This is a genomic window from Streptomyces sp. NPDC102360, assembly GCF_044766085.1.
Lineage (GTDB): Bacteria > Actinomycetota > Actinomycetes > Streptomycetales > Streptomycetaceae > Streptomyces.
The window spans coordinates 1-56247 of sequence record NZ_JBIWLG010000017.1 but is presented as its reverse complement, the minus strand read 5'-3'; the positions used below and the strand labels follow the sequence as shown (position 1 = coordinate 56247).

55 protein-coding genes (1 of these 55 only partly in view) are annotated in these 56247 nt (G+C 70.7%); 23 read left to right on the top strand and 32 right to left on the bottom strand.

What is annotated here, in order from left to right:
- The 5 genes from ACIRHA_RS39460 to ACIRHA_RS39440 all read right to left on the bottom strand — a co-directional run.
- On the bottom strand, positions 1-1302 hold the 5' portion of the coding sequence (locus ACIRHA_RS39460) for a glycosyltransferase (protein ID WP_403856026.1). 804 nt of this gene lie to the left of the window's left edge; only the first 1302 of its 2106 coding nucleotides appear in the window; it begins with the start codon at positions 1300-1302; the stop codon falls past the left edge of the window.
- 267 nt (positions 1303-1569) lie between these two features.
- On the bottom strand, positions 1570-2253 hold the full coding sequence (locus ACIRHA_RS39455; RefSeq protein ID WP_403856024.1) for an ABC transporter ATP-binding protein: 684 nt from the start codon (positions 2251-2253) through the stop codon (positions 1570-1572).
- A 46-nt stretch (positions 2254-2299) separates the two neighbouring features.
- On the bottom strand, positions 2300-3784 hold the full coding sequence (locus ACIRHA_RS39450) for an ABC transporter permease (protein WP_403856022.1): 1485 nt from the start codon (positions 3782-3784) through the stop codon (positions 2300-2302).
- A gap of 177 nt (positions 3785-3961) precedes the next feature.
- Positions 3962-5206 (bottom strand): Ig-like domain-containing protein, encoded by a 1245-nt coding sequence (locus ACIRHA_RS39445; RefSeq protein WP_403856155.1) that lies wholly within the window; start codon positions 5204-5206, stop codon positions 3962-3964.
- 247 nt (positions 5207-5453) lie between these two features.
- Positions 5454-5795 carry a hypothetical protein gene (locus tag ACIRHA_RS39440; RefSeq protein WP_403856020.1) on the bottom strand — a complete coding sequence of 114 codons (342 nt, stop codon included), beginning with the start codon at positions 5793-5795 and terminating at the stop codon, positions 5454-5456.
- 60 nt (positions 5796-5855) lie between these two features.
- Here ACIRHA_RS39440 and ACIRHA_RS39435 point away from each other — a divergent pair, with 60 nt between their 5' ends.
- Complete coding sequence (locus tag ACIRHA_RS39435; protein ID WP_403856018.1) at positions 5856-6188, top strand: hypothetical protein; 333 nt, start codon at positions 5856-5858, stop codon at positions 6186-6188.
- A gap of 44 nt (positions 6189-6232) precedes the next feature.
- On the opposite strand, the gene ACIRHA_RS39430 is transcribed toward ACIRHA_RS39435, so the two are convergent.
- The 4 genes from ACIRHA_RS39430 to ACIRHA_RS39415 all read right to left on the bottom strand — a co-directional run bounded on the left by ACIRHA_RS39430 (position 6233) and on the right by ACIRHA_RS39415 (position 10540).
- On the bottom strand, positions 6233-7393 hold the full coding sequence (locus ACIRHA_RS39430) for a diguanylate cyclase domain-containing protein (protein ID WP_403856016.1): 1161 nt from the start codon (positions 7391-7393) through the stop codon (positions 6233-6235).
- A 119-nt stretch (positions 7394-7512) separates the two neighbouring features.
- Positions 7513-8316, bottom strand: a complete 804-nt coding sequence (locus tag ACIRHA_RS39425; RefSeq protein WP_403856014.1) for an enoyl-CoA hydratase/isomerase family protein — start codon at positions 8314-8316, stop codon at positions 7513-7515.
- 69 nt (positions 8317-8385) lie between these two features.
- A complete protein-coding gene (locus tag ACIRHA_RS39420) occupies positions 8386-9516 on the bottom strand; it encodes an adenylate/guanylate cyclase domain-containing protein (RefSeq protein WP_403856012.1) in 1131 nt (376 codons plus the stop codon).
- Positions 9517-9667: 151 nt separating this feature from the next.
- On the bottom strand, positions 9668-10540 hold the full coding sequence (locus ACIRHA_RS39415) for a biotin--[acetyl-CoA-carboxylase] ligase (RefSeq protein ID WP_403856010.1): 873 nt from the start codon (positions 10538-10540) through the stop codon (positions 9668-9670).
- Positions 10541-10690: 150 nt separating this feature from the next.
- Here ACIRHA_RS39415 and ACIRHA_RS39410 point away from each other — a divergent pair, with 150 nt between their 5' ends.
- The 4 genes from ACIRHA_RS39410 to ACIRHA_RS39395 all read left to right on the top strand — a co-directional run bounded on the left by ACIRHA_RS39410 (position 10691) and on the right by ACIRHA_RS39395 (position 13386).
- A complete protein-coding gene (locus tag ACIRHA_RS39410; RefSeq protein ID WP_403856008.1) occupies positions 10691-12295 on the top strand; it encodes an acyl-CoA carboxylase subunit beta in 1605 nt (534 codons plus the stop codon).
- 11 nt (positions 12296-12306) lie between these two features.
- On the top strand, positions 12307-12513 hold the full coding sequence (locus ACIRHA_RS39405) for an acyl-CoA carboxylase subunit epsilon (protein ID WP_351336965.1): 207 nt from the start codon (positions 12307-12309) through the stop codon (positions 12511-12513).
- Between the two features lie 97 nt (positions 12514-12610).
- A complete protein-coding gene (mmpB, locus tag ACIRHA_RS39400; protein WP_403856153.1) occupies positions 12611-12739 on the top strand; it encodes a morphogenic membrane protein MmpB in 129 nt (42 codons plus the stop codon).
- A 35-nt stretch (positions 12740-12774) separates the two neighbouring features.
- Positions 12775-13386, top strand: a complete 612-nt coding sequence (locus ACIRHA_RS39395; RefSeq protein WP_403856005.1) for a Maf family protein — start codon at positions 12775-12777, stop codon at positions 13384-13386.
- On the opposite strand, the gene ACIRHA_RS39390 is transcribed toward ACIRHA_RS39395, so the two are convergent.
- On the bottom strand, positions 13358-13837 hold the full coding sequence (locus ACIRHA_RS39390) for a hypothetical protein (RefSeq protein ID WP_403856003.1): 480 nt from the start codon (positions 13835-13837) through the stop codon (positions 13358-13360). The genes ACIRHA_RS39395 and ACIRHA_RS39390 overlap by 29 nt on opposite strands.
- A gap of 445 nt (positions 13838-14282) precedes the next feature.
- Here ACIRHA_RS39390 and ACIRHA_RS39385 point away from each other — a divergent pair, with 445 nt between their 5' ends.
- On the top strand, positions 14283-16055 hold the full coding sequence (locus ACIRHA_RS39385) for a biotin carboxylase N-terminal domain-containing protein (RefSeq protein ID WP_403856001.1): 1773 nt from the start codon (positions 14283-14285) through the stop codon (positions 16053-16055).
- Between the two features lie 103 nt (positions 16056-16158).
- Here the strand turns inward: ACIRHA_RS39385 and ACIRHA_RS39380 are convergent, their stop codons facing one another.
- Both ACIRHA_RS39380 and ACIRHA_RS39375 read right to left on the bottom strand, forming a co-directional pair.
- Positions 16159-16878, bottom strand: a complete 720-nt coding sequence (locus ACIRHA_RS39380; RefSeq protein ID WP_403855999.1) for a hypothetical protein — start codon at positions 16876-16878, stop codon at positions 16159-16161.
- Between the two features lie 103 nt (positions 16879-16981).
- A complete protein-coding gene (locus tag ACIRHA_RS39375; RefSeq protein WP_403855997.1) occupies positions 16982-17986 on the bottom strand; it encodes a response regulator transcription factor in 1005 nt (334 codons plus the stop codon).
- Positions 17987-18162: 176 nt separating this feature from the next.
- On the opposite strand from ACIRHA_RS39375, the gene ACIRHA_RS39370 reads away from it, so the two are divergent.
- Complete coding sequence (locus ACIRHA_RS39370) at positions 18163-18708, top strand: TetR/AcrR family transcriptional regulator (protein ID WP_403856151.1); 546 nt, start codon at positions 18163-18165, stop codon at positions 18706-18708.
- A 213-nt stretch (positions 18709-18921) separates the two neighbouring features.
- Here the strand turns inward: ACIRHA_RS39370 and ACIRHA_RS39365 are convergent, their stop codons facing one another.
- Complete coding sequence (locus ACIRHA_RS39365; RefSeq protein WP_403855995.1) at positions 18922-19878, bottom strand: DeoR/GlpR family DNA-binding transcription regulator; 957 nt, start codon at positions 19876-19878, stop codon at positions 18922-18924.
- Positions 19879-20052: 174 nt separating this feature from the next.
- Positions 20053-21501 (bottom strand): NAD(P)H-quinone dehydrogenase, encoded by a 1449-nt coding sequence (locus tag ACIRHA_RS39360; RefSeq protein WP_403855993.1) that lies wholly within the window; start codon positions 21499-21501, stop codon positions 20053-20055.
- 130 nt (positions 21502-21631) lie between these two features.
- Between ACIRHA_RS39360 and ACIRHA_RS39355 the strand changes: the two genes are divergently transcribed.
- From ACIRHA_RS39355 to ACIRHA_RS39345, 3 genes are all read left to right on the top strand, one after another.
- On the top strand, positions 21632-22069 hold the full coding sequence (locus ACIRHA_RS39355) for a gamma-glutamylcyclotransferase (protein WP_389270066.1): 438 nt from the start codon (positions 21632-21634) through the stop codon (positions 22067-22069).
- 104 nt (positions 22070-22173) lie between these two features.
- Positions 22174-22998, top strand: a complete 825-nt coding sequence (locus tag ACIRHA_RS39350) for a purine-nucleoside phosphorylase (protein WP_266713432.1) — start codon at positions 22174-22176, stop codon at positions 22996-22998.
- Positions 22999-23164: 166 nt separating this feature from the next.
- Positions 23165-24811 (top strand): phospho-sugar mutase, encoded by a 1647-nt coding sequence (locus ACIRHA_RS39345; RefSeq protein ID WP_403855991.1) that lies wholly within the window; start codon positions 23165-23167, stop codon positions 24809-24811.
- Between the two features lie 72 nt (positions 24812-24883).
- On the opposite strand, the gene ACIRHA_RS39340 is transcribed toward ACIRHA_RS39345, so the two are convergent.
- Positions 24884-25507 (bottom strand): PH domain-containing protein, encoded by a 624-nt coding sequence (locus ACIRHA_RS39340; protein ID WP_403855989.1) that lies wholly within the window; start codon positions 25505-25507, stop codon positions 24884-24886.
- Between the two features lie 197 nt (positions 25508-25704).
- Between ACIRHA_RS39340 and deoC the strand changes: the two genes are divergently transcribed.
- Genes deoC through ACIRHA_RS39325 form a run of 3 tightly spaced genes read left to right on the top strand, consistent with a single transcriptional unit; the run spans position 25705 to position 29012 of the window.
- Complete coding sequence (gene deoC, locus ACIRHA_RS39335) at positions 25705-26661, top strand: deoxyribose-phosphate aldolase (RefSeq protein WP_403855987.1); 957 nt, start codon at positions 25705-25707, stop codon at positions 26659-26661.
- 7 nt (positions 26662-26668) lie between these two features.
- Positions 26669-28120 carry an aldehyde dehydrogenase family protein gene (locus tag ACIRHA_RS39330; protein ID WP_403855985.1) on the top strand — a complete coding sequence of 484 codons (1452 nt, stop codon included), beginning with the start codon at positions 26669-26671 and terminating at the stop codon, positions 28118-28120.
- Entirely contained in the window at positions 28113-29012 is a 900-nt protein-coding gene (locus ACIRHA_RS39325; RefSeq protein ID WP_403855983.1) for an aldehyde dehydrogenase family protein, read from the top strand. Before ACIRHA_RS39330 ends, ACIRHA_RS39325 begins: the two co-directional genes overlap by 8 nt.
- 77 nt (positions 29013-29089) lie before the next feature.
- Here ACIRHA_RS39325 and ACIRHA_RS39320 read toward each other — a convergent pair whose 3' ends face one another.
- On the bottom strand, positions 29090-29503 hold the full coding sequence (locus ACIRHA_RS39320; RefSeq protein ID WP_403855981.1) for a hypothetical protein: 414 nt from the start codon (positions 29501-29503) through the stop codon (positions 29090-29092).
- 125 nt (positions 29504-29628) lie between these two features.
- Here ACIRHA_RS39320 and ACIRHA_RS39315 point away from each other — a divergent pair, with 125 nt between their 5' ends.
- Positions 29629-30258 carry a uridine kinase gene (locus ACIRHA_RS39315; RefSeq protein ID WP_403855979.1) on the top strand — a complete coding sequence of 210 codons (630 nt, stop codon included), beginning with the start codon at positions 29629-29631 and terminating at the stop codon, positions 30256-30258.
- A 199-nt stretch (positions 30259-30457) separates the two neighbouring features.
- Here ACIRHA_RS39315 and ACIRHA_RS39310 read toward each other — a convergent pair whose 3' ends face one another.
- Entirely contained in the window at positions 30458-31210 is a 753-nt protein-coding gene (locus ACIRHA_RS39310) for a SigE family RNA polymerase sigma factor (RefSeq protein WP_403855977.1), read from the bottom strand.
- Positions 31211-31460: 250 nt separating this feature from the next.
- Here ACIRHA_RS39310 and afsQ1 point away from each other — a divergent pair, with 250 nt between their 5' ends.
- The 5 genes from afsQ1 to ACIRHA_RS39285 all read left to right on the top strand — a co-directional run bounded on the left by afsQ1 (position 31461) and on the right by ACIRHA_RS39285 (position 35232).
- Positions 31461-32138 carry a two-component system response regulator AfsQ1 gene (gene afsQ1 / locus ACIRHA_RS39305; RefSeq protein ID WP_179200974.1) on the top strand — a complete coding sequence of 226 codons (678 nt, stop codon included), beginning with the start codon at positions 31461-31463 and terminating at the stop codon, positions 32136-32138.
- On the top strand, positions 32135-33703 hold the full coding sequence (locus ACIRHA_RS39300) for an ATP-binding protein (protein ID WP_403855975.1): 1569 nt from the start codon (positions 32135-32137) through the stop codon (positions 33701-33703). The genes afsQ1 and ACIRHA_RS39300 overlap by 4 nt, the downstream gene beginning before the upstream one ends.
- Positions 33700-34302: a hypothetical protein gene (locus ACIRHA_RS39295; RefSeq protein ID WP_403855973.1), complete on the top strand. Its 603-nt coding sequence runs from the start codon at positions 33700-33702 to the stop codon at positions 34300-34302. The genes ACIRHA_RS39300 and ACIRHA_RS39295 overlap by 4 nt, the downstream gene beginning before the upstream one ends.
- 100 nt (positions 34303-34402) lie before the next feature.
- Complete coding sequence (locus ACIRHA_RS39290; protein ID WP_403855971.1) at positions 34403-34945, top strand: VanZ family protein; 543 nt, start codon at positions 34403-34405, stop codon at positions 34943-34945.
- Between the two features lie 86 nt (positions 34946-35031).
- Positions 35032-35232: a PspC domain-containing protein gene (locus tag ACIRHA_RS39285; RefSeq protein ID WP_326016382.1), complete on the top strand. Its 201-nt coding sequence runs from the start codon at positions 35032-35034 to the stop codon at positions 35230-35232.
- 78 nt (positions 35233-35310) lie between these two features.
- Here ACIRHA_RS39285 and ACIRHA_RS39280 read toward each other — a convergent pair whose 3' ends face one another.
- Both ACIRHA_RS39280 and ACIRHA_RS39275 read right to left on the bottom strand, forming a co-directional pair.
- The gene (locus tag ACIRHA_RS39280; RefSeq protein WP_403855969.1) at positions 35311-35637 is read right to left on the bottom strand and encodes an ATP-binding protein; all 327 of its coding nucleotides are present in this window, start codon (positions 35635-35637) and stop codon (positions 35311-35313) included.
- A 147-nt stretch (positions 35638-35784) separates the two neighbouring features.
- Positions 35785-36951, bottom strand: coding sequence for an adenosine deaminase (locus ACIRHA_RS39275; RefSeq protein ID WP_403855967.1), 1167 nt, complete (start codon positions 36949-36951; stop codon positions 35785-35787).
- Positions 36952-37112: 161 nt separating this feature from the next.
- On the opposite strand from ACIRHA_RS39275, the gene ACIRHA_RS39270 reads away from it, so the two are divergent.
- Positions 37113-37865, top strand: coding sequence for an alpha/beta hydrolase (locus ACIRHA_RS39270; RefSeq protein WP_403855965.1), 753 nt, complete (start codon positions 37113-37115; stop codon positions 37863-37865).
- 137 nt (positions 37866-38002) lie between these two features.
- On the opposite strand, the gene ACIRHA_RS39265 is transcribed toward ACIRHA_RS39270, so the two are convergent.
- Entirely contained in the window at positions 38003-39001 is a 999-nt protein-coding gene (locus ACIRHA_RS39265; RefSeq protein ID WP_403855963.1) for a LysR family transcriptional regulator, read from the bottom strand.
- Between the two features lie 63 nt (positions 39002-39064).
- Between ACIRHA_RS39265 and ACIRHA_RS39260 the strand changes: the two genes are divergently transcribed.
- Positions 39065-40354: an MFS transporter gene (locus tag ACIRHA_RS39260; protein WP_403855961.1), complete on the top strand. Its 1290-nt coding sequence runs from the start codon at positions 39065-39067 to the stop codon at positions 40352-40354.
- A 150-nt stretch (positions 40355-40504) separates the two neighbouring features.
- Complete coding sequence (locus ACIRHA_RS39255) at positions 40505-41482, top strand: sigma-70 family RNA polymerase sigma factor (protein ID WP_403855959.1); 978 nt, start codon at positions 40505-40507, stop codon at positions 41480-41482.
- Here the strand turns inward: ACIRHA_RS39255 and ACIRHA_RS39250 are convergent.
- Positions 41393-41827 (bottom strand): STAS domain-containing protein, encoded by a 435-nt coding sequence (locus ACIRHA_RS39250; protein WP_403855957.1) that lies wholly within the window; start codon positions 41825-41827, stop codon positions 41393-41395. The two genes, ACIRHA_RS39255 and ACIRHA_RS39250, sit on opposite strands and share 90 nt — an antisense overlap.
- A 145-nt stretch (positions 41828-41972) precedes the next feature.
- Here ACIRHA_RS39250 and ACIRHA_RS39245 point away from each other — a divergent pair, with 145 nt between their 5' ends.
- A complete protein-coding gene (locus ACIRHA_RS39245; RefSeq protein WP_403855955.1) occupies positions 41973-42905 on the top strand; it encodes an AEC family transporter in 933 nt (310 codons plus the stop codon).
- Between the two features lie 270 nt (positions 42906-43175).
- Here ACIRHA_RS39245 and ACIRHA_RS39240 read toward each other — a convergent pair whose 3' ends face one another.
- The 11 genes from ACIRHA_RS39240 to ACIRHA_RS39190 all read right to left on the bottom strand — a co-directional run bounded on the left by ACIRHA_RS39240 (position 43176) and on the right by ACIRHA_RS39190 (position 55921).
- Entirely contained in the window at positions 43176-44453 is a 1278-nt protein-coding gene (locus ACIRHA_RS39240) for a thymidine phosphorylase (protein WP_403855953.1), read from the bottom strand.
- Between the two features lie 281 nt (positions 44454-44734).
- A complete protein-coding gene (locus ACIRHA_RS39235) occupies positions 44735-45610 on the bottom strand; it encodes an RNA polymerase sigma-70 factor (RefSeq protein ID WP_403855951.1) in 876 nt (291 codons plus the stop codon).
- Positions 45610-46161 carry a carboxymuconolactone decarboxylase family protein gene (locus tag ACIRHA_RS39230; RefSeq protein ID WP_403855949.1) on the bottom strand — a complete coding sequence of 184 codons (552 nt, stop codon included), beginning with the start codon at positions 46159-46161 and terminating at the stop codon, positions 45610-45612. The genes ACIRHA_RS39235 and ACIRHA_RS39230 overlap by 1 nt, the downstream gene beginning before the upstream one ends.
- A 105-nt stretch (positions 46162-46266) precedes the next feature.
- Positions 46267-46662 (bottom strand): cytidine deaminase, encoded by a 396-nt coding sequence (locus ACIRHA_RS39225; RefSeq protein WP_403855947.1) that lies wholly within the window; start codon positions 46660-46662, stop codon positions 46267-46269.
- On the bottom strand, positions 46659-47915 hold the full coding sequence (locus ACIRHA_RS39220) for an ABC transporter permease (RefSeq protein ID WP_403855945.1): 1257 nt from the start codon (positions 47913-47915) through the stop codon (positions 46659-46661). Before ACIRHA_RS39220 ends, ACIRHA_RS39225 begins: the two co-directional genes overlap by 4 nt.
- Entirely contained in the window at positions 47912-49057 is a 1146-nt protein-coding gene (locus ACIRHA_RS39215; protein ID WP_403855943.1) for an ABC transporter permease, read from the bottom strand. Before ACIRHA_RS39215 ends, ACIRHA_RS39220 begins: the two co-directional genes overlap by 4 nt.
- A 2-nt stretch (positions 49058-49059) precedes the next feature.
- On the bottom strand, positions 49060-50628 hold the full coding sequence (locus ACIRHA_RS39210) for an ABC transporter ATP-binding protein (protein WP_403856149.1): 1569 nt from the start codon (positions 50626-50628) through the stop codon (positions 49060-49062).
- A 198-nt stretch (positions 50629-50826) separates the two neighbouring features.
- Positions 50827-51885 (bottom strand): BMP family protein, encoded by a 1059-nt coding sequence (locus ACIRHA_RS39205; RefSeq protein ID WP_403855941.1) that lies wholly within the window; start codon positions 51883-51885, stop codon positions 50827-50829.
- 206 nt (positions 51886-52091) lie between these two features.
- Positions 52092-53153, bottom strand: coding sequence for a BMP family protein (locus ACIRHA_RS39200; protein ID WP_403855939.1), 1062 nt, complete (start codon positions 53151-53153; stop codon positions 52092-52094).
- A gap of 149 nt (positions 53154-53302) precedes the next feature.
- The gene (locus ACIRHA_RS39195) at positions 53303-54556 is read right to left on the bottom strand and encodes an amidohydrolase (RefSeq protein ID WP_403855937.1); all 1254 of its coding nucleotides are present in this window, start codon (positions 54554-54556) and stop codon (positions 53303-53305) included.
- A gap of 186 nt (positions 54557-54742) precedes the next feature.
- Complete coding sequence (locus ACIRHA_RS39190; protein WP_403855935.1) at positions 54743-55921, bottom strand: Cmx/CmrA family chloramphenicol efflux MFS transporter; 1179 nt, start codon at positions 55919-55921, stop codon at positions 54743-54745.
- Positions 55922-56247: the final 326 nt, after the last annotated feature.

Genomic DNA, 56247 nt, shown 5'->3' with positions numbered 1-56247 from the left:
GTGGGCCAGCGGCTGGACCAGGCGCTGGATCGCGTCGGCCTCGAAGACGGTGTCCGAGTCGATCATCACGACGTACGGACAACGGGTGTACTTCAGACCGTGGTTGAGGGCCGCGGCCTTGCCGGAGTTGGGCTGGCACAGCACCTGCACGCGCGCGTCCCGGGCCGCGTACTCACTCGCGATCTGCACCGTGCGGTCGCTCGACCCGTCGTCGATGACGATGATCTGCATCGGCTGGTGGGTGGAGGCGAGCAGCGAGCGCAGCGTCGCGCCGATGCCCGCCTCCTCGTTGTACGCGGGGACGAGCACGGTCACCGGATCGCGGATCTCGCGCAGCCAGGGCGAGCCGGGGCGGAACCGCTCAAGCCGTCTGACGTGGGCGCGGGCGAACAGCACGAGCACGAACAGGCGCAGCACGCCGAGGCCCGCGGCCGCGAGGAGCACCCACGAGATGGCCGAGACGAAGCTGCGGCCGAGGGTCTGGAACCAGATCAGGCCCTGCCCGAGCCAGCGCACGGGCGCGGCCACCTCGGACGTCGCCTGCCGGCCGGTCTGCGCGCCCTCCGTGATGGTGGCGAAGTTCTGGGCCTGCGGATTCGCGAGGAGTTTCTGCGTCTCGCGGTAGCCGAGCGAGGTCTGGCTGAGCTGGCGCACCAGGCCGTCCCGGACCCGCTGCCCGGAGTGGTCGGCCGCGACCAGGGTGTAGCCGGCGGCGGACGCGGCCTGCGCGGCGGGCCACTCGCCACCGCACATCGTGGCGACGGTGGTGGTCATCGGCATCCGCAGGAGTGTGGTGTGGAAGCCGCCACTGCCCGCGAACGCGCTCTGGGCCAGGCCCAGTTCGAGCTTGGATCGCACCTTGGACGAGCTGCCCATGTCGGCGCCCGTGTAGGTGTTGGAGCCGATGTCGTGCCCCTCGGCCCTGATCCGCTCGACCAGCTTCGGGTGCTGCGCGGCCTTGGCGCCGTTGAGGAAGAACGTGGCGTGCGCGTGATGCTTCTTGAGCAGCGCGAGCAGCTTCGGCGTCGCCTTCGGGTAGGGGCCGCCGTCATAGGTGAGCGCGACGGTGCCGGGCCGCATCGAGGCGCTGTGCACCCGGCCGCCGTCGATGGACAGCACCGGGCCCGCGCCGGAGGCCGCCGCGGGCACGGGCTGCGTGCAGGCAGGCTTCTCCTTGGCGCCGTCCACCTCGTTCTGGGTCCAGCCCTGGAAGAGGAGGGCGCCGAGCAGCACCGGCAGGGTGAGGGCGAGCAGCAGCCAGTGCGCCCGCGGGTCCCTTGCTTGTTTGTGCCGTGCCCCCATCAGAGGGCGCGGCCGACGTCACGGCCTCGACCCGACGACCGTATTCGGCACCCGTTCTCCACGTTCCACTCACACATGGGAGGCGAGTGTATTGATGTGGCCGTCTGCGAATTGGGGCATTGGGAAACATCTGGGACTGGAGTGGTGCGTGACAAAGGGCACACCTTTGTCGTCGAGCACAACCATTCGCGGAGAACGTATTTCACCCGAGGGACACCTCGGGTGGCGGGACGTCGCCGTCCGGCCACCCCCGGCACGATCCGCCGGTCAGGCGTTCGCGTTCTCCGTGACCGTGATCCGCCCCTTGCTGATCGTCACGAGGCGGGGCGCCTTCCGCGCGATCGCCGAGTCGTGCGTCACCATCACGAACGTCGGCCCGTGCTCCTTCCAGAGCTCCTCCAGTACGTCCATGATCTCGTCGCGCATCGACTCGTCGAGGTTGCCCGTGGGCTCGTCGGCGAGCAGCACCTTCGGGTTCTTCACCAGGGCCCGCGCGATGGCGACGCGCTGCTGCTGGCCGCCGGACAGCTCCGCCGGCAGATGCCGGAGACGCTCCCCGAGCCCCACGGACCGCAGCGCCTCCGCGGCCCGCTCCCGCCGCTCGGCGCTCTTGAGGCCGAGCGGCACGAGGGCCGTCTCGACGTTCTCCAGCGCGTTGAGCGTCGGGACGAGGTTGAAGGCCTGGAAGACGAAGCCGATGGACTCGGCGCGGACCTTGGTGAGCCGCGCCTCCGGCAGCGTCGCCAGGTCGACCCCGTCGAGCACGACGCTGCCCTCGGTGGGCCGGTCGAGCCCGCCGAGCATCTGGAGCAGGGTCGACTTGCCGCCGCCGGTCGGGCCCTGGATGACGAGCCGGTCGCCGTCGCCGATGGTCAGATCGACGCCCGCGAGCGCGTCGACGGTGTCCTTGCCGCGCCGGTACCGCTTGGTGACGCCGGTGAGCTGATACATGGTGCAACTCCTGTGCTACGTAAGGTGATGGGCGTTACCGGGGGTGCTACTCGACGCGGCGCAGCGCGTCCGCCGGGCGCAGCCGGGAGGCCCGCCAGCCACCGAAGGCGCCGGCGATCAGTCCGCCCGCGACAGCGAGGCCGACCGCGAGGGCGATTGTCGTCGCGGAGACGGGCGCGCTGAGCGCGATGTCGAGGGTCTTCGCCCCTCCCCCTGCCGCCTGGCGCATCATTCCGCCGCCCCCGCCGCCGGGACCACCGCCTATGCCGCCACCACCGCTCGCCGAGCCGCCGAGCTGCGCGGACAGGGTCGGGCTGATCGCGGTCACGGCGTACGCGCCCGCGAGGCCGACCGCGATACCGAGGACGCCGCCGATCAGCCCGTTGACGACCGCCTCGCCGACGACCTGCCGCGTCACCCGGCCCGACGTCCAGCCGAGCGCCTTGAGCGTGCCGAACTCCCGTACCCGCCGGGACACGGCCGAGGACGTGAGCAGCCCCGCCACCAGGAAGGCGGCGACGAGCACCGCGATGGACAGCCACTTGCCGACGTTCGAGGCCAGGTTCGAGGCGGTCGACAGGGAGCCCGAGACGGTGTCGGCGAGATCGGCGGACGTGGTGACGGTGGTGCCGTCGATGTTCTTCTGGATGGCCGTCTTCACGGCGTCGATCCGCTGCGAATCGGTCGCCTTGACGTAGACCGTCGTCACCTTGGACTTGGCGTCCGCGAGCGTCTGGGCCTGCTTCAGCGGCACGTAGAGATTGGCGGCCGCGTCCCCGCTGTCGGCGGTCGCGACGCCGATGACCTGGTACTTGTCGCCCTTGACCGTGACCTTGTCGCCGACGGCGAGCTTCTTCTCCTTCGCGTACGAGGAGTCGACGACGGCGACCTTCGCGTCCGTCTCCGAGGTCGTGAAGCTCCGCCCCTTGGTGATCTTCGAGGAGGTCAGCGGGCCGAGCTTCCGCTGGGTGACGTCGGTGCCGTAGACGGAGAAGGAGTTGACGTCGAAGCTGGCGCCGCCGCCCTGGACGCGGCCCTGCGGCTGACCGCCCTCGCCGCCCTGGCCGCCGGGACCCCCTTGGGAACCGCTGCTCCCGTCCTGCTTGAACCGGCCGCGCGTGAACGAGCCGCTGACCTTCATCACCTGCAGGCTGAGCCCGCCCACCGTGTCGGCGACGCCCTTCTGGCCTGCGACCTTCGAGACGGTGGAGTCGGCGAGGGTCTGGAAGCCCTGCACCATCACGCGGTCGCTGGACTGCTCCTTGTCACCGGAGTCGCTGTCCTTGGCGTCGAAGTCGAACTTCGGACGGCCCGTGTCACCGGACTCCGGCGCGCTCGCGGCCTTGGTGACGGTCATGTCCGTGCCCAGGCCGTACAGCGACTGCAGGACCTTGTCCTGCGCCCGGGTCATCCCGGCGGACACCGAGCCGACCACGATGACGAGCGCGATCCCGAGCGCGAGCCCGGAGGCGACGACGAGCGCCGCTTTTCTGCGGCGGCGCAGCTCACGCCGGAGATAGGTGAAGAACATCGAAGCCTCGCCGATGACGGCCCACGCGAAGGGGGCGCTGACAGGAATCAGCGGAAGCCGGAGCGTTCGATGACGCTCCGGCTCCCGCTGCGGCGAAACGGTATGGCGGTGTTGTAAGGGGTGCGTGAGGACGTCATGAGAACGGCATGAGACCCCCGCCGGGTATCGCTCGGTCCGTTACTCGGCGGAACCGGTCTTCCACTGCGACCAGCTCATGTTCCAGCCGTTCAGCCCGTTGTCCGGCTGCACCGTCTTGTCGCCGGTGTTCTTCACGACGACGACGTCACCGACCATCGAGTTGTTGTAGAACCAGGCGCCGGGCGTGCTGCCGTCATTGGCGCCCTTGGCGTCCTGCAGGCCGACGCAGCCGTGGCTGGTGTTGGCGCCACCGAAGATCGACTTGGCGCCCCAGTAGTTGCCGTGGATGAACGTGCCGGAGTTCGACAGGCGCATCGCGTGCGGCACGTCCTTGATGTCGTACTCGCCCTTGCCGTCGTCGTTCGTGAAGCCGACCGTCGAGCCGTTCATCCGGGTCTCCTTGAACTTCTCGGAGATCACCATCTGACCCTGGTACGTCTTGTGCTCGGGGGAGCCCGCGGAGATCGGGATGGTCTTGACGGTCTTCCCGTCCCGCGTGACGGTCATCATCTTGGTCTTCGCGTCGACCGTCGAGACCTGGTTGCGCCCGATCTTGAACGAGACCGTCTTCTGCTGCACGCCGGTCACGCCGCTCGCGCCCTCGACCCCGTCCAGGTCGAGCTTCATCGTGACCGTGGAGCCGCCCTTCCAGTAGTCCTCGGGGCGGAAGTCGAGCCGGGTGTCGTTGAACCAGTGCCCGGCGACCTCCTGGCCACTGCTCGACGTGACGGTGATGTGGTCCTGCACATCGGCCTTGTTGCTGATGGCCTTGTCGAAGTTGATCGACACGGGCATGCCGACGCCGACGGTCGAGCCGTCCTCCGGCGTGAAGTTGCCGATGAAGCTGTTGGCCGGGGAAACCGTCGTGAACTGCGAGTTCTCGTGGGCCGCGCGGCCGTCGGAGTCCTTCGCCTCGGCGGCGATCTTGTACGACGTCGCGCGCTCGAGCTGGTTCGTGGGCTTCCAGCTCTTCTTGTCGGCAGCGATCTGGCCGTCGACCTTCGTGCCGTCGGCCGTAGTCATGGTGACGTCGGTGAGCGTGCCCTTGCTCACGGTGACCTTCGCGGCGCTGTTGATGCTCGCGTTGTCGGAGCCGTCCTTCGGCGCGATCTTGATGTCGGCCTCGGAGGTCTTCTTCGCCGCGGCCTCGTCGGCCTGCGCCTGCGATTCCTTCTTGCCCGAGCCGCCGCCCTCGTCACCACCGCCACAGGCCGTCAGCACGAGCACACCGCCGAGCAGAGCGGACGCGGCCATCAGACCCTTGCGCCGCTTACCGTCCGTTATCACACGCTTCTCCATAGTCGCCGAATTTCCCGACTTCGCCGAATTCCCCTGCTGTCGACCGCCCCGAGCCCGGTCGACAGCGGGCCCGAGAGGACACAACAGTCCCCTCGTACCCAGTGAACGCCTTGACCGGTTCGTCCCGTTCCCGCAGAACCGCCAGTGTGGGCAAGGCCACGTCGGGCCTCTCACCAGGGACGACAAAACCCCGGGCAGTGGTTGCCGCCCAGGGTTCCCGTTTCAAGGACCGCTACACGCCGTCTTCCGCGTCCCCCTCCTCATCATCATCCTCGCCGAGGTCCCAATCCGGCGAGTCGGGGTCGTAGTCGACCTGTTCGCTGGACCAGGAGGCCTGCACGAGCTCGGCCCCCGGAACATCGGCGACCAGATCGAACGGGTCCACGAGATACGCGACCGCCTCCGCCTCGTCCTCCTCCACGGCGCTCACCGCCTGCGCGCGCTCCTCGGGCCCGGTCTCCTCGTCCTCCGCGACACGCTGCAGCGCGGCCCCGGTCAGCGCCTCCGCGTCGGCGACCTCCAGGACCAATTCCACCTTGAGCCGAACAAAACGTGACGTGTCATCAGTACTCATGAGCGGAGCGTACGACCCAACCGCCCCGTGACTTTCCTGTGACCCACGTCTGTCACTAACATGAGCCCACACGGCCAATTCGCCAGCGCCACAAGGGGGATCGCTTCCGTGTCTGCCGCACGTCGATCACTGTTCACCGCCACCGCCGCCGGGGCGCTCCTCGGCGCGCTGTGGTTCGTTCCCACAGCGACGGCGAACCCCGAGCACATCACCCATGCCGACCAACAGCGCACCACCACGGCGGTCACCGAGCAGTCCGACCGTCAACTCCGCCTGGCCGACACGGGCCAGGTGGACACCACGCCGTACGTGATCGGCGGCTCGGCCTTCCTCGGCCTTGGCGTCGCCTTCGTGGCGTACTCGGTGCGCAGGACCAGGGCGTACGAGGCGTAGGGCCTGCCCTTCCGATCCGGCAACTCCGCCGGGCGGCCCGCCACTTACCGGTCGGCCCCGGGCTCCAGGCCCCTGATCCGGCGCCGCTCCCCCTCGCCCGAGGCCGGCGGCGGGGAGTCCGCGAGGCGGACCACCGGGTCGTCGAGGCCGCCGTCGCGCCCGGCCACCACGGGCTTCGCCGCGCGCAGCGCCTTCGCCTTGTACTGGGCGGCGTCCGCGAGGCGGAAGAGGCGCCGCGCGTTGCCGACCTCGCCGATGGGGTCCCCGGTCGACGCGATGCCGCACGCGACGCCGTCGCCGTGGTCGAGGTCGGCGGCGCGGGAGCAGATCTCGTCGCCCACGCGGACCACTTCGTCGGCCGAGGGGCCCACGGCGACCAGCGAGAACTCGTCGCCGCCGAGCCGCGCGGAGAGGGCTCCCGGCAGCATCGCCCCGCACAGCGAGAGCACCGAGCCGAACCGTTCGAGGAGCCGGTCGCCCGCCGCGTGCCCGTAGGTGTCGTTAACCCGCTTCAGGCCGTTGAGGTCGCAGACGACGAGGCTGACCACGGACCCGTCGGCCCGGTGCCGTTCGACGGCCTCGTCGAGGCGTATGTCGACCGCGCGCCGGTTGGCGAGTCCGGTCAGGGCGTCGGTGAAGGCGAGCCTGCGGGCCTCCTCCAGGCGTTCGGTCTGCGCGATGCCGGCCGCGACGACCGCCGCGAGGACCGTGGCGAAGTCGGCGTCGGAGCGGCCGAACACGTCGGCGCCGGTCGGCCGGGCCACATACAGCTCACCCCACGCCCGCCCGTGCAGCACGATCGGCGCGACGACACAGCAGCCGCGGCCCCTGCGTCGTAGCGCGGCGACCCTCTGGTGGCAGTAGCCGGCCCGGTCGACGGGGCCCTCGGCCGTCTCGACCCAGGCGTCCGGCTCGCCACCCTTGGCCCAGCGTTCGTGCAGGAACTCGGTGATCTCGGGGAACTGGTGCACCGGGTAGCCCTCACCGTCGGGGAACTCCTCCTCGCCCTCGGCCAGCTCCCCCACGTTGACGAGCACCCGCAGCCGCCCGCGCTCGCGCTCCCACATGGAGAGCGCGGCGAAGCTTCCGGACAGCGCGTGGCAGGCGCCGCGCGCGGCGGCGCGCCAGGAGTCGCGCGGGCTCCGTGCAGCGGCCATGCCCTGCGCGAGCTTCACCACGGCGCGTAGCCGAACGTCCTCACCCATCACTCCAGAGTAAGGAGTTTTCGGGCATTACGGTGAATTCAGTGCGCCAATTCAGTGCTTCCGGCCAGGAAGTCGTCACGTAACGTAATCGATCGGACTCGTATCGCGACCGGGTCCCGTCACTCGCCGGGCCACCGCGGGCTGCGCTTCTCGTTGAACGCCGCCACTCCCTCGGCCCGGTCCCCGGAGAACGCCACGGACCGCCATGCCGCGTCCTCGACCTCCAGGCCCGCCCGCAGGTCGAGGCCGTGCCCGAGGCGCAACGCCTTCTTGGACGCGCGCAGTCCGACCGGCGAGTTGGCGGCGATCCGCGCGCCGAGCGCGAGCGCCTCCTCGCGGTCCGAGCCTGCCACGACGACCTGGTCGACGAGCCCGAGCTCACCGGCCTCCGCCGCCCGCACCCGGCGCGCCGTGAAGATCAGCTCGGCGGCCCGCGCGGCCCCGACGCGGCGCGGCAGCAGCTGCGTACCGCCGCCGCCGGGGATCACCCCGACGGACACCTCGGGCAGCCCCACGACGGCCGTCCCGTCGGCCACGATCAGATCGCAGGCAAGCGCCAGCTCGAAGCCGCCGCCGAGCGCGAAGCCGTGCACGGCCGCGATCGTCGGCATCGGCAGCTCCAGGACGCCCGTGTACGCGGCGCGGGTCACGGGCCGCTGGCGCAGCAGATCCGCGTCGGAGAAGGAGTTCCGCTCCTTGAGGTCGGCGCCGACGCAGAAGGCGCGCTCGGCGGTGGAGGTGAGGACGGTGACCCGGACGTCCCGGTCGCCGGACAGGGCCTCGCAGGCGCCGGTGATCGCCCGCGCCATGTCGCTCGACACGGCGTTCATGGCCTTCGGCCGGTCGAGCACCAGCTCGGCGACCGTCCCGCTCTCGTGGCGGCGCACCGCCACGAACTCCCCGAACCGCTGCTCGTCACCCATGACACGCCCTCTCGGTTAACGCCAGTTAACCGCCAAGGTTGTCAGGTGCGCCGGTCAACGTCCACAGACTCAGGTGCGCCTGGTCAGCGTCCAGGGCTCCACGACGCCGAGGCCGCGCACGGGCCGCTGCCACATGGGCTGGAGAGCGAACCGGTAGGTGGGCGGCTCCTCGCCGTCCTCCTTCGCCTTCTGCGCCTCGGCGGCGGCCTCCGCCTCGGAGGTGGGCGTCTCGCCGATCCTGATCAGTTCCTGGGCGAAGGCGCCGTCCACCAGCACGTTGTCCCGAGGCGCTATCGACGTGAGGCGGCTCGCGAGGTTCACGGTCGAGCCGAAGACATCGCCCATCCGCGTGGTGACCGTGCCGAACGCGAGGCCGACGCGCAGCTCCGGCATCGTCTCGTCGTTGCTCATCGTCTCGATCAGGCGCAGCGCGATCTCGCTCGCGATACCCGCGTCGTCGGCCGCGTACAGGACCTCGTCGCCGAGGGTCTTGACGAGCCGGCCGCCGTGCGCCGCGACGAGGTCCGCCGCGGTGGTCTCGAAGGCCTCGACGAGCTCGCCGAGCTCCTCCTCCTCCATGCGCCGGGTGAGCCGCGTGAACCCGACGAGGTCCGCGAAGCCGACGGCGAGCCGCCGGTCGACCATCTCCTCGTCGTCACCGGCCTGTACGACGCGTCCTGTCGCCGCGGCGAGCTGGCGCCGCCACACGTAGACGAGGAACTCCTCCAGCTCCGGCAGGAGCAGCTCCATCAGCGGATACGTGACCTCGGTGCGGGTCATGCCGGGTTCCGGAGGCTCGGTGAGGCCCTCCAGGAACGAGTCGATCTGCCATTCGGCGAGCCGCGCGGTGGTCTGCCCGGTGGACCGGGCGACCTGCACGGCCATGGCCTCACTGAGCAGCCCCGCCTCCACGAGGCCCGCGAGGCGCCGCAGCGCCAGCACGTCCGCCTCGGTCAGCGCCTTGGCCTGGCCGATGTCGGCGAAGCCCATGGCCCGCCAGAACCGCGAGGCCAGTTCCATGGAGACGCCCGCGCTGCGCGCCGCCTGGAACGGGGTGTATCTGCGCTCGGCCCCGAGGATGAGCCCTTCGAGCCGCAGAGCGAGGGGATCCTCTGTCTCTGCCTCTTCTGGTTCCGCACCTTCCGGCTTCTCGGGGTCGGTGGGAGAGCCCGTGCCGGAGCCCGAGTCGTCGACGGTCACGCCTGCTGCCCTTCCGATCTGCCGCGGTCAGGTATCGACCGGGCTCAACTCTACGGCAGCCCCTGTGCCCCACGTCACTCCGTTCGCTTCCGGGTCGCGTCGGTCCTGAGCCGCCCGGTTGTCCGTACCCACGCAGGTCGCAGGTGGACACCTACGCGGGTCGCAGGTGGACGATGTCGCCCGCGCCGACCGCCTCCCGGCCCCCGGCCTCCGTGGCGATCACGAGCCGGCCGTCGCCGTCGACGGCGACGGCCTCGCCCACCAGCTCCCGGTCGCCCGGCAGGATCGCCCGTACGCGACGGCCGAGCGTGGCGCAGCCCGCCGCGTACGCCTCCTGCAGCTGCGAGAGGCCGGGGTCGCCCTCGGCCGCGCACCACTCGACATACCACCGCTCCAAGGAACGCAGCACGGCCCGCAGCACCGGCTCCCGGTCGGAGACCTTCGCCCCGGCGAGCGTGAGCGAACCCGCCGTCGGGACGGGCAACTCGTCGGCGCGCAGCGACACGTTCAGGCCGACGCCGATCACCACGCCGTCCGCCCCGGCCCGCTCCAGGAGGATGCCGCCGGCCTTGCGCTCCTCGCCGTCGACCGTGAGGAGGACGTCGTTCGGCCACTTCAGGGCGGTGTCGACGCCGGCCGCCGAGGAGAGCGCCGTGGCCACCGCGACCCCGGTGAGCAGCGGCAGCCAGCCCCAGCGCGCCACCGGCACCTCGTGCTCCCCCGGCTTGAGCAGCACGGAGAAGAACAGGCCCGAGCGCGGCGGCGCCGACCAGCTCCGGTCGAGCCGCCCGCGCGCCGCGCTCTGCTCCTCGGCGACGAGCACGGTGCCCTCGGCCACGGGCCCCGCCGAGGCCCGCGTCACCAGATCCGTGTTGGTGGACCCCGTGCGGGGCACCACCTCCACGGACGACCACAGTCCCCCTTCCCGTACCAGGGACCGGCGGAGGCCGGCCGCGGCCAGGGGTGGCCTCTCCAGGTCGGACCAGGGGCTGGCGGGTACGTCTGAACCATCTCGCGGCGTCATGCAACCCAGCCTAGGTGTGGCAAAGACCGCACTGCTGAACGGTATTCAGCCCACTACGCTACGAGTCAGTAGCCCCACTCCCCTTTACGTGCACAGCTACCAGAACCGTCCCCGTGAGCAGCGTCGAAGCAGGCAGGGAGCCGCATCCCGATGTCCGAGTTGGAACAGCCGACAGCGCAGACCGACATCCACACGACCGCAGGCAAGATCGAGGATCTGCGGCGCCGGATCGATGAGGCGACCCATGCGGGTTCCGCCCGCGCGGTCGAAAAGCAGCACGCCAAGGGCAAGTTGACCGCTCGCGAGCGGATCGAGCTGCTGCTCGACGAGGACTCCTTCGTGGAGCTGGACGAGTTCGCCCGGCACCGCTCCACGGACTTCGGCCTCGAGGCCAACAAGCCGTACGGCGACGGTGTGGTGACCGGATACGGCACCGTCGACGGCCGCCCCGTCGCCGTCTTCTCGCAGGACTTCACCGTCTTCGGCGGGGCCCTCGGCGAGGTCTTCGGGCAGAAGATCATGAAGGTGATGGACTTCGCGCTGAAGACCGGCTGCCCGGTCATCGGCATCAACGACTCCGGCGGCGCCCGCATCCAGGAGGGCGTCATGGCCCTGGGGATGTACGGCGAGATCTTCCGCCGCAACACCCATGCCTCGGGTGTCATCCCGCAGATCAGCCTGGTCGTCGGGCCGTGTGCCGGTGGCGCCGTGTACTCGCCCGCCATCACCGACTTCACGGTCATGGTCGACCAGACCTCGCACATGTTCATCACAGGACCCGACGTCATCAAGACGGTCACCGGTGAGGACGTCGGGATGGAGGAGCTGGGCGGCGCCCGCGCCCACAACGCACGCTCCGGTGTCGCACATCACATGGCGGGCGACGAGAAGGACGCCATCGAGTACGTCAAGTCGCTGCTGTCCTACCTGCCGTCGAACAACCTGAGCGAGCCGCCCGCCTTCCCCGAGGAGGCCGACCTCGCGCTCACCGACGAGGACCGCGAGCTCGACACCCTCATCCCGGACAGCGCGAACCAGCCGTACGACATGCGCACGGTGATCGAACACGTCGTGGACGACGCCGACTTCTTCGAGACCCAGTCGCTGTTCGCGCCGAACATCATCACCGGCTTCGGCCGCGTCGAGGGCAGCCCGGTCGGCATCGTCGCCAACCAGCCGATGCAGTTCGCCGGTTGCCTCGACATCCACGCCTCCGAGAAGGCCGCCCGGTTCGTGCGCACCTGCGACGCCTTCAACGTGCCGGTGCTGACCTTCGTCGACGTCCCCGGCTTCCTGCCGGGCGTCGAGCAGGAGCACGAGGGCATCATCCGGCGCGGCGCCAAGCTGATCTTCGCGTACGCCGAGGCCACCGTCCCGCTCATCACGATCATCACGCGCAAGGCCTTCGGCGGCGCCTACGACGTCATGGGCTCCAAGCACCTGGGCGCCGACCTCAACCTGGCCTGGCCCACCGCCCAGATCGCCGTCATGGGCGCGCAGGGCGCGGTCAACATCCTGCACCGCAAGACGATCGCCGCGGCCGAGGCCGAAGGGAACGTCGAGGACACCCGCGCCCGCCTCATCCAGGACTACGAGGACACCCTCCTCAACCCGTACACGGCGGCCGAGCGCGGCTACATCGACGCGGTCGTCATGCCCTCCGACACCCGCTCCCACGTCGTCCGCGGACTGCGTCAGCTGCGTACGAAGCGGGAATCACTGCCCCCGAAGAAGCACGGCAACATCCCGCTGTAAGGAGCGCCGCTGTGATGATCAAGGTCGTACGGGGCAATCCGACCCCCGAGGAGCTGGCCGCCGCACTGGCGGTGGTCCAGGCGCGCGCCGCGGCGGTCCCGGACGCCCCGGCCGCGACGGAGGGCCGGGACGCGTGGTCGGATCCCTCCCGCATCGCCCGGCACCGGCTGCCCGCACCGGGGGCGTCGAGCTGGTCGCGCACGTACTGGCCCGCGTAGTTCACCTACGGGCCAGCGTGAATTGGTCCCTTCGTAGCGGGGCGCCTGAGTACGCGTACTCAGGCGCCCCGCACGTGCGAGCAGCACCATGCTGTATGTGCTGTGGTCCGACCCCGATGACGAGCCCCCAGAGGAGCTCCGCGAAACGCAGGCGATGCTGCGGCGCGCGGGCTTCGTAGTGGCTCTGGCCATGGTTCTCGCGTTCCTGATGCTGGGGATCGCGTAGGGGCCGCACGGCTCCGCGTGGATAACCTGAGACCCATGACCGCTCCACGCCGGCTGATCCTGGCCTCCCAGTCCCCCGCCCGCCTCGGCCTGCTGCGGCAGGCCGGTTTCGCTCCCGAGGTGATCGTCAGCGGGGTCGACGAGGACGCCGTGACGGCCCCGACGCCCGCCGAACTCGCCCTCGCCCTCGCCGAGGCCAAGGCCTCCGTGGTCGCGGCGCGGCCCGAGGCCCACGGCGCCGTCGTCATCGGCTGCGACTCCGTGCTCGACCTCGACGGCGAGGCGCTCGGCAAGCCGGCCGACGCCGAGGAGGCCACGGCCCGCTGGAAGTCGATGCGCGGCCGCACGGGCACGCTGCAGACCGGCCACTGCGTGTACGACACGGCGAGCGGCCGGTACAGCTCGGGCACCGCCTCCACCGTCGTCCGGTTCGGCGAGCCGAGCGACGCCGAGGTCGCCGCGTACGTGGCGACGGGCGAACCCCTCTACGTGGCGGGCGCGTTCACCCTGGACGGCCGCTCGGCCCCGTTCATCGACGGCATCGACGGCGACCACGGCAACGTGATCGGACTCTCGCTGCCGCTGGTCCGCCGCCTCCTCGCCGAACTGGGCATCGGCATCACGGAGTTGTGGGCGCCGGCGGAGTAGCGGGCCCGTTCTGCGCGGGGGCGTCCCCCTCCGGGCTCCGCTCCCCCTGCTCGTGCCGGTCGTACGCCACCAGCGTCAGCACGAGCAGGGCGAGCACGACCATCATGAACACGAAGCTGAACCAGCCCACCAGGCTGATCGAGAACGCGCCGAGCAGTCCGTGCACGACAGCCGCGCTGATCAACAGGATCCGCCCGACCGTGGCCGGCGCCCGGTCGACGATCGCGACGCGCGCGAGGACGATCCCGCACAGCACCAGATAGAGCCCGAACAGGGCGCCCGCTATCCACGCGCCCACCGTCATCGCCCGCGGGTCGAGACCGGCCAGGGACATGTCCTGGTCGTCGACCACCAGGCCGAGGAACCAGTTCAGAAGGACAATTCCCACCGCCTCCGCGAACAACACGATCGCGGCCACCCACGCCACCGGCCTGCGTGCCACCGGTCCCACCCACTTCCGCTGACTGTTACCGCTAGTACGTCAAGACATCCCGAACGCTACTAACGGGTAAACCCCGGTACAAGGGTTCTGCCGAGGTTCCCGCGAAGGCAAAGAATCGTTGGGCCATTCGTAGGGACTCCACAAAGAATGCCGCCGGGCCGCAGCACGGTCTCACAGAGACCTTGGCCACAGAGGCGGGCTAGGGTGACGGTGAGGGATCGCGCGTATCCAGGCGCGACAAGGGATTTCACGTACCAGGTGGACCCCGGGTGACACTCCGTGTGGGCAAGCTCACGCCCGGGGGAGCCTCGTGGGTCCGTGTCGGCAGTCCCTAAACTCAGCTTGTTTCAGTGAGTCAAGCTTCACGGTGACCCGCCGACCGCCCCGGCTCGGGCGACCACGGCCGGGGGTCCGGGGGATGCCCCCGGGAAGACACAGCAAGGAGGGAGCCATCGTGCGCAAGGTGCTCATCGCCAACCGTGGCGAAATCGCTGTCCGCGTGGCCCGGGCGTGCCGGGACACGGGGATCGCGAGCGTTGCCGTCTACGCCGAGCCGGACCGGGACGCTCTGCACGTCCGTGCGGCCGACGAGGCCTTCGCCCTTGGCGGGGACACCCCGGCCACCAGCTACCTGGACATCGCCAAGGTGCTCCAGGCGGCCAAGGACTCCGGCGCGGACGCGATCCACCCCGGCTACGGATTCCTGTCGGAGAACGCCGAGTTCGCCCAGGCCGTCCTCGACGCCGGGCTGACCTGGATCGGCCCGCCCCCGCACGCCATCCGCGACCTCGGCGACAAGGTCGCCGCGCGGCACATCGCGCAGCGCGCGGGCGCCCCGCTGGTCGCCGGCACCCCGGACCCGGTCTCCGGTTCCGACGAGGTCGTCGCGTTCGCCGAGGAGCACGGCCTGCCGATCGCGATCAAGGCCGCGTTCGGTGGCGGCGGTCGCGGCCTGAAGGTCGCCCGCACCCTCGAAGAGGTGCCCGAGCTGTACGACTCCGCGGTGCGCGAGGCCGTCGCCGCCTTCGGCCGCGGCGAGTGCTTCGTGGAGCGCTACCTGGACAAGCCGCGGCACGTGGAGACGCAGTGCCTGGCCGACCAGCACGGCAACGTGGTCGTCGTGTCCACCCGTGACTGCTCGCTGCAGCGCCGCCACCAGAAGCTCGTCGAGGAGGCCCCGGCCCCCTTCCTGAGCGAGGCGCAGCTGGAGCAGCTGTACTCGTCGTCGAAGGCGATCCTCAAGGAGGCCGGCTACGTCGGCGCGGGCACCGTCGAGTTCCTCGTCGGCGCGGACGGCACGATCTCCTTCCTGGAGGTCAACACCCGTCTCCAGGTCGAGCACCCGGTCACCGAGGAGGTCGCCGGCATCGACCTCGTACGGGAGATGTTCCGCATCGCCGACGGCGAGGAGCTCGGCTACGGCGACCCCGAACTGCGCGGCCACTCCTTCGAGTTCCGCATCAACGGCGAGGACCCGGGCCGCGGCTTCCTGCCCGCCCCGGGCACCGTCACCAAGTTCGAGGGCCCGGCGGGCCCCGGTGTCCGCCTGGACGCGGGCGTCGAGTCCGGCTCGGTCATCGGCCCGGCCTGGGACTCCCTGCTCGCCAAGCTGATCGTCACCGGCCGTACCCGCAAGGAGGCGCTTGAGCGCTCGGCGCGGGCGCTGGCCGAGTTCGACGTCGAGGGCATGGCGACCGCGATCCCGTTCCACCGCAAGGTGGTCCAGGACCCGGCCTTCGCCCCCGAACTGACCGGCAGCCAGGACCCGTTCACGATCTTCACCCGGTGGATCGAGACCGAGTTCGTCAACGACATCCCGCCGTTCGCCGCCCCGGCGCCCGGCGAGGAAGAAGACGAGGCGGGCCGCGAGAACATCGTCGTCGAGGTCGGCGGCAAGCGCCTTGAGGTCTCCCTCCCCGCGGGCATGGGCATGTCCCTGGCCCGCACCGGCCTCAACGCAGGCGCCAAGCCCAAGCGGCGCGCCGCCAAGAAGTCCGGCTCCGCCGCCTCCGGCGACACCCTCGCCTCCCCGATGCAGGGCACGATCGTCAAGGTCGCGGTCGAGGAGGGCCAGGAGGTCAAGGAGGGCGACCTCGTCGTCGTCCTGGAGGCCATGAAGATGGAACAGCCCCTGAACGCCCACAAGTCGGGCACCGTCAAGGGCCTGTCCGCCGAGATCGGCGCCTCCCTCACCTCGGGCGCCGCGATCTGCGAGATCAAGGACTGACGCCAGGTAAGCGGCGACTTGCGTAAGCGACTTACGTAAGCGGCTTACGCGAAGGGCCCGTTGAACCTAAGCCGGTTCAACGGGCCCTTGCCTGTGGGCGGGTTCAGGATACGGCCCGCACCCAGCCGGTTCCGTTCCTGGCGACGTCCAGGGCCAGCACGCCGAAGGCGACGGCCAGCAGCGCGAAGCCCGCGTACGCCAGGACCGTGACGCCCAAGATCCAGCCCGCGACGTTCACCGGCATCGCGGCGATCAGCACCCAGGCCGCCCACGCCGGCACCGACCGGCTGCGCAGCAGACCGATGCCGAGCACGACCGAGCCGAGCACGATCCCGCCGATGAACCAGATCCCGACGGCCATCAGCATGGGCAGGCCGTCCGTGCCCTTGAGGATCTGCACGATCGTGTCCTGGTCGACGCCCTTGTCCAGGCCGGCCAGCGTGATGAGGTCGTACGACGGGGTGACACTGGCGGCCGTGACACCGCCCGCGAGCAGCAGCAGGCCCGTCAGGCCCAGCTTCGGCGAGCGTGCCATGACGTACACGCAGACCAGCAGGGTCGCGGCGATCATCACGAACCCGAAAGCCATCCAGACCCAGGACGCCGCCTTCTCCTGCCCCTCGTTGGCGGCGATGTCGCCGACCAGTTTCGACAGCTTGTCCTCGGTCATGTCGTACGGCGACATGAGCGAGGCGGTGATGAAGAGCAGCGGCCCGAGAACCATCACCGCGGCCATGACGGCGCGCAGTGGACGGATCCGTTCGACGGCGGCTCCGGAAGCGGAGGTGACCGGGACGTGCGCGGGTGACGGTGTGGCGGTCATGGCGTTCCCCCTGATGCCCGTGGATGCCACTGGATTCCACCAGTGAAGCGGGCGGCTCCCGGCCGGACCAGCCGTCAATTCTGAGGGGCGCCCGCCGGCCTCCTCACTCCCCCAGCAGCCCCGCCTCGCGCCCCGCGCGCAGCAGCGCCGCCGTGTGCCCGGCGTTCAACTTGCGGTGCAGGGCGGCCACATACCCGCGTACGGTCGTCAGCGAGATCCCCATCGCACGCGCCGCCTCGACCGGGGTGCGGCCGGCGTCGATGTGCTCCAGGGTGCGGTGCTCGCGCTCGGTCAGGCCGAGGGCGCGGGCGGCGGCGCGGCCCGGCGCGAGGTCCCGGAGCAGCAGGAGCCGCGGCACGTCGGGCACGGCGCACTCCACTCCTCGTACGTCGATGTCGCGCGCCCTGAAGGCACGGCAGGCGCCGGGCAGCGCACCGACGCCGATCCGCGGATCGCCGTCCAGACGCGGCAGCAGCTCCGCCGCGACGGCGTCGAGCGCCCGCACCGTCCCGTCCCCGGCCACGGCGGCGACGCCCTGCCCCGACCGCCCGGCGGACGCGAGCGCGGCGGCGAGGAGTGCGTACATCCGCTGCCGCTCGGTCAACAGGCGTTCGGCGGCGGCGAAGTGGGGTTGGGCGTAGCCGAGCAGATCCCGCTGCTCCTCGGTGAAGTCGGAGCCGCCGCGCAGCAGCGCGTAGCCGGAGACGCCCGTCTCGTCCCGGCCGCTGGCGACGAGGTGGCGGTGCATCCCGAAGGGGCGGAAGTCCAGGTTGTAGCAGTGGGTGAGGCGCCAGTCGCGGTCCCCGGCGACATCGCTCACCCGCCAGGCGCCGCCCGTCCCGGAGAGCAGCATGGGACCGGTCAGCGGATGGTCCACGGGGTGGTCGTAGATGACCGCCGGGTCGGTGTGGAAGGACTCCGCGGGGAACGCGAGCGCCCGTACGGCGCCGTCGTGGGCGGCGAAGTGGTACCACTGGGCGCCGTCGGCCGGGATGAGCCGGGCCAGCCCGCGGACCGCGTGGGAGCGCAACTCGTCCACGTCCACGGCCTCTTCGAGTTCCCGGACGAGCTGCCGCACTCCTCGCCGGCCCGCATCACTGATGCCCATGCCGCGCTCCAGGGCGTCCTGCGTATGCGCCCTCCGCGTCGACGCTACTGCGGTAGCGATCCCTCCGCACCGCCGCGGTCCCGCCATCGGGCATCCTTGAAGTACTGCGCACCAGGAGGCTCGCGCACGCCCAGGGAGGCCCGATGACGACAGCCGAGCACGACCGCTCGCGCCGGATGCGCGCGGACGCGCGCCGCAATTACGAGCGGCTCCTCGCGCAGGCCCGGATCGCGTTCGCCGAGCACGGCACGGGCGCGTCCCTGGAGGAGGTGGCCCGTGCGGCCGGGGTCGGCATCGGCACGCTGTACCGGCACTTCCCCAACCGGCACGCACTGATGAGCGCCGTCTTCGAGGAGGCGGTGAACGATCTGCTGGCGCGCTCCCGCGCGCTCCTCGACGCTCCGCAGCCCTGTACGGCGCTCGTGACCTGGCTGCGCGAGATCATCACGCACGCGAGTGAGTACCGGGGGCTTTCCCGGGCCCTCATGTCGGCGTCGCAGGACGCGAGTTCGGCGCTGGCGCGGTGCAGTGATCCGATGCGGGAGGCGGGGCAGGCGTTGCTGTCGCGGGCGCAGCGGGTGGGGGCGGTGCGGCCGGATGTTTCCATCACGGACCTTCTGCAGCTCACGAATGCGATCGCGCTCGCCGCGGAGGAGACCCCGTCCGATCCGGGGTTGGCGGATCGGCTGCTGCGCCTCACGCTCCGCGGCATCACCGATTGACCGGTCGGCACCGGCGTTACGGCCACGGGGCTCCGCCCCGGACCCCGCTCCTCAATCGCCGGAGGGGCTGAATCGCCTCAATCGCCGGCGGGGCTTGATAGATCAAGCCCCGCCGGCGATTGAGGCTCATCTTTCATGCGGCGATTGAGTCGATCTTTCAAGCCCCTGCGGCGATTGAGCAGCGGGGTGGTCTGGGGCGGAGCCCCAGGGGGTTCAGCGGCGGCGCATGTCGGCCACGCGGGCCGTGCGTTCCGGCGGAGACTCCAGGGACGCCCCGCGCAGCGGGTGGCCAGGGAGTTGGCCGCGGCGCTGCCCCGGCAGGGGCACATCCCGGCGCGGCGCCTGACGCGCCGGGGCGGATTCACCACCCCCGGTGGAGCCCTCCGCCCCGGCCCCCGCGACAGCGACCTGCACACCCTGATCGGCCAACGCCTGAAGCTCCGTCGCCGCCCGGTCGTCGTGCGCGGGCGGCTCGTCGGTCACCAGGCGCGTGATCACATCGGTCGGCACGGTCTGGAACATGGTGTCCGTACCGAGCTTGGAGTGATCCGCGAGCACGACGACCTCGGACGCGGCCTGCACGAGCGCCCGGTCCACGGACGCCGACAGCATGTTGGACGTGGAGAGCCCGCGCTCGGCGGTCAGACCACTGCCCGACAGGAAGGCCCGGGACACTCTCAGCCCCTGCAGGGACTGCTCCGCCCCACTGCCCACCAGCGCATAGTTGGAACCCCGCAGCGTGCCACCGGTCATGACGACCTCGACCCTGTTGGCATGGGCGAGCGCCTGTGCCACCAGGAGGGAGTTGGTGACGACGGTCAGGCCCGGCACACGCGCGAGCCGGCGGGCCAGCTCCTGCGTGGTCGTCCCCGCGCCCACCACGATGGCCTCGCCCTCTTCGACGAGACCCGCGGCGAGATCGGCGATGGCCGTCTTCTCTGCGGTCGCGAGATGTGACTTCTGCGGAAAGCCGGACTCCCGCGTGAATCCGCCCGGCAATACCGCACCGCCGTGCCGGCGGTCGAGGAGTCCTTCTGCCTCCAGTGCGCGCACGTCCCGCCGTACGGTCACTTCAGAGGTCTGGACGACGCGGGCGAGCTCACGGAGCGAAACCGCTCCGTTGGCTCGCACCATTTCGAGGATCAATTGACGACGTTCTGCAGCGAACACGAAACTGACAGTAACCCCAACGACCGTCTGCTTTCAGCAGTTTGCGCCGATTTACAGATTCTGTTCGCACCAGAACCGTGGAAGTGGTATACGCACGGCGGGGTGCCTATACATCGCGCCTATGCCCCTCGCATGGGCCGCAACTCACCGTGACCTGCGGCCCGTTGCCCGCCGTCAGCCCTCTTCGGCGACCTTCCGCGTGTGCAGCTGGCGCGCCACTTCGGCGATCGATCCCGACAGCGAGGGGTACACGGTGAACGTGTTCGCGATCTGCTCGACCGTCAGATTGTTGTCGACCGCGATCGAGATGGGGTGGATCAGTTCCGAAGCGCGCGGCGCGACGACCACTCCACCGACCACGATGCCCGTACCCGGCCGACAGAAGATCTTGACGAAGCCGTCCCGGATGCCCTGCATCTTCGCGCGGGGGTTGCGCAGCAGCGGCAGCTTGACGGCGCGGGCGTCGATCTTGCCCGAGTCGACGTCGGCCTGCGTGTAGCCGACGGTCGCGATCTCCGGGTCGGTGAAGACGTTGGACGAGACCGTCTTGAGGTTCAGCGGCGTGACCGCGTCACCCAGGAAGTGGTACATCGCGATGCGGCCCTGCATGGCGGCGACGGAGGCGAGGGCGAAGACCCCGGTCACGTCACCGGCCGCGTAGACGCCGGGAGCGGTGGTGCGGCTGACCTTGTCGGTCCAGATGTGGCCCGACTCCTTGACCCTGACGCCCGCTTCCTCCAGGCCGAGGCCCTCGCTGTTGGGGACGGCGCCGACCGCCATCAGGCAGTGCGTGCCGGAGATGACCCGGCCGTCGGAGAGCGTGACCTCGACGCGGTCGCCGACGCGCTTGGCGGAGGCGGCGCGGGAGCGGGCCATGACGTTCATGCCACGGCGCCGGAACACGTCCTCCAGGACGGCGGCGGCGTCCGGGTCCTCACCGGGCAGCACCCGGTCGCGGGAGGAGACGAGGGTGACCTTGGAGCCGAGCGCCTTGTAGGCACCCGCGAACTCGGCACCGGTGACACCGGAACCGACCACGATGAGCTCCTCGGGGAGCTCGTCCAGGTCGTACACCTGCGTCCAGTTGAGGATCCGCTCGCCGTCGGGCTGCGCGTCGGCCAGCTCGCGCGGGTGGCCGCCGGTGCACAGCAGCACGGCGTCGGCGACGAGGGTCTCCTCGGTGCCGTCGGCCGCGGTGACGATCACCTTGCGGGAGCCGTCGAGCGCCTGCTGGCCGTCGAGCCGGCCCTTGCCGCGCAGCACGCGCGCGCCCGCACGGGTGACGGAAGCGGTGATGTCGTGGGACTGGGCGAGCGCGAGGCGCTTCACGCGGCGGTTGACCTTGCCGAGGTCCACGCCGACGACACGGGCCGGGCTGTCCGGGTCGGGGGTGTCGTCCTCGACGATGATGCCGAGCTCTTCATAAGAGGAGTCGAAGGTGGTCATCACCTCAGCCGTGGCGATCAAGGTCTTCGACGGTACGCAGTCGGTCAGCACCGACGCCCCGCCGAGGCCGTCGCAGTCGACGACGGTCACCTCCGCGCCGAGGGACGCGGCCACCAAAGCCGCCTCGTATCCGCCAGGTCCGCCACCGATGATCACGATCCGAGTCACATGCCCCATTGTCCCGCACGCTTCAAGCCCGCACCGAGCCGGGGCCCCCGTCCGGCCCCAAGGGACACGTATCGCCTCTTAAGAGGGGTGCTCCGGTTACTCACGAGACACGTGGTCCGTCTGACGTACTCTCGGTCCCATGTCGCTCTACGCCGCGTACGCCGGCAATCTCGACGCGCGGCTCATGACGCGCCGCGCCCCGCACTCGCCGCTGCGCGCGACCGGCTGGCTCACCGGCTGGCGGCTCACGTTCGGGGGCGAGCACATGGGCTGGGAGGGCGCACTCGCCACCATCGTCGAGGCGCCGCGTTCACAGGTCTTCGTCGCGCTGTACGACATCGCCCCGATGGACGAGGAGTCGATGGACCGCTGGGAGGGTGTCGGCCTCGACATCTACCGGCGGATGCGGGTCCGCGTGGACACCCTGGAGGGCGAGGAGCCCGCGTGGCTCTACGTACTGAACGGTTACGAGGGCGGCCTCCCCTCGGCGCGGTACCTGGGCGAGATCGCCGACGCGGCCGAGTCGGCGGGCGCGCCGCACGACTACGCGATGGAGCTGCGCAAGCGGCCCTGCTGAGGTCACTCCGCGGCAGCTGTTGTCGGAAACGACAAAGCAACGATCACAAGGACGTGACCTCCGACATCTACGCGCGTAGGCAACGACAGGCTACTCTCGTCGGCGTGAACGCTTCTCTTACTCCGGACCACGTCCTGGCCGACCCGTACGCCGCCGCCGACGCCGCAGCCGCGCGACTGCGCGAGCTGACGGGCGCCGAGACCCACGATGTCGCCCTCGTGATGGGCTCCGGCTGGGCGCCCGCCTCCGAGGCGCTGGGCGAGCCCGCCGCCGAGTTCCCCTTCACCGAGCTGCCCGGCTTCACCGGTGCCGCTGTGGCGGGCCACGGCGGCACCGTCCGCTCGTACCAGGTCGGCGAGAAGCGCGCCCTGGTCTACCTGGGCCGTACGCACTTCTACGAGGGCCGCGGCGTCGCCGCCGTCGCGCACGGTGTGCGCACGGCCGCCGCCGCGGGCTGCAAGACCATCGTGCTCACCAACGGCTGCGGTGGTCTGCGCCAGGGCATGCGCCCGGGCCAGCCGGTGCTCATCTCCGACCACATCAACCTGACCGCGGCCTCGCCGATCGTCGGCGCCAACTTCGTCGACCTCACCGACCTGTACTCGCCGCGCCTGCGCGCGCTGTGCAAGGAGATCGACCCGAGCCTGGAAGAGGGCGTCTACGCCCAGTTCACGGGCCCGCACTACGAGACCCCCGCCGAGGTCCGGATGGCCGGCATCCTCGGCGCCGACCTGGTCGGCATGTCCACCACCCTGGAGGCCATCGCGGCCCGTGAGGCGGGCGCCGAGGTGCTCGGGATCTCCCTGGTGACGAACCTTGCGGCGGGCCTCTCCGGCGAGCCGCTCAACCACGAAGAGGTCCTCCAGGCGGGCCGCGACTCGGCCTCCGCCATGGGCGACCTCCTGACCAAGGTCCTCGCGAAGATCTGACCCTGCCCGCTGGGCCCCGCACCTCCGTCCGCGCCCCGGCCCTTCAAGCCCCTGCGCACGGGTGAGCCGAATAAGCCCCTGCGGCGTTTGAGCAGCGGGGTCCGGGGCAGAGCCCCGAGACGTCAACCCCGTTGCGGCCCGAGAACTCCCCGAAGGAATGCGAACCGTGACCGTATCTGGCAGCGAACTGCTCGACCGGGCGAAGACCTGGCTGGCGGAGGACCCGGACCCGGAGACCCGCGAGGAACTGGCCAAGCTCATCGAGGCCGGCGACCTGGAGGGGATCGGCGAGCGCTTCGCGGGAACGCTCCAGTTCGGCACGGCGGGCCTGCGCGGCGAACTGGGCGCGGGCCCGATGCGGATGAACCGCGCGGTGGTCATCCGCGCGGCCGCGGGCCTGGCGGCGTACCTGAAGGCCAAGGGGCAGACGGACGGGCCGGTTGTCATCGGCTACGACGCCCGGCACAAGTCGGCGGACTTCGCACGCGACACGGCCGCCGTGATGGAGGGGGCCGGGCTGCGCGCCGCGGTCCTCCCCCGCCCGCTGCCCACGCCCGTGCTCGCCTTCGCCATACGGCACCTGGGCGCGGTCGCGGGCGTCGAGGTCACGGCCTCGCACAACCCGCCGCGCGACAACGGCTACAAGGTGTACCTCGGCGACGGCTCGCAGATCGTGCCGCCGGCCGACGCGGAGATCGCCGCCGAGATCGACGCGGTGGCGTCGCTGAACGACGTGCCGCGCGCGGAGTCGGGCTGGGAAACGCTGGGCGATGACGTCCTGGAGGCGTACCTGGCGCGTACGGACGCGGTCCTCTCGCCGGGCTCGCCCCGCGGCGCCCGCACCGTCTACACGGCGATGCACGGCGTCGGCAAGGAGACTCTCCTCGCCGCCTTCGCGCGCGCGGGCTTCCCCGCGCCGGTGCTCGTGCCGGAACAGGCCGAGCCCGACCCGGACTTCCCCACGGTCGCGTTCCCGAACCCGGAGGAGCCGGGGGCGATGGACCTGTCCTTCGCCACGGCCCGCGCGCAGACCGGGACCCCTGACCTGATCATCGCCAACGACCCGGACGCGGACCGCTGCGCGGTGGCCGTGCCCGACGGGGGCGAGTGGCGGATGCTGCGCGGCGACGAGGTGGGCGCGCTGCTCGCGGCGCACCTGGTGAAGCGGGGCGTGAGCGGCGTACTCGCCGAGTCGATCGTGTCGTCCTCGCTGCTCGGCCGGATCGCCGAGGCCGCCGGACTCCCGCACGAGGAGACGCTGACCGGCTTCAAGTGGATCGCCCGCGTCGAGGGCCTGCGCTACGGCTACGAGGAGGCGCTCGGCTACTGCGTCGACCCCGAGGGCGTGCGCGACAAGGACGGCATCACGGCCGCGCTGCTCGTGACCGAGCTGGCGAGTGAGCTGAAGTCCCAGGGCCGTACGCTCCTGGACGCGCTCGACGACCTGGCGCTCGCGCACGGGCTGCATGCCACGGACCAGTTGAGCGTGCGGGTCGAGGACCTGTCGGTCATCGCGGACGCGATGCGCAGGCTCCGCGAGGTGCCGCCGGTGGAGCTGGCCGGGCTCGCGGTGACCCGTGCGGATGACCTCTCGGAGGGGGAGGGTGGGTTGCCGCCCACGGATGGGCTCCGCTACACCCTGGGCGGGGCGCGGGTCGTGGTGCGGCCGTCGGGGACGGAGCCCAAGTTGAAGTGTTACCTGGAGGTTGTGGTGCCGGTGGGCGACCGGGCGTCGCTGCCGGCGGCTCGGGACGTCGCCGCCGAGCGGCTCGCCGCGCTCAAGCGGGATCTTGCGGCTGCGGCGGGTATCTAGCTCGGCGTAGGCCGTGGTCGCGGGGCTCTGCCCCGGACCCCGCGCCTCAAACGCCGGCGGGGCTTGATGTGCCTAGCCCAGCGCGATGAGCACCACGAGGAGCACAGCCCCCACGAGGGCCGGGGCGATGATCTCGTACGCCCAGCGGATCTCGGGGGTGCCCCCGGACGTCTCGGCGGCGGCGCGGGTCCCGTGGAGTTCACGGAGCTCGTCCATGGCCTGGTCCCCCGTGGACCGCGGCTCGGTCACCGGCAGGCCGCCGGCGCCCGTGGGAGTGCGGCCACCCTTGGCCGCGCGCATCTGCTGGCGCTGCGCCTTGCGGCGGCCGCGCAGCGAGACCGGGATGGACCAGAGCTGGTACTTGGCGCCCGCCTCGTCGAAGACCTCGTTCGAGTACCCGGACTTGAAGCCCGAGATCGCGGACCACGGCAGCGTGATGTCCCGGAACGGGTTGCGCACACGCAGCCGCTCCTCGTTCCCGAAGACGGCCGGCCTGATGGTGAACGCGACGACGAGCGGCACCACGAACAGCAGGCCGGCGAGCGCCGTCCACGGCGTGTGCCCGGTCCCGTTGACCACGGCGTCGATGCCCAGCCAGGCCCCGACCAGGATCAGCACGACGCCACCGGCGATACCGGCGGGAGACCGATAGATCCGGTCACGTGCCTGCGGGGTCGTGGTCTGGCTGCTCGTCATGGCTCGATTGTGCCCGACCCGTCAACCCATTCAAGCCCCGCCGGCGATTGAGCAGCGCTGGTGCGGCAAATCAAGCCCCGCCGGCGCTTGAGGCGCGGGGTCCGGGGCGGAGCCCCGCGACCGCAACCACGGCACCGCCCAACCGCACCGCGACCTGTACAAGCCGCTACGCGCGTAGATATGCTCCCCTCGTGACCATGCCCAGTTCTGCACCCGCACCCGCCGCTTACCAGGACGTCACCACGTCCGAGCGCACGCTGCGCCGCTTCCTGCACGGGTTGCCCGGCGTCGACGCGGTCGGCCTGGAGGCGCGCGCCGCTTCGCTCGGGACCCGTTCGATCAAGACCACGGCGAAGGCGTACGCCATCGACCTGGCCATCTCGATGATCGACCTGACGACCCTGGAAGGCGCCGACACCCCGGGCAAGGTCCGGGCCCTCGGCGCGAAGGCGGTCCACCCGGACCCCACCGACCGCGGCACGCCGCGCACCGCGGCCGTCTGCGTCTACCCCGACATGGTGGCCACCGCGAAGGCCGCCGTCGCCGGCACGGACGTCAAGGTCGCCTCCGTCGCGACCGCCTTCCCGGCCGGCCGCGCCGCCCTCGAGGTCAAGCTCGGGGACGTACGGGAGGCCGTGGCCGCGGGGGCGGACGAGATCGACATGGTCATCGATCGCGGCGCCTTCCTCGCCGGCGACTACATGAAGGTCCACGACGAGATCCGCGCGGTGAAGGAGGCCTCGGGCACCGCCCGGCTCAAGGTCATCTTCGAGACCGGCGAGCTCTCGACGTACGACAACATCCGCCGCGCGAGCTGGATCGGCATGCTGGCCGGGGCCGACTTCATCAAGACCTCGACCGGAAAGGTCGGCGTCAACGCCACCCCCGCCAACACCCTCCTCATGCTCGAAGCCGTACGCGACTTCCGCGCCGCCACCGGGGTACAGGTCGGTGTGAAGCCCGCGGGCGGCATCCGCACCTCCAAGGACGCCGTCAAGTTCCTGGTCATCGTGAACGAGACCGCGGGCGAGGACTGGCTCGACAACCACTGGTTCCGCTTCGGCGCCTCCAGCCTTCTGAACGATCTGCTGATGCAGCGTCAGAAGCTGGCCACAGGACGCTACTCCGGTCCCGACTACGTGACGGTGGACTGAGAACCCCATGACTATGGAAAAGCAGACATCTGTGTTCGAGTACGCGCCCGCGCCCGAGTCGCGGTCCGTCGTCGACATCGCGCCCTCCTACGGGCTGTTCATCGACGGCGAGTTCACCGAGGCCGCCGACGGCAAGGTCTTCAAGACCGTCTCGCCGTCGACCGAAGAGGTCCTCTCCGAGGTCGCGCAGGCCGGTGAGGCCGACGTCGAGCGCGCGGTGAAGGCCGCCCGCAAGGCCTTCGAGAAGTGGTCCGCGCTGCCGGGCGCCGAGCGCGGGAAGTATCTGTTCCGCATCGCGCGCATCATCCAGGAGCGCTCGCGCGAGCTCGCCGTCCTGGAGACGCTCGACAACGGCAAGCCGATCAAGGAGACGCGCGACGCGGACCTCCCCCTGGTCGCCGCGCACTTCTTCTACTACGCGGGCTGGGCCGACAAACTCGGCCACGCCGGGTTCGGACCGAACCCGGCGCCGCTCGGCGTCGCCGGCCAGGTCATCCCCTGGAACTTCCCGCTCCTGATGCTCGCGTGGAAGATCGCCCCGGCGCTCGCGACGGGCAACACCGTCGTCCTCAAGCCCGCCGAGACGACCCCGCTCTCTGCTCTCTTCTTCGCGGACATCTGCCGCCAGGCGGGGCTGCCGAAGGGCGTCGTCAACATCCTTCCCGGGTACGGCGATGCGGGCGCGGCGCTCGTCGCCCACCCCGACGTGAACAAGGTCGCCTTCACCGGCTCCACGGCCGTCGGCAAGGAGATCGCCCGCACCGTCGCCGGTACGGACAAGAAGCTGACGCTCGAACTCGGCGGCAAGGGCGCGAACATCGTCTTCGACGACGCCCCCATCGACCAGGCGGTGGAAGGGATCGTCACCGGGATCTTCTTCAACCAGGGGCAGGTCTGCTGCGCCGGCTCCCGCCTGCTCGTACAGGAGTCGATCCAGGACGAGCTGCTCGACCGCCTGAAGTCGCGCCTGTCGACCCTGCGCCTCGGCGACCCGCTCGACAAGAACACCGACATCGGCGCCATCAACTCCGCCGAGCAACTGGCCAGGATCACCGCGCTCACCGAGCAGGGCGAGGCCGAGGGCGCCGAGCGCTGGTCGGCCCCCTGCGAACTCCCCTCCTCCGGCTACTGGTTCGCGCCAACGCTCTTCACGAACGTCACGCAGGCGCACACCGTCGCCCGCGACGAGATCTTCGGCCCGGTGCTGTCCGTGCTCACCTTCCGTACGCCGGACGAGGCCGTCGCCAAGGCCAACAACTCGCAGTACGGGCTCTCGGCCGGGATCTGGACGGAGAAGGGCTCGCGCATCCTCGCGGTCGCGAACAAGCTCCGCGCCGGGGTCGTCTGGGCCAACACGTTCAACAAGTTCGACCCGACCTCGCCCTTCGGCGGCTACAAGGAGTCGGGCTTCGGCCGCGAGGGCGGTCGCCACGGCCTGGAGGCGTACCTCGATGTCTGACCGTAATGACGCGCGACTGAGTGTCCTCAAGACCTACAAGCTGTACGTCGGCGGGAAGTTCCCGCGTTCCGAGAGCGGCCGGGTGTACGAAGTGACCTCCAGCAAGGGCGAGTGGCTGGCCAACGCGCCGCTGTCCTCCCGCAAGGACGGCCGTGACGCCGTCGTCGCCGCCCGCAAGGCCTTCGGCGGCTGGTCGGGCGCGACCGCGTACAACCGCGGGCAGGTCCTGTACCGCGTCGCCGAGATGCTGGAGGGCCGCCGCGAGCAGTTCGTGCGCGAGGTCGCCGAGGCGGAGGGCCTGAGCAGGTCGAAGGCGGGCGCCGTCGTCGACGCCGCCATCGACCGCTGGGTCTGGTACGCGGGCTGGACCGACAAGATCGGGCAGGTGGTCGGCGGGGCGAACCCCGTCGCCGGACCGTTCTTCAACCTCTCCACGCCCGAGCCGACCGGCGTCGTCGCGGTCCTCGCGCCGCAGGACTCGTCGTTCCTCGGCCTGATCTCGGTGATCGCCCCGGTCATCGCGAGCGGCAACACGGCCGTCGTGATCGCCAGTGAGAGGTGCCCGCTCCCGGCGCTCTCCCTCGGCGAGGTACTCGCGACCTCCGACGTGCCCGGCGGCGTCGTGAACGTGCTGTCCGGCCGGGCGGCGGAGATCGCGCCCGCGCTCGCCGCGCACCAGGACGTCAACGGCATCGACCTGACGGGCGCCGACCCCGAGTTGGCGAAGCAGCTCGAGATCGGCGCCGCCGACAACCTGAAGCGCGTGCGCCGTCCACAGCCTGTGGAGGACTTCACGTCGGACCCGGGGACGGACCGCCTGACGCACTTCCTGGAGACGAAGACGGTCTGGCACCCGACGGGTTCGCTGGGCGCGTCCGGCTCCGCGTACTAGAACGTCACCGCGCGAGCAAGGCAGTGGCCCCGGCTCCTCCGCCGTCCAGGAGGAGCCGGGGCCACCGCCTTGCCCGATCAGCCCGGCAGCACGCTCGTCGCCGGGCCCACCACGGGCAGCTCCTCCAGCGACGCCCCCGAGGTCACCGGATCGGTGATCGCGGCCGTGCTGACCGGAGCGAAGTCCGCGACCTGCGTACCGATCGCGTTGTCCAGCGGGTCGACGCCCGTCCCGGCCAGCGGGTCGATGGGCAGTTTCTTCAGCGTGCCCAGACCGTGCGACGTCGCCGAGTTGAGCGCCGTGGAGACGCCGTCGGCCGCCGCGTCGACGTTGGAGTCGCCGGTCGCCGACTGCGGCAGGGGGATCGGCGCCGCACTCGCGGCGGCTCCACCCCCGGCGACGACGGCACCGGCCGCGGTCACGGTGAGTCCGACGCGCATCAGGGTGCGCCGCACGGAGGTCGAGGGTTTGTGCTCTGCGTGTCGTGCCATGGTGTTCCGCCCGAAACCTTTCGCCAGTGTAATCATTCGGGTACACAGGGTAGTTGGCGTGGTGCGTGCCACAACCACACCACGCGGGGAGGCGGCGCGGTCGCCATGCCTCACACTGGTGTCTCGTGAGTTCGCATCCTCCGATACCGACGCGGGTCGTCCTGCTCTGTGGCCCCTCGGGCTCCGGCAAGTCGTCCTTCGCGGCCCGCTCCGGGCTGCCCGTCCTGTGCCTCGACGACTTCTACAAAGAGGCGGGGGACCCCACGCTGCCGCTGGTGCCGGGCACTTCGGACATCGACTGGGACTCTCCGCTGTCCTGGGACGCCGAGGTGGCGGTCGCCGCGATCATGGCGCTGTGTGCGAAGGGTCGGACGAGTGTTCCGGTCTACGACATCTCCTCCAGCTCGCGTGTGGGCGAGGAGACGCTGGACATCGAGCGCACGCCGCTGTTCATCGCCGAGGGCATCTTCGCGGCGGACATCGTGGAGCGCTGCCGGGAGGTGGGGGTGCTCGCCGACGCGCTGTGCCTGCGCGGCCGGCCGTCGACGACGTTCCGGCGTCGGCTGCTGCGTGATCTCAGGGAGGGGCGCAAGTCGGTGCCGTTCCTGTTGCGGCGGGGGTGGCGGCTGATGCGGATGGAGCGGGCCATCGTGGGCCGGCAGGTGGCGCTGGGGGCGCACGCGTGTGGCAAGGAGGAGGCGCTGGGGCGGGTCGCTGCGGCTGCGGCGGGGCGTTGCGTGAAGGCGCGCGCCTAAATCAAGCCCCTGCGGCGCTTGAGCAGCGGGGTCCGGGGCAGAGCCCCGAGACGTCGGCCACGATCGGCCGGGAAGACGGAACGGGACCGGAAAGACCCCCCGGCCTTCCGGTCCCGCTCGCTCCCCCTACTGCTCCCCCGTACGTCCCCCGTACTGAGGCCCGTTCCCCCGAACAGGGCCCCGTTCCCCCCCCCAGCCTTCAGGCAACGAGCTCGCCGAAGGACTCCTCCTGGTCACGGCCGAAGCTGAGCACCTCGTCCTCGCGCAGTCGCCGCAGCGAGCGCCAGATGCTGGACTTCACCGTGCCCACACTGATGTCGAGGATCTCCGCGATCTCCGGGTCCGTACGGCCCTCGTAGTAACGAAGGACCAGCATGGTGCGCTGGAGTTCGGGCAGCCGGGCCAGCGCCTGCCACAGAACCGCGCGCAGCTCCGTGCCGCGCATCGCGTCCGTGTCGTTGGCCGTCTCCGGCAGCTCCTCGGTCGGGTACTCGTTCAGCTTGCGGCGGCGCCACGCGCTGATGTGCAGGTTCGTCATGGTGCGGCGGAGGTAGCCCCCGACCGCCGCCTTGTCGCTGATCCGGTCCCAGGCCCGGTACGTCGAGAAGAGGGCGCTCTGGAGCAGGTCCTCGGCCTCGAAACGGTCACCGGTCAGGTGGTAGGCGGTTGCGTACAGGGAGGCGCGGCGCTCCTGGACGTAAGCCGTGAACTCGGCCTCCGACAAGGACGTCCGGCGCTGCTCCCCCGAGTTCTCCCCGTACGCGGCTCCCCCGTGACCCCCCTCGGTCACCGTTTCCCGCGGGTCAACCACCGTCATGATCCCGGTGTGCTGACGCCCGGCGCCGCGTGCGCACCCCCGCCCGCTCACGGCACCGGACTTCTCATGCCGGACCACGACGTCGTGCAGACGCGTGACCACTGCGCTTGAGGTCTTGCTGTGCAGCGTGTTCATCTCGCGCCCCCCATCGTGGAGTCCGGTTTTCTCGGCTCGCTTCCTGCGATGACCAAAAGCTTGCCGGGCCGAGTTCATGACGGTGTCCGTCGACTGTCACAGGCCTGTCACAGCGACTCCCGTAATGGGGAGCATGCGTGGAGAAAGCGGACCCGCAGGGCCTCTCCCGGGCCCCGGCCGGACGTCTTCCCCGCACCTGAAGGGCACACTCGGTCGAACTGAAGGCCCCTGATGGGCCAGAATGGCGCTCGTGCCTTCCCTGTTGCTGATCGAGGACGACGACGCCATCCGTACGGCCCTGGAGCTGTCACTTACGCGCCAGGGCCACCGGGTCGCCACCGCTGCCACCGGAGAGGACGGTCTGAAGCTGCTGCGCGAGCAGCGGCCCGATCTGATCGTCCTCGATGTCATGCTGCCCGGCATCGACGGTTTCGAGGTGTGCCGGCGCATCCGGCGCACCGACCAACTGCCGATCATCCTGCTGACCGCGCGCAGCGACGACATCGACGTCGTGGTGGGTCTTGAATCCGGTGCCGACGACTATGTCGTGAAGCCGGTGCAGGGGCGCGTGCTGGACGCGCGGATCCGCGCGGTGCTGCGGCGCGGCGAGCGGGAGGCCAACGATGCCGCGGCCTTCGGCTCGTTGGTGATCGACCGCGCCGCGATGACGGTGACGAAGAACGGCGAGGACCTGCAACTGACGCCGACCGAGCTGCGCTTGCTGCTCGAACTGAGCCGGCGGCCCGGACAGGCGCTGTCCCGGCAGCAGTTGCTGCGCCTGGTGTGGGAGCACGACTACCTCGGTGACTCGCGGCTCGTGGACGCGTGTGTGCAGCGGCTGCGCGCGAAGGTCGAGGACGTGCCGTCGTCGCCGACCCTGATCCGTACGGTGCGCGGGGTGGGCTACCGGCTGGACACGCCTCAGTGACGAAACCGCACGACAAGCTCCGGGGCGCGGCCACCGCCAAGAAGACCCTGCTCGCCGGCCTGCGCTTCACCAGTCTTCGGCTGCGCCTCGTCGTCGTGTTCGCGCTCGTGGCGCTGACGGCCGCGGTGTCCGCGTCGGGGATCGCGTACTGGCTCAACCGCGAGGCGGTGCTCACGCGCACGCAGGACTCCGCGCTCAGCGACTTCAAGCAGGAGATGCAGAACCGGGCGGCGGCGCTGCCCAAGCAGCCCACCCAGGGCGAGTTGCAGCACGCGGCGAACCTGATGGCGGGCAGCAGCCAGCACTTCAGCGTGCTGCTCATGGCGAAGGACGAGAACGACCGCCGGGTCGTGGGCAATTCCGACCTGGACGCCTTCACCGTCGCCGACGTGCCGAGGTCGCTGCGGGACGCGGTCACCGAGAAGCAGCCGATCAACGGCGGCAACAAGCACGCGTACCACCTGTACTGGCAGCGGATCACGCAGGACGACACCCCGTACCTGGTCGGCGGCGCCACCGTCGACGGCGGGCCGACCGGCTACATGCTCAAGTCCCTTGAGCCGGAGGCCAAGGACCTCGGCTCGCTCGCCTGGTCGCTCGGCATCGCCACCGCGCTCGCCCTCATCGGCTCCGCCCTGCTCGCGCAGGCGGCCGCGACGACGGTGCTCAAGCCCGTGCACCGGCTGGGCGTCGCCGCGCGCCGGCTCGGCGAGGGCAAGCTCGACACACGGCTGCGCGTCTCCGGCACGGACGAACTCGCCGAGCTGTCCCGTACGTTCAACAAAACGGCGGAGAACCTGGAGAAGAAGGTCGCGGACATGAGTTCCCGCGACGAGTCCTCGCGCCGCTTCGTCGCCGACATGTCGCACGAGCTGCGCACGCCGCTCACCGCGATCACCGCGGTGACGGAGATCCTGGAGGAGGAGCTCGACGCCGAGACCGGCTCGGTCGACCCCATGATCGAACCGGCCGTACGTCTCGTGGTCAGCGAGACCCGGCGCCTGAACGACCTCGTCGAGAACCTGATGGAGGTCACCCGCTTCGACGCGGGCAGCGCCAAGCTCGTCCTCGACCACGTCGACCTCGCCGACCAGATCACCGCCTGCATCGACGCCCGCGCCTGGCTGGACGCCGTCGAACTCGACGCCGAGCGCGGCATCACGGCCCGCCTCGATCCGCGCCGCCTGGACGTGATCCTCGCGAACCTGATCGGCAACGCGCTCAAGCACGGCGGGTCCCCGGTGCGCGTCTCGGTGCGGGTGGAGGGCGACGACATCGTCATCGCCGTACGCGACCACGGTCCGGGCATCCCCGAGGACGTCCTGCCGCACGTCTTCGACCGCTTCTTCAAGGCGAGCGCCTCGCGGCCCCGCTCGGAGGGCAGCGGCCTCGGCCTGTCCATCGCCGTGGAGAACGCCCGTATCCACGGGGGCCGGATCGGCGCGGCCAACTCCCCCGAAGGGGGAGCCGTGTTCACGCTTCACCTGCCACGGGACGCGGAGCGCCTCGCGTCCGCCACGGAGGAGGACACCGACGAAGCACGGGAAGGCGGTGTCTCGTCGTGAGGCGACGGGTACGCCCCTGGGCCCTCGTGGGCCTCGCCGCGGTCCTGCTCACCGGCTGCGGGATCCGTCCCACGGAGGTGCCGACGGACTTCGGCGCCGCGCCCACCCGCGTGGGTTGCTCCCTGGCGGGCTCGGACGAGGTGGGGGCGCAGGCGGGCGGCGAGTTCCCCGTGCAGGTCTATCTGGTCTGTACGTCGCAACTGGTCACGGTCGACCGGACCATCACGCTGCAGCGCGGCCAGTCGTCCGACCGGGTCGTGGTGGCCCGGGAGCTGCTGGCGCAGCTGGCGGCGGCCCCCTCCGGCGAGGAGAAGACGGCGGGGTACACGACGGACGTCCGTTCCGGCCTCAAGGTCTCGGGCCCGCGCGAGGGCGACCCCGCGGACGCGCTGCGCCTGAACGCTCCGCCGGACGACCTGTCGCCCTACGCCCTGGCCCAGGTCATCTGCACGTTCGCGACCAGCGAGGTCACGGCGGAGGACGAGGAGCACGTGATCCTCGGCGGCCCTGACGACGCCCCGGCCCGCGAGTACACCTGCTCGGAGGCGCTGAAGGCCCGCCCGGGCCTGATCCCGGCACCGACGAGAACCCTGAACTGACGGACGCCGCACGGCCCGGTGCGAGCCCGCCGCGACCTCGGTGAAAGCTCGTCGGACCCCGGGCGGAACCGATCCTGCCGCGTCCGGCGTCTAGGGGTGCGTGCAGCGCCATCGCTCGGGCGGCCAAAGGGCCGCCGTCCGTTTCCGTGCGGCAGGGATCGCCCTTCTCGCCGCGCATCTCCTCTTCGTTGCCTGGTTCACGTTGCGCCCCCTGGACGTGCCCTGGGTCAGCGCGGCGAACCTGCACCCGTTGGCGGGCATCCGCTCCGACCTCGCGCTCGGCCCGCGCGAGGCGGCGCTGCGTATCGGTGAGGGCCTTGCGCTGCTCGCCCCGCTCGGCGTACTGCTGCCCGTCGCGGGCGGCCGCCTGTACGTTTCGCTGTGGGGTTCGCTTGTGCGCACGGTCGCCCTGGCCGCACTGATCTCGCTCGGCATCGAACTGCTCCAGACCGGCGTGCCGGGCCAGGTCGTGGACATCGACTCGCTGCTCCTGAACACGGTGGGCGTCGCGCTCGCCCACCTCCTCGTGGTGCCTGCCCTGCGCTCCCGGCTCCGCCGCTGGGCCGAGCACGGCCCCCTCCCCCCGCAGGAGCCGGCTCAGGGTCCGACCCCGACGATTCCCAGGGTCGGCGTCGCCCCGTGAGCTGACGCTTTGCCCGCTCGACCGCCGTACCTTCGAAGACGTAAGCACCACACACCGGAGAGACACGGTTCGCGAAGGAGCCCACCATGACCGCCCTTGCCCGCCCCACCAACGGACGGATGATCGGCGGAGTGTGCGCAGCGCTGGCACGGCGCTTCGGCACCTCCGCGACCACGATGCGCGTGATCTTCCTGGTCTCGTGCCTGCTGCCGGGCCCGCAGTTCCTGCTCTACATCGCGCTGTGGATTCTGTTCCCGAGTGAGAACAAGGTCCGCCAGGCCTGGTGACGTCCGGCCTCCAGCACGCCGAAGGGGCGCGCCCGCGTGATCGCGGGTGCGCCCCTTCGGCTTGTGCGGTGGGTCGGGTCAGCTGAGGCCGCCGACCGGCAGGCCGCCGAGCAGCCCGGAGACCGGGTCGCCGTCGACCGGCAGGGCGCCCTTCGTGGCCTGGTCGACGACGGGGGCGGCCGTGCTCAGGCCGTTGGCCGCGGCACCCTGCACGGCGGTCAGGGACTCGGCGCCGGCGGGCACGGACGACGCCACGTCCTGGAGCGGGAGGGCGGAGGTCACGGATCCGACGGTGCCGGCCGCGTCGGGGACGGCCGGAGCAGCGTTCGCGGCACCGGCACCGGCGGCCGCGAAAGCGGCTCCGAGAGCGGCGACACCGAGGGTCTTGGCAGCAGAGTGCTTCATTGTGAAATGCGTCCTCTTGACGATGACGGGGGAATGAGCGGTCCACGACCGTAAACATTCCTTCGCTGCACCCGCAAACAGCGAACCGCCGGGAAAAGCGGTCGGGAACAACCGTTCCCGACCGCTTCAACGTCCCCGAAAAAGGCCCTACTCGACGGCAGAACCGCTGGTGGAAGCGGTTTGCCGGAACAGCCACTCGGATTTCAACTCGGCGTATCCGGGCTTGATGACGTCATTGATCATCGCCAGTCGTTCATCGAAAGGAATGAATGCTGACTTCATCGCATTGACGGAAAACCACTGCATGTCATCGAGCGAGTAACCGAACGCGTCGACCAGGTGCTCGAATTCGCGGCTCATCGACGTACCGGACATCAGGCGGTTGTCGGTGTTGACCGTCGCCCTGAAGTGCAGCTTTCGCAGCAGCCCGATGGGGTGCTCCCCGTAGGAACTCGCGGCACCGGTCTGAAGGTTCGACGAGGGGCACAGCTCCAGCGGGATCCGCTTGTCGCGCACGTACGAGGCGAGGCGGCCCAGCTGAACGCTGCCGTCGGCCTCCACCTTGATGTCGTCGATGATGCGCACACCGTGCCCGAGCCGGTCCGCGCCGCACCACTGGAGCGCCTGCCAGATCGAGGGGAGCCCGAAGGCCTCGCCCGCGTGGATCGTGAAGTGGTTGTTCTCCCGCTTGAGGTACTCGAAGGCGTCGAGGTGGCGGGTGGGCGGGAAGCCGGCCTCCGCGCCCGCGATGTCGAATCCAACGACGCCCAGGTCCCGGTAGCCGTTGGCGAGTTCGGCGATCTCCAGGGCGCGGGCCGCGTGCCGCATCGCGGTGAGCAGGGCGCCGACGCGGATGCGGTGACCGCTCTCCTTCGCGCGCCGCTCGCCTTCCCTGAAGCCCTCGTTGACCGCCTCGACGACCTCTTCGAGGGTGAGCCCCTGCTCCAGGTGCTGCTCCGGGGCGTAGCGGACCTCGGCGTAGACGACGCCGTCCTCCGCGAGGTCCTCGGCGCACTCGGCGGCGACCCGGAACAGCGCCTCGCGCGTCTGCATGACGGCGCAGGTGTGGCTGAACGTCTCCAAGTACCGCTCCAGGGAGCCGGAGTCGGCCGCTTCACGGAACCAGACGCCGAGCTTGTCGGGGTCGGCCTCCGGCAGGTTCTCGTACCCCTGCTCGCGTGCCAGGTCGACGATCGTGCCGGGCCTGAGGCCGCCGTCGAGGTGGTCGTGCAGGAGCACCTTGGGCGCGCGACGGATCTGCTCGGCGGTCGGCACCCGGGGGCTGTTGGGGTTCGCGGTGATCGGGCTCGTCATTTCCGCACTCTAACTCCTACGCGCGTAGATCGCTGCGGTTCGTTGCCAGTTCGTTGCGAGGAGTGAGGGGGCGGGCACGGGGCCGCCGGGCATGATCCGTCGATACGCAACAGTGACCCGTCCACCGGCGGCGTACGCCGGGCTTCTGACACTGTGCTGTCATGCAGCAGCGAGCGACGCAGGGCCGCGAGGCGCGGCTTGCCAGGGCGGCCGGGCCGGTGCCGGGAGCGGTGGGCGGTGTCGTGCTGCTGCTCCCCGCGGGCGAGGAGACATCGGCCCGCAGACCCTCCCCCGTGGGCCGGGCCGCGCTGCGCCCGCTCGCCCGCCGCCTCACGCGCGCGGGGCGGGACGCCGACCTGGTAGCGCATGTCGTGCAGTACCGGTGCCGCGGCTGGAACGAGACACAGGCCGACCTCGCGCGCGATGCCCGGTGGGCCGCCGACGAGGTGGTGCGCCGCTACGGGGACGTACCGATCTGCCTCGCCGGCATCGACATGGGCGGCCGTGCCGCGCTGCACGCGGGCGGCCACGAGGCGGTCAACTCCGTGCTGGCGCTCGCCCCTTGGCTGCCGGAGGACGATGTGGCGGCGCCGCTCGAACCGGTCAAGCAGCTCGCGGGCCGCCGGGTCCTCATCGTGCACGGCACCGACGACCGGCGCACGGACCCGGAGTTGTCCTTCCGGCTCGCGGGCCGCGCGAAGAAGGCGAACCGTGACGTGTGCCGGTTCGAGGTGCACTCGGATGGGCACGGGCTGGCGCAGCACCGGTACGAAGTCGCCTCTCTGGCGGTGGACTTCGTGCTGGGCACGTTGTTCGGGCGGCCGTTCTCGCGGCCGCTCCAGGATGCGTTTGCGGCGCCGCCGCCGTTGGGGTTGCGGATGCCGCTTGCCGCCGGCTTCGGGCGGACGTTGTAGTGCTGCGGCGCCGGGCCTACGTCGCGGGGCTCTGCCCCGGACCCCGCGCCTCAATCGCCGGCGGGGCTTGAAAGATCGGGGCTCTGCCCCGGACCCCGCTGGCTCTCGTCGAAAGTGCGGGGCTTGAATTGCGCGCCTCAATCGCCGCAGGGGCTTGATGTATCGCCGGCGGGGCTTGATGCGTGTTCCGGCAGCAGTCGTCCCCTGCGGGACAGGAGGAATTTTTTGAAGGCTGCTACGGGTGGGGTGTCCGGGTGGCCGTCGAGCCAGGCGACGCCGATCTCGCGTACCGCCCGCTGCCCGGTCACCGCCAGTTCCACGACTCCCGGACGCGGCACGGTCGGCGGTGGCAGGAGCGCGACCCCGAGGCCCGCCGCGACGAAGCCGCGCAGTGTCTCGGTCTCCTCGCCCTCGAACGCGACCCGCGGCTTGAACCCGGCCTCCGCGCACAGGTCGTCGAAGATGCGGCGCATCCCGTAGCCGGGTTCGAGGGTGACGAAGGTTTCCTCGGCCGCCTCCTCCAGGCGGATGCGCTTGCGGTCCGCGAGGCGGTGGTGGTCCGGCACGACGAGGCGCAGGCGCTGCTCGTCGAGGCGGCGCGCGACCAGGCCCGGCTCGTCCGGAACGGGCGAGGTGAGGCACAGGTCGAGCTCGCCCGCGCGCAGCCGCTCCAGCATCGCCTCCCCGTAGTTCTGCACGAGGCTGAAGCGGATACGGGGGTATTCGGCGCGGAAGGCACGGATCAGGCCGGGGACCGTCTCCGTACCCATCGTGTGCAGGAAGCCGAAGGCGACCTTGCCGGACTCGGGGTCGGCGTCGGCGCGCACCGACTCGGCCGCCTTCTCGACCTCGCCGAGCGCGCGCTCCACCGAGGAGAGGAAGGTGCGTCCCGCGGGGGTCAGCGACACCGTGCGGCCGTGCCGGGCGAACAGGTCGACGCCCAGGTCGCGTTCGAGGCGGGCCATGGCGCGGGAGAGCGTGGACTGCGGCACGTTCATCTCCTGCGCCGCGCGCGTGACGTGCTCGGTGCGGGCGACACCGGCGAAGTGGGCGAGGCGCGGGGCGAGCAGCGTGACGATGTCTTCCGTGTCACTAAACGGTGGCAGGTACCGCTGTGACCTCTGCTCATGCTGCATGGGAACGATTATGGCACCTTCATGCATTGGACGCATGAACGCAGGTGAGCCTACGTTCATGACATGTCACCTGCCAGTAGCCAGGCGGTCGCCTCCACCGACGCGGTCGCCGACACCCAGCCCACCGCCGACACCCGGTTGACGCCCGGCGGTCCCGGCTACCGCCGCATGAGCTTCGCCCTGTTCCTCGCCGGAGTCGCCACCTTCGCGCTCCTCTACTCGACGCAGGCCCTGCTCCCCCTCATCTCCGACGGCTACGGCGCGAGCGCGAGCGCGGCGGCCTGGACGGTGTCCGCGTCGACCTTCGCGCTCGCGGTGTGTGTGCTGCCGCTGAGCGCGCTGTCCGAGCGGTTCGGGCGGCGCACGGTGATGACCGCCTCGCTGACGGTGGCGGTCGCGGTGGGGCTCCTGGTCCCGTTCGCGCCCTCGCTCGGCGCGCTGATCACGCTGCGCGCGCTGCAGGGCGCCGCACTCGCCGGTCTGCCCGCGTCCGCGATGGCGTATCTCGCGGAGGAGGTACGGCCGAAGGCGCTGGCCGCGGCCATCGGGCTGTTCGTCGCCGGCAACTCCATCGGCGGCATGAGCGGCCGGATCATCGGTGGCTGGCTCGCGCAGGCCTGGGGCTGGCGAGTGGCCGTCGGGGTGATCGGTGTGATCGCGGTGGCGTGCGCCGTCGCGTTCCGGATGCTGCTGCCGGCGCCGCGCCACTTCACGCCGGGTTCGCTGCGCCCGCGCGCCCTTGCCGCCACGGTCGGCAGCCACCTCGCGAACCCGCTGCTGCGTCGCCTCTACCTGATCGGCGCGCTGTTCATGATGGTGTTCGGCGGGGTCTACACGGTGATCGGCTACCGGCTGTCCGCGGCGCCCTTCTCCCTCCCGCAGGGGGTCGTCGGCTCGATCTTCATCGTCTACCTGGTGGGGACCGTCTCCTCGGCGGCCGCGGGGCGGCTCGTCTCGCGGCTCGGCCGGCGCGGCACGCTGTACCTGTCGGCGGGCACGACGATGGCGGGGCTGCTCCTCGCCCTCGTGCCGAACATCGTCCTCGTCCTGCTGGGCCTCGTGCTCATCACGGCGGGCTTCTTCGCGGGCCACGCGACGGCCTCGTCGTCCGTCAGCCACACCGCCACGCACGGGCGGGCGCAGGCCTCCGCGCTCTACCAGACCATGTACTACGTCGGGTCCAGCGTCGGCTCGGCCGTCGGCGCGGTCGCCTTCCACGCGGGAGGCTGGTCGGGGACGGTGGGGCTCGGCTTCCTCGCGGTGCTCGGCGTCGTGGCGATCACGGTGTGGGGGACGTACGCGGCGCGGTCCGCACGGCACCGGACGAGCGGCCCGACTGTCGCAGCACACTGAACCACTGCCACTGGCGTTCCTGATCCGGCCTTCCGACCTGGGGTTTTTCCCGGTCGGGGGGCCGTTGTCAGTGGGCTGCGGTAACTTTCGGAGTGCTGGGCCGGACACCGTTCCGTGCCTGTAACTCACCGCGGCGATGGGGGCGTTGGAATGAGTGACACCGCGACGCAGGCCGGGCTCGACGACCTGGAGAAACACCGGGTCGAGCTGACCGGTTACTGCTATCGGATGCTGGGCTCGGCGTTCGAGGCCGAGGACGCCGTGCAGGACACGATGGTGCGGGCCTGGCGCAGCTTCGACAAATTCGAGGGCCGCTCCAGCCTGCGCTCCTGGCTGTACCGCATCGCGACGAACGTATGCCTGGACTCGCTGAACGCGGGGAACAGGCGGGCCCGCCCGATGGACCTGACGGCGGCGGCGCCGCTCGCCCAGGCCGCGCTCAACCCCCGTCCCGACAATGTGTGGCTCGAGCCCGTCCCGGACGCCCGCGTACTGCCTGCGGTGCACGATCCGGCGGAGGCGGCCGTGGCGCGGGAGTCGGTGCGGCTCGCGTTCGTCGCCGCGCTCCAGCAGCTGCCGCCGAAGCAGCGCGCGGTGCTGATCCTGCGCGAGGTCCTGGCGTGGAAGGCGCAGGAGGTCGCGGACCTGCTCGACACCTCGGTGGCGTCGGTGAACAGCGCGCTGCAGCGGGCGCGGGCGACGCTGGCGGAGGCCCCGCCCGCGGACTCCGCGACGTCCGATCCGCTCGACGAGGAGCAGCAGAAGCTCCTGGAGCGCTACGTCGCGGCGTTCGAGGGCTACGACATGAAGGCCCTCACCGAACTGCTCGCCGAGGACGCCATCATGACGATGCCGCCGTTCGACCTGTGGCTGCGCGGCCCCGTGGACATCACGGGCTTCATGACCACGATGGGTGCGTCCTGCGCGGGTTCGCGCCTGCTGCCGGTGGTGTCGAACGGGACGCCGGCGTTCGCCCACTACAAGCCGGATCCGGACAAGGGAGGCTTCGCGCCCTGGGCGATCCAGGTCATCGAGTTCTCAGCAGGGCGGATCGCGGGGTTCCACTGCTTCCTGGACACGCAGCGCTGGTTCCCATTGTTCGGCGTCCCGGACCATCTCGACGCCTGAGCCCCGGCGGTCCGCCGGAGCGCCCAGCACGTCGGCCATCCCGGCGAGTCCGAGGAGCACCGCGAGTCCCGCGGGCGGGTCGCGGAGCACCATCCGTGACCCGGCGCGGCGGGCGGCGAGTTGCATCCGGGCGAGCGCGTCGAGGGTCGTGAGGTCCGCGGTGGTCACGCCGGAGACGTCGCAGGTCACGGTCGGCGCGCCCGGCACGGCGGCGCTCAGGCGCTCGCACAGCCGGGGCGCGTCACCGGTGCGGATCGGCCCGGTGAGCACCACGACGGGCGGGGACTCGGGAGAGAGCGGGGAAGCGGCCACGTACGAATGACCGTGCGGCGGTGCGGAATTCATCGGTCCTGTCCGCATGGGGGCATGTGCGGCCCGTCCGCATGGGGCACGTGGGGCCCGTCCGCATGGGGCACGTGGGCTGGATCACGTTGATTCGGATAGTGGATCAACGTTGACCGGCGATCCGTTCACGACGGAGTCTTGACGCGTGCAGGGGGTACTCAACGGTTTCGCGGTCATCGCGATCGTCATCGCGGTCGGCTACGTCATCGGGCGGCGCGGATATCTGGGCGCGAACGGCCGGGAGGTCCTGAACAAGCTGGCGTTCCATGTGGCGTCGCCCGCGCTCCTGTTCACCATGCTGGCCAAGGCGGATCTGGCCGTGATCCTTTCGCCGAGCCTGCTGGTCACGGCGCTCTCCACGGCGGCGATGGCCGGGATCTTCATCACGGTGGGCGTCGTACGGGGCTGGGGGACGGGCCGCACCACGATCGGCGCGCTGTGCTCGTCGTTGGTGAACTCGGGGAACCTTGGGATCCCGATCGCGGTGTACGTCCTCGGTGACGCCTCGCTCGTCGCCCCGGTCCTCCTCTTCCAGCAGCTCGTGGTGACGCCGGTGGCGCTGACGGTGCTCGACCTGTCGGCGGCGGCGTCCGGTGCGGCGCGGCCGACGTGGGGCCAGCGGCTGCTCACACCGTTCCGGAACCCGGTCGCGATCGGCTCGCTCTCGGGGGTGCTGGTGTCGGCCACGGGGATCACGGTGCCGTCGCCGGTCTTCGACCCGCTGGAACTGATCGCGAACATGTCGGTGCCCGCGATCCTCATCGCGTTCGGGATCTCGCTGTGCGGGAGTTCGTGGCCGGGCGGCCGGGGCGCGGACCGGGTGCCGGTGCTGATGTCGACGGTGCTGAAGGCTGTGGGGCAGCCGGTGGCGGCGTGGGCGTTGGCGTCCTTCGTGTTCGGGCTGCACGGGGCGCGGTTGCTGGATGTCGTGGTGACGTCGGCGCTTCCGGCGGCCCAGAACATCTTCACGTACGCGAGTCATTACCGGGTGGGGGAGCGGTTGGCGCGGGAGTCGATCCTGTTGTCGACGATGGCGTCGGTGCCGGTGCTTGTGGTGGTGGCGGCGTTGTTGGGGTGACCGGCCCCCCGGCCCCACGCCACGGGGCTCCGCCCCGGACCCCGCTGCTCAAACGCCGCAGGGGCTTGAAAGATCGGGGCTCTGCCCCGGACCCCGCGCCTCAAGCGCCGGCGGGGCTTGAAATGCCCATCCGCCGCGGGGGCTTGATTTTGCGCGCCCGGCGCCAAAGCCAGAGCCTCCCCCACGGCAACCCGCGCCGGGTGAGCCAATCAAGCCCCTGCGGCGATTGAGCAGCGGGGTCCGGGGCGGAGCCCCGGTCTTTTGCGCCGGTTAGGCGATGCGTTCCAGGACCGTCGGGGGCGGGGTGAAGTCGGTGCCGGTGGGGGCGATGTCGTAGGAGCCGTCCAGGGCCTCCAGGGCGTACGGGAACCGGTCCGGCGTGTCCGTGTGGAGGGTCATCAGGATCTGGCCGGCGAAGACGGAGTCCCCCGGCTTGGCGTGGAGTTCGACGCCCGCCGCCGCCTGGACCGGGTCCTCCTTCCGGGAGCGGCCCGCGCCGAGGCGCCAGGCGGCGAGGCCCACGCCCATCGCGTCGAGGCGGGTGAGCACGCCGGACTCCCCCGCCGTCACCACCTGCGTCTCACGGGCCACGGGCAGCACCGCGTCCGGGTCACCGCCCTGCGCCGCGATCATCCGCCGCCACGCGTCCATCGCGCGGCCGTCGGCGAGCGCCTTCGCCGGGTCGGCGTCCTTGAGGCCCGCCGCGTCGAGCATCTCGCGGGCGAGGGCGAGAGTCAGCTCCACGACGTCGTCGGGGCCGCCACCCGCCAACACCTCGACGGATTCCCGGACTTCGAGGGCGTTGCCCGCGGTCAGGCCGAGCGGGGTGTTCATGTCCGTGAGCAGGGCGACCGTCGGCAGATCGTGGTCCGCGCCCAATCCCACCATCGTGCGGGCGAGTTCGCGGGCGGCGCCCAGGTCCTTCATGAACGCACCCGAGCCCACCTTTACGTCGAGAACCAGCGAGCCCGTGCCCTCCGCGATCTTCTTCGACATGATCGAGGACGCGATGAGCGGGATGCACTCGACGGTGGCCGTGACATCGCGGAGTGCGTAGAGCTTCTTGTCGGCGGGGGCGAGGCCGCTGCCCGGCGCGCAGACGACCGCGCCGACGTCCTCCAGGGTGCGCATCATCTCGTCGTTGGTGATGTTCGCGCGCCAGCCGGGGATCGCCTCCAGCTTGTCGAGCGTGCCGCCGGTGTGGCCGAGACCGCGCCCCGACAGCTGCGGCACGGCCGCGCCACAGGCCGCGACGAGGGGCGCGAGCGGCAGCGTGATCTTGTCGCCGACGCCGCCCGTGGAGTGCTTGTCGGCGGTGGGGCGGGAGAGCGGGGAAAAGTCCATCCGCTCCCCCGAGTTGATCATCGCGGCGGTCCACCGGGCGATCTCCGCGCGGTCCATCCCGTTCAGGAAGATCGCCATGGCGAGGGCCGACATCTGCTCGTCGGCGACGTCGCCCCGCGTGTACGCGTCGACGACCCAGTCGATCTGGGCGTCCGTGAGGCGCCCGCGGTCCCGCTTCGTACGGATGACGGAGATGACGTCCATGGCAAATCCTCCAACGGTTCAGCACAGCGTGGCGTACCCGGCACGCTCCACGGCACGGCGGCGACTCTACGCGCATAGACGCTCCGCGTGAAGTGTGCCGGCGGCCTCGCCGCGCCGGGTCCCTCCGCGGTCCCGCCCCCAGGCCACGGGGCTCTGCCCCGGGCCCCGCGCCTCAAGCGCCGGCGGGGCTCCAAAAGATCGGGGCTCCGCCCCGGACCCCGCTGCTCAAACGCCGCAGGGGCTTGATCGGCCCACCCGGCGCAGGGGCTAGAAATGGCCGTCTATCGCGACAGGTTCGCCTCCTCGTCGATGTGGGTCAGCTTGAGTGGGTTGCGGGTGACGTAGATGTGGGTGATGCGGTTGTTCTCGACCGTCACGCTCACCGCCGACGGGACGCCGTCGAATTCGATGCGGGCCGCGGGGGCGGCGTTGAACCACGCCGGGGTTGCGGACAGTTGGGTCACCTTGGCCTTTGCCGTGGCGAGCAGTTTCGCCACCACGTCGACGCCGTGCAGCGGCACCTTCGCCGCGGCCACGTGGCCGCCGCCGTCGGCGATCATCACCACGTCCGGCGACATGATCTCCATCAGGGCCTGGAGGTTTCCCGTGCGCATGGCTGCCAAGAACCGTTCCACCACGGCCTGTTGCTCGCCGCGCGTCACCCGCACGCGCGGCTGCCGCGCCGCCACGTGGTCGCGGGCCCGCCGCGCGATCTGGCGCACGGTGGCCGCCGACTTGCCGACGGCCTCGGCGATCTCCCCGTACGGGACGTCGAAGACCTCGCGGAGGACGAAGACCGCGCGTTCCGTCGGGCCGAGGGTTTCCAGGACCGTGAGGAGGGCGATCGAGACGCTCTCCGCCAGTTCGACGTCGTCCGCGATGTCCGGGCTGGTCAGGAGGGGTTCCGGGAGCCACTGGCCGACGTAGTCCTCGCGGCGGCGGGACAGTGTCCGCAGGCGGTTGAGGGACTGGCGGGTGACCGTGCGGACCAGGTACGCGCGCGGGTCGCGCACCTGGTCCCGGTCCGCGTCCGCCCACCGCAGCCAGGACTCCTGCAGCACGTCCTCCGCGTCGGCCGCCGAGCCGAGCATCTCGTAGGCGACCGTGAAGAGCAGGCTGCGGTGGGTGACGAAGGGGTCCGACGACGGTTCGGCCATTACGGGCGCGTCTCCAGGGGGATCTCGCAGGACTCCGAGAAGCCCTGCGAGCTGATGCCGTGGGCCGTGTTGCCGCGCGTCGAGAAGTTCACGAAGGCGATGTAGGTGGTGAGTTCGACCATCGCCGCCGGGCCGAGGTTGTTCAGCAGGCTCGCGTACAGGTCGTCCGTGACCGTCGGCGGGGTGTTCGTCATGGCCTCCGCGTACTCCATCACGTCCCGCTCCAGCGGGCTGAACACTTCGGACTCGCGCCAGCGCGGGACCTGGCTCGCCTTCTTCAGGTCCAGGTCCTCGTTCTGCGCCTGGAAGTAGCCCACGTCGAGGCACCAGCTGCAGCCGACCTGCGCCGCGACCGCCATGTGCGCGAACGACTTGAGGCTCTCGTCCGCCGCGTCCCACTGGGCGACCTGGCGGCCGAGTCCGAGACCGTCCTGGGCGACCTTCGGGTTGTGCCAGAGCACTTCGGCGGGTTCCATGACCGCGCCGAGCTGGTCGACCATGCCCTGCTTCAGTTCCTCGGGGAGTTCTGCCTTCTGGATGCGGAGTGCCATCGTGTCCACCTTCGACGCCTTGGCGGCCGGGCTCTTCCCGGCCGTTCGACATGAAGACACCGAAGGGTCCGCGGGTGTGACATCCACACCCGCGGACCCCGTGATTCAGCGAAGGTGCTCGGGGCCGAACGCCTCCGGCAGCATCTCCCCCAGCGTCCGCACCCCCGCCCCCGTCTCAAGGAGCAGCTCCCGTCCCCCGAACTCGTACAGCAGCTGTCGGCAGCGGCCGCAGGGCATCAGCAGTTCGCCCTTGCCGTCCACGCACGTGAAGTGGGTGAGGCGGCCGCCGCCCGTGGCGACCAGCCGCGAGACGAGTCCGCACTCCGCGCACAGGCCGAGGCCGTACGAGGCGTTCTCGACGTTGCAGCCGGTGACCGTGCGGCCGTCGTCGACGAGGGCCGCCGCGCCGACCGGGAAGCCCGAGTACGGGGCGTAGGCCTGCGACATCGCCTCGCGTGCCGCCTGTCGCAGGGACTCCCAGTCGACGGACTCCGGTGTCACGTGCCCTGCCCCTTCCGGTACGGCTTCCCGTTCGCCTTCGGCATGCGCAGGCGCTGTGCCGAGAGTGCCAGGACGAGCATCGTCAGGACGTACGGCATGGCCGTGGCGACCTGGCTCGGTACCGAATCGGTGGAGGCGTACCAGAAGAAGAGGAGGACCGAGACGGCCAGGGTGACGACCGCGCCCACGTACTTCTTCTTCCAGATCAGCCAGGCCACCGCGAGGAGCGCGAGGATCGCGATGAGGAGGAGCAGGGCGTGGGTGTTCTCCGTGCCGCCGCGGACCTTGAGCGTGTCGCTGTAGCCGAACAGGCCCGCGCCCAGGGCGAGTCCGCCCGGCATCCAGTTGCCGAAGATCATCGCGGCGAGGCCGATGTAGCCGCGGCCGCCGGTCTGGCCCTCCAGGTAGTAGTTGGAGGAGACCATCGAGAGGAACGCGCCGCCGAGGCCCGCGAGGGCGCCGGAGACGAGCACGGCCACGTACTTGTACTTGATGACGTTGACGCCGAGGGACTCCGCCGCGACCGGGTTCTCGCCGCAGGAGCGCAGCCGCAGGCCGAACGAGGTGCGCCACAGGATCCACCAGGAGGCGGGGACCAGGAGCACCGCGATCAGCGTCAGCCAGGACACGCCCGTCATGACGCCGCCGAGCAGGCCCGCGATGTCGGAGATCAGGAACCAGCCCTGTTTGTTGAGGTCGGCGAGGGCGTCCGCGAGGCCGGGGACCGTGAACTCGCCCAGCGAGGGCACCGCGGGCGACTGGCGGGAGGTGGCGCCCTCCATCCCGTCGTACATCAGGACGGACAGGTAGCGGGTGGCGCCGAGGGCGAGGATGTTGATGGCCACACCGGAGACGATGTGGTTGACGTTGAAGGTGACCGTGGCGATCGCGTGCACCAGGCCGCCGAGCGCCCCGCCGATCAGGGCGACGAGCACGCCGACCCACGGACCCCACTGGTACCCGGCCCAGGCGCCGAACCAGGTGCCGAGGATCAGCATGCCTTCGAGGCCGATGTTGACGACGCCCGCGCGCTCCGCCCACAGACCGCCGAGGCCCGCCATGCCGATGGGTACGGCGAGTTGGAGCGCGGTCGACATCTGGCTGACGGAGGTGAGGCCGTCGGCGTCGGTGATCAGGCGGACCGCGGAGACCAGGCAGAGCAGGCCCGCGATGATCAGGAGCAGGACCGGGAGGCTGAGCTTGCGGCGCGCCGTCGGTGCGGCGGGCTTGTCGAGAACGGGAGCCGTACTCATCGGGCGGCCACCTCCGGCTTCTTGTCGTTGTTGTCGGAGGCGGCGGTGAGCACATGACCCGCGGCGAGTTCGGCGCCGACGCGCTGTTGCTGGCGGCGGGTGCCCCAGACGCGGACGGCCTCGTAGGAGACGACGACGGCGATCACGATGAGGCCCTGCATGATCGTGGCGATCTCGGAGCTGTAGCCCTGGAGGTCCAGCGGGTCGGCCGCGTTGAACAGCCAGGAGAGGAGGAGGGACGCGAGGGCCATGCCGACCGGGCTGTTGCGGCCGAGCAGCGCCACCGTGATCGCGTTGAAGCCGAGCGCGGCCGGGAACGAGTCGGAGAAGGTGTGCGTCGAGCCGAGCAGGGTCGGCAGACCGGCGAGACCGGCGACGGCGCCCGACAGGAGCATCGCCGTGAGGACCATCCTCTTCGCCGAGACGCCGGAGGCGGCGGCCGCGGTGTCGGAGGCACCGGAGGCGCGCAGGTCGAAGCCGAAGCGGGTGCGGTTCAGCATCACCCAGTAGACGATGCCGAGGGCGATCGCGACGAAGACGAAGCCGTAGACGGTGCCGACCGCGTCGCCCATGTTGATGCCGGGGAACCAGCCGGCCTTGTCCATCTCGCCGGTGGTGCGGTTGTTGCCGACGGCGACGCCGAAGGCGTCCTCCAGGGTCAGATACGCGATGACCGAGGCCGCGATCGAGTTCAGCATGATCGTGGAGACGACCTCGCTGACACCGCGGGTCACCTTGAGGATGCCCGCGATGCCCGACCAGATCGCACCGGTCAGGGCCGCCGACAGGATGAGCAGCGGGATCTGGAGGAAGGCGGGGAACGCGATGTGCGCGCCGACGATGGCGGCGACGCAGGCGGCGAGCCGGTACTGGCCCTCTACGCCGATGTTGAAGAGGTTCATCCGGAAGCCGATGGCCACGGCGAGCGCGCCGACGTAGAGACCGGCGGCGTCATTGATGATGAGCACCTGGACGTCGGAGAACGTCGCCTGCTCGAACATGATCGAGAACGGCTCGACGGGGTTCTCGCCGGAGGCCACGAGCACGACCGCGGTCAGGGCGAACGCCACGACCAGCGCGATGACCGGTCCCGCCACCGCCAGAAGGACCCGCTCGGAATCCCAACGCTTGAGCGTGTTCATGGTCAGGCACCGTCTTCCGTGTGCTCCAGGTGGCCCGAGGCCGCACCGGTCATGGCGGATCCCAGCTCTTCCGGGGTGATGGCGGCCGGGTCGGCGTCGGCGACCAGGCGGCCGTCGTAGATGACCCGGAGGGTGTCGGAGAGGCCGATCAGCTCGTCGAGGTCGGCCGAGATGAGCAGCACGGCGAGCCCCTCGTGGCGGGCCGCGCGGATCTGGTCCCAGATCTGGGCCTGCGCGCCGACGTCCACGCCTCGGGTGGGGTGGGCGGCGATCAGGAACTTGGGCGTGTGGCTCATCTCCCGGCCCACGATCAGCTTCTGCTGGTTGCCGCCCGAGAGGGAGTCCGCGGTGACGTCGATACCGGGGGTGCGGACGTCGTACTCCTTGACGATCCGCTCGGTGTCGGCCTGCGCGGCCTTGGGGTCGAGCCAGAAGCCCTTGCTGTTGGGCCGCTCGGTGACATGGCCGAGCATCCGGTTCTCCCACAACGGGGCGCCCAGGATGAGGCCGTGGCGGTGCCGGTCCTCGGGGATGTAGCCGATGCCGGACTCGCGGCGCCTGCGGGTGGCCCAGGAGGTCATCTCCTCGCCGAGCAGCTTGATGGTGCCGCTGTCCGCGTGCTCCAGGCCGATCAGCGCCTCGATCAGCTCGGTCTGCCCGTTGCCCTCGACGCCCGCGAGGCCGAGCACCTCGCCGGCGTGGATGGTGAAGGTGACGCCGTCGAGGAGCGGCTTGCCGCCGTGCGGTGCCGCGAGGCGCAGCTCCTCGACCTCGACGACGGGGCGGTCGGTGACGGTGGACTCCGCCGTCTCCGGGGTGGGAAGTTCGCTGCCGACCATCAGCTCGGCGAGCTGCTTCGACGTGGTCTCGGCGGGGACGGCGGTACCGACCGTGGTGCCGCGCCGGATGACGGTGATCTCGTCGGCCACGGAGAGGACTTCGCCGAGCTTGTGCGAGATGAAGATGACGGCGAGGCCCTCGGCCTTGAGCCCGCGCAGGTTGTCGAAGAGCGCGTCGACCTCCTGCGGGACGAGCACGGCGGTCGGCTCGTCGAGGATCAGGGTGGTGGCGCCGCGGTAGAGGACCTTGAGGATCTCCACACGCTGCCGGTCGGCGACGCCGAGGTCCTCGACGAGGACGTCGGGGCGCACCCCGAGCCCGTAACGCTCGGATATCTCAAGGATCTTGCGGCGTGCCCTGCCGCCGATCCCGTACAGCTTCTCGCTGCCGAGGACGACGTTCTCCAGGACGGTGAGGTTGTCCGCGAGCATGAAGTGCTGGTGGACCATGCCGATGCCGCGGGCGATGGCGTCGGCGGGCGAGGAGTAGGTGACCTGCTCACCGGCGATGGTGATGGTGCCCTCGTCCGGCTTCTGCATGCCGTAGAGGATCTTCATCAGGGTGGACTTGCCCGCCCCGTTCTCCCCGACCAGGGCGTGCACGGTGCCCTTGTGGACGGTGAGGCGGATGTCGTGGTTGGCGACCACACCGGGGAACCGCTTGGTGATGCCCTTGAGTTCTACGGCGACGGGGGCCGTGGAGCCGGCCGGCGGGGAGCTTGACGTGGCGATGGCGCACTCTCCTGGGGAAGGGGGTCGCCTACGCGGAGCGCCCCAACAGCGGTGTGCGAGAGATGGGTTCGAGCAGGATCGCAGATACCGGGCGCGGGGCAGAAGGCTCCTCCCACAGGAGGAGCAATCACTCTCCCAGGAGAGGAACCGTCACTCTCCTGGGAGGGGCCGGCCACCCCGCGCCCGGCTTCCCGCGTGTTACTTCTGGGGCTTCTCCGGCACCTTCACGGAGCCGCCGACGATGCCCTGCTCGGCCTTCTTCAGGGCCGCCTGGAGCTTGGAGTCGCTCTTGAACTCCGGGTTGGAGCCGGCGAGCGAGACCTCGCCGGACTTCAGGTCGCCGGTGACGACACCGGTCTCCGGCTTGCCGTCCTCCACCGACTGCGCCAGGTTGAGGATCGCCTTGGCGACGTCCTTGGTGGCGGAGGTGATGATGTACTTCTTGTACTTCTTCAGCGGGGCCTGCGCGTACTGGTCGGAGTCGACGCCGATGGCGTACGCCTTCTCGGCGGCGGCCGCCTCGATGACGCCCTGCCCCGACAGGCCGGCCGCGTGGTAGACGACGTCGGCGCCGTCCTCCAGCTGCTTCTCGGCGGCGGCCTTGCCGAGGTCGGGCGAGGCGAAGCCCTTGGCGGGGTCCTCGTCGAGGTACTGGACCTCGACCTTGACGCCCTTCTTGGTGTCCTTGACGCCCTGCTCGAAGCCCGCCTGGAACTTGTTGATCAGCGCGTTGTCTACGCCGCCGACGAAGCCGACCGTGTCGGACTTGGTCTTCAGGGCGGCGGTGACACCGGCGAGGTAGGAGACCTCGTTCTCCTGGAAGACCAGGTCGGCGATGTTGTCGCCCTTGGCGGTGGCGTCGTCGACGATGCCGAAGGTGGTCTTCGGGTACTTCGCCGCGGCCTCCTTGACGGCGGGGGCGTACGCGTAGCCGATGCCGACGACCGGGTTGTACCCCATCTTCGCCAGCTGCACGAGGCGCTGGGTCTTGTCGTCGTCGGACTCGCCGTCCTTCGGCTCCTGGTCGGCGACCTGGTAGCCGAACTTCTTCTTGGCCTGGCGGAGGCCGTCGTAGGCGGCGTCGTTGAACGACTGGTCGCCCTTGCCGCCGACGTCGTAGGCGATGGCGAGGCCCTTCTCCTTGCCACCGTCGGAGGACGACTGGGCGTCCGACGAGGTGCCTCCGCAAGCGGAGAGGGCGAGGGCGAGCGAGGCGGTCGCGGTGCCTGCGACCGCTATACGGGAAACCCGGCGCATGAGAAGTGCTCCTTCGTACAAGCGCCGGAACGGCAGGGGGCCGACGCTGAGTTCGCCGCAGAGTAACGCGCGTAGACCCGACAGAGAACCCTGGTTGTCCAGACTGTTATCGACGGGGGTACGGGGCCGTATACAGCCGGGTTTGCGGTGCCGCCGGTGGAAGCCCGCCGGCGGCACGGCTCAGCTCGGGGTTCAGCTCGTTCGGGTCACTTCTTCTTCGGCTTGGTGTCGACCTTGATGGAGCCGTCGACGATGCCCTTCTTGGCCTTGGCGACCGCGTCGGCGAGACCCGCGATCTCCTTGAACTTCGGGTTGGACTCCGAGGCCCCCACGCCGTCGACCTTGAGGTCGAAGGTCTGCACGCCGGTCAGCGGCTTTCCGTCCTCGACGGACTTGGCCAGCGAGTAGACGGACTCCCCGACCTCCTTGAGCGCCGAAGTGAGGATGTAGTCCTTGTACTTGGCCAGGGTCTTCTGCTTGTACTGGTCGGAGTCGACGCCGATGACCCACTTCTTCTGCTCGGCGGCCGCCTTGATGACGCCCTGCCCGGACAGGCCCGCCGCGTGGTAGATCACGTCGGCGCCGTCCTCCAGCTGCTTCTCGGCGGCGGCCTTGCCGAGGTCGGGGCTGGCGAAGCCCTTGGCCGGGTCCTCGTCGAGGTACTGGACCTCGATGTCCACGCCCTTCTTGGTGTCGGCCACGCCCTGCTCGAAGCCGGCCTCGAACTTGTTGATCAGTTCGTTGTCGACGCCGCCGACGAAGCCGACGTGGTCGGACTTGGTGGCCTTGGCGGCGGCGACGCCGGCCAGGTAGGAGGACTCGTTCTCGGCGAAGACCAGGGAGGCGACGTTCTTGCCCTCGACGACCGAGTCGACGATGCCGAAGGTCGTCTTCGGGTACTTCTTCGAGGCTTCCTTCATCGCCGGGCCGTAGGCGTAGCCGATGCCGACGACCGGGTTGTAGCCGGCCTTCGCGAGGTTCGCGAGCCGCTGCGCCTTGTCGTCGTCGGACTCGCCGTCCTTCGGCTCCTGGTCCGCGGTCTTGTAGCCGAACTCCTTCTTCGCCTTGAGCATGCCCTCGTAGGCGGAGTCGTTGAACGACTGGTCGCCCTTGCCGCCGACGTCGTACGCGATGGCGAGGCCGAGCTTCTTGCCGCTCGCGTCCCCGCCTCCGCCCTTCTCGCTGCTGGTGCCGCCGCAGGCGGTGGCGGCGAGCGCCAGGCCGGTGATGCCTACGGCTATCGTTGTGAGCCGCGGTATTCGACGCATCAGGAGTCCCCATTCGTCCAACACGCCGTGTATGGCGCCCAGTTCGGCGCACCATAACGCGCGTAGAAAGTCCTGAGAACGGGGTTGCGGCGGACGTTACCTATTCGTGCCGAGCCCCCGTTACGTCACGGTTAACCGCCCCCCGGCCTTTAAGGCGTGTCCAGGAGGGCCGCCGCCGTGAACAGTTCCACGCCCACCGTGATCGCCGACTCGTCCACGTCGAAGTCGCCCTGGTGGAGGTCCCGGGACCCACGGTCACCCGGTGGCTTCACGCCCAGGCGGGCCATCGCGCCGGGGACGTGCTCCAGGTACCAGGAGAAGTCCTCCCCGCCGAGGCTCTGCTGGGTGTCCTCGACGGAGTCCGCACCCCGGCGGGACACCATCGCGTCGCGCAACAGGTCCGTGACCACCGGGTCGTTGACCACCGGAGGGACCCCGCGGATGTAGTTCACCACCGGCTTCGCGCGGTACAGGTCCGCGATCTCCTGGATGGCACCGTGGACGAGATCGGGCGCCTGCCGCCACGCGTCCAGGTCGAGGCACCGCACCGTGCCGGACAGCTCGGCATGCTGCGGGATCACGTTGCACGCGTGGCCCGTCTCCAGTCGGCCCCACGTCACGGCGAGCCCCGAGCGCGCGTCGACGCGGCGGGCGACGACCGCCGGGACCTCCGTGGCGACCTTGGCCGCGGCGGTCACCAGGTCCGTGGTCAGGTGCGGACGCGCGGTGTGCCCGCCGGGCCCGTCGAGCGTGACCTCCAGGCGGTCGCAGGCCGACGTGATGGGCCCCGGCCTGATCCCGATCCGCCCCGCGTCGACCTTCGGGTCGCAGTGCACGCCGATGATGCTCCGTACGCCGTCCAGGACCCCGCACTCGATCGCGTCGGGCGCACCGCCGGGCAGCACCTCCTCCGCCGGCTGGAACAGCAGCCGTACGGGGTGCGGCAGTTGACCCTTGCGGTGCAGGTCCGCGAGGACGAGCCCGGCGCCGAGCACGACCGTGGTGTGCACGTCGTGACCGCACGCGTGCGCCCGGTCCGGCACCGTCGACCGGTACGCGCAGTCCGTCTTGGTGTCCGGGATGGGCAGCGCGTCGATGTCGGCCCGCAGCGCGAGCATTTCGCGCCCGCCGCGCCACTCGCCGTCCTCGGTGCCGATGTCACAGATGAGGCCGGTCCCCATGCCGAGCAGACGCGGCGCGAGCCCCGCCTGCTCAAGGCGGGTCTTGAGCGCCGCGGTGGTGCGGAACTCCTGATTGCCCAGCTCGGGGTGCATGTGCAGGTCGCGCCGGAAGGCGACGAGTTCGGCGCGGAGCGCCTCGGGCAGAGCACCCGGAAGTGCGGTGCCCGGCACGGATTCCCCGGACTTGTCGGCCTCTGAATCACGGGACTTCAACTGGTTCACCCTCTGAAGGGTAGGGCGATGCAGGGGCCAACTAACCTCCGATCAACAAAAGTTCAGCCGGATTGGGGTAAGAAATATGGTCGCGATGCGCATGTGGATCGCACAGGAGGGGTATGAAGTCTCTTTTCAACCTGTGGCTCGATCTGCGCCTCGATCTGCGCCTCGACCTGCGCTTCGACCTGCGTATCAGCTTGCGACGACGGCCTCATCGGTGGCTCCGCCACCGGCCCTCCCGCGCACCACTCGTGCGACACACGTCACAACGAACGCAAGCGTCACGAGCAACGCGCTCACCCCGGGCACGCCCCGGTACCCGAGCCCGCCACCGATCGCGAGCCCGCCTGCCCACGGCCCGAGCGCCGCGCCGACGTTGAGCGCCGCCGTCGCGAGGCCGCCCGCGAGGGTGGGCGCGCCGGACGCCGCGTAGAGGGCCTGCGCGATCAGCGTGGAGCCGACCGCGAAGGACAGGCCGCCCTGGACGAGGGCGAGGACGAGGGTCGCCGTCGTGTTCCCCGCGAGGAGCGCGAAGAGGATCCAGCCGAGCAGGAGCGCCGAACCGCCGAGCACCAGGACCCGCATCGGATACGTGTCCGAGAGCCGGCCCGCCGCGCTGACCCCGGCGAACGAGCCGAGGCCGAAGAGGGCGAGCAGGACCGGCACCCAGCCCGCCCCGAGCCGGGTCACCTCCGTGGCCACGGGCGCGAGGTAGGTGAAGGTGCAGAACGTGGCCCCGTTCACGAGGGCGCCGAGGAGGAGGACGGTGAGCAGGCGGGGGCTGCGCAGGGCGGCGAGTTCGGCGCGGGCGCCGACGCGCGTCCCCGCGCCGGCGGGTACCGACCGGACCACCGCCACGAGCGCCGGTACGCAGATCAGCGCCACGGCCCAGAACGCGGCCCGCCAGCCGAGGAACTGGCCGAGCAGCGCCCCGCCGGGCACGCCCACGACGCAGGCCAGCGTGGTGCCGCCGAGCAGGATCGAGGTGGCCCGGCCCTTGGCCTCGGGGCCCACCATGGAGGCCGCCGTGGCGAGGGCCACCGCGAGGAATCCGGCGTTGGCGAGCGCCGCGACGACGCGGGTCGCGAGCAGCACCCCGTAGTCGCCGGTGACGGCGCCCACCACGTGCGCGAGCAGGAACACCGACAGTGAGCCGAAGAGGGCCGCGCGGCGGGACCAGCGGGCCGCGAGCACCGCCATCAGCGGCGCCCCGACGATCATGCCGATCGCGAAGGCGGACGTGAGCGCACCGGCGGCGGGGACGGAGACGCCCAGGTCGTGGGCGATGTCAGGGACGAGTCCTGACAGCATGAACTCGGATGTGCCTTGCGCGAAGACGGCAAGGGCGAGCAGGTGGAGGGCGAGGGGCACAACGGACTCCGTGACCGTACGGACGACAAGGGGGAAGGTCGCGGTACGGCAGTCCGTGCGGTGGCGTGCGTCAACGCTGCGCGAAAGAAGGCCACCGGACGGCTGCCGGTGGCCGGAGTCTGTCGGACTCGGGGCTGTTCACACGGACGAGCATACGGCCTCCGTCCCGTTCCAAGCCCCTGCGGCGATTGAGCAGGCGGCTCCCGGGCCGAACCCGGGGGGGGGGGCCCCCCCCCCCCCCGCCCCCCCCCCCCCCGCGGCCCCGCCCCCCCCCCACACACCCCGGCCGGCTGTCGTCACCCCCCCGCCCCCCCCGCCACCCCACC

Coding starts and splice junctions, on each gene's coding strand:
- ACIRHA_RS39455 (WP_403856024.1), bottom strand. CDS start 2,253: ATGTATCAGCTCACCGGCGTCACCAAGCGGTACCGGCGCGGCAAGGAC.
- ACIRHA_RS39450 (WP_403856022.1), bottom strand. CDS start 3,784: ATGTTCTTCACCTATCTCCGGCGTGAGCTGCGCCGCCGCAGAAAAGCG.
- ACIRHA_RS39440 (WP_403856020.1), bottom strand. CDS start 5,795: ATGAGTACTGATGACACGTCACGTTTTGTTCGGCTCAAGGTGGAATTG.
- ACIRHA_RS39435 (WP_403856018.1), top strand. CDS start 5,856: ATGAGCCCACACGGCCAATTCGCCAGCGCCACAAGGGGGATCGCTTCC.
- ACIRHA_RS39430 (WP_403856016.1), bottom strand. CDS start 7,393: ATGGGTGAGGACGTTCGGCTACGCGCCGTGGTGAAGCTCGCGCAGGGC.
- ACIRHA_RS39425 (WP_403856014.1), bottom strand. CDS start 8,316: ATGGGTGACGAGCAGCGGTTCGGGGAGTTCGTGGCGGTGCGCCGCCAC.
- ACIRHA_RS39415 (WP_403856010.1), bottom strand. CDS start 10,540: ATGACGCCGCGAGATGGTTCAGACGTACCCGCCAGCCCCTGGTCCGAC.
- ACIRHA_RS39410 (WP_403856008.1), top strand. CDS start 10,691: ATGTCCGAGTTGGAACAGCCGACAGCGCAGACCGACATCCACACGACC.
- ACIRHA_RS39395 (WP_403856005.1), top strand. CDS start 12,775: ATGACCGCTCCACGCCGGCTGATCCTGGCCTCCCAGTCCCCCGCCCGC.
- ACIRHA_RS39380 (WP_403855999.1), bottom strand. CDS start 16,878: ATGACCGCCACACCGTCACCCGCGCACGTCCCGGTCACCTCCGCTTCC.
- ACIRHA_RS39375 (WP_403855997.1), bottom strand. CDS start 17,986: ATGGGCATCAGTGATGCGGGCCGGCGAGGAGTGCGGCAGCTCGTCCGG.
- ACIRHA_RS39370 (WP_403856151.1), top strand. CDS start 18,163: ATGCGCGCGGACGCGCGCCGCAATTACGAGCGGCTCCTCGCGCAGGCC.
- ACIRHA_RS39360 (WP_403855993.1), bottom strand. CDS start 21,501: ATGGGGCATGTGACTCGGATCGTGATCATCGGTGGCGGACCTGGCGGA.
- ACIRHA_RS39355 (WP_389270066.1), top strand. CDS start 21,632: ATGTCGCTCTACGCCGCGTACGCCGGCAATCTCGACGCGCGGCTCATG.
- ACIRHA_RS39340 (WP_403855989.1), bottom strand. CDS start 25,507: ATGACGAGCAGCCAGACCACGACCCCGCAGGCACGTGACCGGATCTAT.
- deoC (WP_403855987.1), top strand. CDS start 25,705: ATGCCCAGTTCTGCACCCGCACCCGCCGCTTACCAGGACGTCACCACG.
- ACIRHA_RS39330 (WP_403855985.1), top strand. CDS start 26,669: ATGACTATGGAAAAGCAGACATCTGTGTTCGAGTACGCGCCCGCGCCC.
- ACIRHA_RS39325 (WP_403855983.1), top strand. CDS start 28,113: ATGTCTGACCGTAATGACGCGCGACTGAGTGTCCTCAAGACCTACAAG.
- ACIRHA_RS39320 (WP_403855981.1), bottom strand. CDS start 29,503: ATGGCACGACACGCAGAGCACAAACCCTCGACCTCCGTGCGGCGCACC.
- ACIRHA_RS39310 (WP_403855977.1), bottom strand. CDS start 31,210: ATGAACACGCTGCACAGCAAGACCTCAAGCGCAGTGGTCACGCGTCTG.
- ACIRHA_RS39285 (WP_326016382.1), top strand. CDS start 35,032: ATGACCGCCCTTGCCCGCCCCACCAACGGACGGATGATCGGCGGAGTG.
- ACIRHA_RS39280 (WP_403855969.1), bottom strand. CDS start 35,637: ATGAAGCACTCTGCTGCCAAGACCCTCGGTGTCGCCGCTCTCGGAGCC.
- ACIRHA_RS39275 (WP_403855967.1), bottom strand. CDS start 36,951: ATGACGAGCCCGATCACCGCGAACCCCAACAGCCCCCGGGTGCCGACC.
- ACIRHA_RS39270 (WP_403855965.1), top strand. CDS start 37,113: ATGCAGCAGCGAGCGACGCAGGGCCGCGAGGCGCGGCTTGCCAGGGCG.
- ACIRHA_RS39265 (WP_403855963.1), bottom strand. CDS start 39,001: ATGCAGCATGAGCAGAGGTCACAGCGGTACCTGCCACCGTTTAGTGAC.
- ACIRHA_RS39260 (WP_403855961.1), top strand. CDS start 39,065: ATGTCACCTGCCAGTAGCCAGGCGGTCGCCTCCACCGACGCGGTCGCC.
- ACIRHA_RS39255 (WP_403855959.1), top strand. CDS start 40,505: ATGAGTGACACCGCGACGCAGGCCGGGCTCGACGACCTGGAGAAACAC.
- ACIRHA_RS39250 (WP_403855957.1), bottom strand. CDS start 41,827: ATGAATTCCGCACCGCCGCACGGTCATTCGTACGTGGCCGCTTCCCCG.
- ACIRHA_RS39240 (WP_403855953.1), bottom strand. CDS start 44,453: ATGGACGTCATCTCCGTCATCCGTACGAAGCGGGACCGCGGGCGCCTC.
- ACIRHA_RS39235 (WP_403855951.1), bottom strand. CDS start 45,610: ATGGCCGAACCGTCGTCGGACCCCTTCGTCACCCACCGCAGCCTGCTC.
- ACIRHA_RS39230 (WP_403855949.1), bottom strand. CDS start 46,161: ATGGCACTCCGCATCCAGAAGGCAGAACTCCCCGAGGAACTGAAGCAG.
- ACIRHA_RS39220 (WP_403855945.1), bottom strand. CDS start 47,915: ATGAGTACGGCTCCCGTTCTCGACAAGCCCGCCGCACCGACGGCGCGC.
- ACIRHA_RS39215 (WP_403855943.1), bottom strand. CDS start 49,057: ATGAACACGCTCAAGCGTTGGGATTCCGAGCGGGTCCTTCTGGCGGTG.
- ACIRHA_RS39205 (WP_403855941.1), bottom strand. CDS start 51,885: ATGCGCCGGGTTTCCCGTATAGCGGTCGCAGGCACCGCGACCGCCTCG.
- ACIRHA_RS39200 (WP_403855939.1), bottom strand. CDS start 53,153: ATGCGTCGAATACCGCGGCTCACAACGATAGCCGTAGGCATCACCGGC.